Annotated in this window: 51 protein-coding genes, 3 tRNA genes and 2 pseudogenes (2 of these 56 running past the window's edge); 26 read left to right on the forward strand and 30 right to left on the reverse strand. The window is 56.8% G+C overall.

What is annotated here, in order from left to right; all coding sequences use genetic code 11:
* The 3 genes from ggt to Q1B21_RS03655 form a co-directional block, all read right to left on the reverse strand.
* A protein-coding gene (gene ggt, locus Q1B21_RS03645; RefSeq protein WP_299885980.1) for a gamma-glutamyltransferase crosses the window boundary here: on the reverse strand, positions 1 to 866 show its start. Its footprint begins 928 nt before the window's first position; the window shows 866 of its 1,794 coding nt (coding positions 1-866); the start codon lies at positions 864 to 866; the stop codon falls past the left edge of the window.
* A 113-nt stretch (positions 867 to 979) separates the two neighbouring features.
* Positions 980 to 1,381 carry a GFA family protein gene (locus Q1B21_RS03650; protein ID WP_299885983.1) on the reverse strand — a complete coding sequence of 134 codons (402 nt, stop codon included), beginning with the start codon at positions 1,379 to 1,381 and terminating at the stop codon, positions 980 to 982.
* A gap of 241 nt (positions 1,382 to 1,622) precedes the next feature.
* Positions 1,623 to 2,555 (reverse strand): LysR family transcriptional regulator, encoded by a 933-nt coding sequence (locus tag Q1B21_RS03655; RefSeq protein WP_299885986.1) that lies wholly within the window; start codon positions 2,553 to 2,555, stop codon positions 1,623 to 1,625.
* Positions 2,556 to 2,921: 366 nt separating this feature from the next.
* On the opposite strand from Q1B21_RS03655, the gene Q1B21_RS03660 reads away from it, so the two are divergent.
* The gene (locus tag Q1B21_RS03660; RefSeq protein WP_299885989.1) at positions 2,922 to 4,601 is read left to right on the forward strand and encodes a BCCT family transporter; all 1,680 of its coding nucleotides are present in this window, start codon (positions 2,922 to 2,924) and stop codon (positions 4,599 to 4,601) included.
* Positions 4,602 to 5,062: 461 nt separating this feature from the next.
* On the forward strand, positions 5,063 to 6,217 hold the full coding sequence (locus tag Q1B21_RS03665; RefSeq protein ID WP_299885992.1) for a hypothetical protein: 1,155 nt from the start codon (positions 5,063 to 5,065) through the stop codon (positions 6,215 to 6,217).
* Between the two features lie 206 nt (positions 6,218 to 6,423).
* Here Q1B21_RS03665 and Q1B21_RS03670 read toward each other — a convergent pair whose 3' ends face one another.
* The 9 genes from Q1B21_RS03670 to Q1B21_RS03710 form a co-directional block, all read right to left on the reverse strand.
* Positions 6,424 to 7,017 (reverse strand): GNAT family N-acetyltransferase, encoded by a 594-nt coding sequence (locus Q1B21_RS03670; RefSeq protein ID WP_299885995.1) that lies wholly within the window; start codon positions 7,015 to 7,017, stop codon positions 6,424 to 6,426.
* Positions 7,010 to 7,408, reverse strand: coding sequence for a ketosteroid isomerase-related protein (locus Q1B21_RS03675; protein ID WP_299076805.1), 399 nt, complete (start codon positions 7,406 to 7,408; stop codon positions 7,010 to 7,012). Before Q1B21_RS03675 ends, Q1B21_RS03670 begins: the two co-directional genes overlap by 8 nt.
* A 2-nt stretch (positions 7,409 to 7,410) precedes the next feature.
* Positions 7,411 to 7,863 carry a low molecular weight phosphatase family protein gene (locus tag Q1B21_RS03680; RefSeq protein WP_298936906.1) on the reverse strand — a complete coding sequence of 151 codons (453 nt, stop codon included), beginning with the start codon at positions 7,861 to 7,863 and terminating at the stop codon, positions 7,411 to 7,413.
* 3 nt (positions 7,864 to 7,866) lie between these two features.
* Positions 7,867 to 8,346, reverse strand: a complete 480-nt coding sequence (locus Q1B21_RS03685; RefSeq protein ID WP_299885999.1) for a UPF0262 family protein — start codon at positions 8,344 to 8,346, stop codon at positions 7,867 to 7,869.
* 96 nt (positions 8,347 to 8,442) lie between these two features.
* Positions 8,443 to 9,744 (reverse strand): histidinol dehydrogenase, encoded by a 1,302-nt coding sequence (gene hisD / locus Q1B21_RS03690; protein WP_299886002.1) that lies wholly within the window; start codon positions 9,742 to 9,744, stop codon positions 8,443 to 8,445.
* A gap of 59 nt (positions 9,745 to 9,803) precedes the next feature.
* The gene (locus Q1B21_RS03695) at positions 9,804 to 10,322 is read right to left on the reverse strand and encodes a GNAT family N-acetyltransferase (RefSeq protein ID WP_299886005.1); all 519 of its coding nucleotides are present in this window, start codon (positions 10,320 to 10,322) and stop codon (positions 9,804 to 9,806) included.
* Positions 10,323 to 10,799, reverse strand: a complete 477-nt coding sequence (locus Q1B21_RS03700; protein ID WP_298936909.1) for a DUF2948 family protein — start codon at positions 10,797 to 10,799, stop codon at positions 10,323 to 10,325.
* A complete protein-coding gene (murA, locus tag Q1B21_RS03705; protein ID WP_299886009.1) occupies positions 10,799 to 12,064 on the reverse strand; it encodes a UDP-N-acetylglucosamine 1-carboxyvinyltransferase in 1,266 nt (421 codons plus the stop codon). The genes Q1B21_RS03700 and murA overlap by 1 nt, the downstream gene beginning before the upstream one ends.
* Before the next feature lie 6 nt (positions 12,065 to 12,070).
* Complete coding sequence (locus tag Q1B21_RS03710) at positions 12,071 to 12,226, reverse strand: hypothetical protein (RefSeq protein WP_298936911.1); 156 nt, start codon at positions 12,224 to 12,226, stop codon at positions 12,071 to 12,073.
* An 83-nt stretch (positions 12,227 to 12,309) separates the two neighbouring features.
* Here Q1B21_RS03710 and Q1B21_RS03715 point away from each other — a divergent pair.
* Positions 12,310 to 12,384 (forward strand) — tRNA-Thr (locus Q1B21_RS03715).
* A 356-nt stretch (positions 12,385 to 12,740) separates the two neighbouring features.
* On the opposite strand, the gene Q1B21_RS03720 is transcribed toward Q1B21_RS03715, so the two are convergent.
* Complete coding sequence (locus Q1B21_RS03720; protein WP_299886012.1) at positions 12,741 to 13,691, reverse strand: GlxA family transcriptional regulator; 951 nt, start codon at positions 13,689 to 13,691, stop codon at positions 12,741 to 12,743.
* Positions 13,692 to 13,858: 167 nt separating this feature from the next.
* Between Q1B21_RS03720 and Q1B21_RS03725 the strand changes: the two genes are divergently transcribed.
* The 4 genes from Q1B21_RS03725 to Q1B21_RS03740 are packed head-to-tail and all read left to right on the forward strand — an operon-like array spanning position 13,859 to position 18,345.
* Complete coding sequence (locus Q1B21_RS03725) at positions 13,859 to 14,569, forward strand: GntR family transcriptional regulator (RefSeq protein ID WP_299886015.1); 711 nt, start codon at positions 13,859 to 13,861, stop codon at positions 14,567 to 14,569.
* A gap of 7 nt (positions 14,570 to 14,576) precedes the next feature.
* Positions 14,577 to 15,506 (forward strand): dihydrodipicolinate synthase family protein, encoded by a 930-nt coding sequence (locus Q1B21_RS03730; protein WP_299886018.1) that lies wholly within the window; start codon positions 14,577 to 14,579, stop codon positions 15,504 to 15,506.
* Positions 15,507 to 15,511: 5 nt separating this feature from the next.
* On the forward strand, positions 15,512 to 17,008 hold the full coding sequence (locus Q1B21_RS03735; RefSeq protein WP_299886020.1) for an aldehyde dehydrogenase: 1,497 nt from the start codon (positions 15,512 to 15,514) through the stop codon (positions 17,006 to 17,008).
* Complete coding sequence (locus Q1B21_RS03740; RefSeq protein WP_299886023.1) at positions 17,005 to 18,345, forward strand: FAD-binding oxidoreductase; 1,341 nt, start codon at positions 17,005 to 17,007, stop codon at positions 18,343 to 18,345. The genes Q1B21_RS03735 and Q1B21_RS03740 overlap by 4 nt, the downstream gene beginning before the upstream one ends.
* A gap of 9 nt (positions 18,346 to 18,354) precedes the next feature.
* Here the strand turns inward: Q1B21_RS03740 and Q1B21_RS03745 are convergent, their stop codons facing one another.
* The 6 genes and pseudogenes from Q1B21_RS03745 to Q1B21_RS03770 form a co-directional block, all read right to left on the reverse strand.
* A complete protein-coding gene (locus Q1B21_RS03745) occupies positions 18,355 to 19,089 on the reverse strand; it encodes an SDR family oxidoreductase (protein WP_299886026.1) in 735 nt (244 codons plus the stop codon).
* Positions 19,086 to 19,817 (reverse strand): SDR family NAD(P)-dependent oxidoreductase, encoded by a 732-nt coding sequence (locus Q1B21_RS03750; RefSeq protein ID WP_299886029.1) that lies wholly within the window; start codon positions 19,815 to 19,817, stop codon positions 19,086 to 19,088. The genes Q1B21_RS03745 and Q1B21_RS03750 overlap by 4 nt, the downstream gene beginning before the upstream one ends.
* Positions 19,818 to 19,830: 13 nt before the next feature.
* Positions 19,831 to 20,934 carry a mandelate racemase/muconate lactonizing enzyme family protein gene (locus tag Q1B21_RS03755; protein WP_299886032.1) on the reverse strand — a complete coding sequence of 368 codons (1,104 nt, stop codon included), beginning with the start codon at positions 20,932 to 20,934 and terminating at the stop codon, positions 19,831 to 19,833.
* 71 nt (positions 20,935 to 21,005) lie between these two features.
* Positions 21,006 to 22,568: a trimethylamine methyltransferase family protein gene (locus tag Q1B21_RS03760; protein WP_299886035.1), complete on the reverse strand. Its 1,563-nt coding sequence runs from the start codon at positions 22,566 to 22,568 to the stop codon at positions 21,006 to 21,008.
* Between the two features lie 154 nt (positions 22,569 to 22,722).
* Positions 22,723 to 24,549 carry a BCCT family transporter gene (locus tag Q1B21_RS03765; RefSeq protein WP_299886038.1) on the reverse strand — a complete coding sequence of 609 codons (1,827 nt, stop codon included), beginning with the start codon at positions 24,547 to 24,549 and terminating at the stop codon, positions 22,723 to 22,725.
* 513 nt (positions 24,550 to 25,062) lie between these two features.
* A pseudogene (locus tag Q1B21_RS03770) lies at positions 25,063 to 25,209 on the reverse strand (helix-turn-helix domain-containing protein); the annotation flags it as partial.
* A 513-nt stretch (positions 25,210 to 25,722) separates the two neighbouring features.
* On the opposite strand from Q1B21_RS03770, the gene Q1B21_RS03775 reads away from it, so the two are divergent.
* From Q1B21_RS03775 to Q1B21_RS03805, 7 genes are all read left to right on the forward strand, one after another.
* Entirely contained in the window at positions 25,723 to 26,628 is a 906-nt protein-coding gene (locus Q1B21_RS03775; protein WP_299886041.1) for a LysR substrate-binding domain-containing protein, read from the forward strand.
* A 99-nt stretch (positions 26,629 to 26,727) separates the two neighbouring features.
* Entirely contained in the window at positions 26,728 to 27,882 is a 1,155-nt protein-coding gene (locus Q1B21_RS03780) for an aromatic ring-hydroxylating dioxygenase subunit alpha (RefSeq protein ID WP_299886044.1), read from the forward strand.
* A gap of 43 nt (positions 27,883 to 27,925) precedes the next feature.
* Positions 27,926 to 28,165 carry a hypothetical protein gene (locus Q1B21_RS03785; RefSeq protein WP_299886047.1) on the forward strand — a complete coding sequence of 80 codons (240 nt, stop codon included), beginning with the start codon at positions 27,926 to 27,928 and terminating at the stop codon, positions 28,163 to 28,165.
* 124 nt (positions 28,166 to 28,289) lie between these two features.
* A complete protein-coding gene (locus Q1B21_RS03790) occupies positions 28,290 to 29,762 on the forward strand; it encodes an NAD(P)/FAD-dependent oxidoreductase (RefSeq protein ID WP_299886050.1) in 1,473 nt (490 codons plus the stop codon).
* Between the two features lies 1 nt (position 29,763).
* Complete coding sequence (locus Q1B21_RS03795) at positions 29,764 to 30,750, forward strand: alpha/beta fold hydrolase (protein WP_299886054.1); 987 nt, start codon at positions 29,764 to 29,766, stop codon at positions 30,748 to 30,750.
* Positions 30,751 to 30,822: 72 nt separating this feature from the next.
* A tRNA-Met gene (locus tag Q1B21_RS03800) sits at positions 30,823 to 30,899 on the forward strand.
* A gap of 1,006 nt (positions 30,900 to 31,905) precedes the next feature.
* Complete coding sequence (locus Q1B21_RS03805; protein ID WP_299886057.1) at positions 31,906 to 32,898, forward strand: CAP domain-containing protein; 993 nt, start codon at positions 31,906 to 31,908, stop codon at positions 32,896 to 32,898.
* 328 nt (positions 32,899 to 33,226) lie between these two features.
* Here the strand turns inward: Q1B21_RS03805 and Q1B21_RS03810 are convergent, their stop codons facing one another.
* The 3 genes and pseudogenes from Q1B21_RS03810 to Q1B21_RS03820 form a co-directional block, all read right to left on the reverse strand.
* Complete coding sequence (locus Q1B21_RS03810; RefSeq protein ID WP_299886060.1) at positions 33,227 to 33,964, reverse strand: transposase; 738 nt, start codon at positions 33,962 to 33,964, stop codon at positions 33,227 to 33,229.
* 112 nt (positions 33,965 to 34,076) lie between these two features.
* A pseudogene (locus Q1B21_RS03815) lies at positions 34,077 to 34,831 on the reverse strand (IS5 family transposase).
* A gap of 143 nt (positions 34,832 to 34,974) precedes the next feature.
* A complete protein-coding gene (locus Q1B21_RS03820) occupies positions 34,975 to 35,535 on the reverse strand; it encodes a DUF2796 domain-containing protein (RefSeq protein WP_298933499.1) in 561 nt (186 codons plus the stop codon).
* Positions 35,536 to 35,783: 248 nt separating this feature from the next.
* Here Q1B21_RS03820 and Q1B21_RS03825 point away from each other — a divergent pair, with 248 nt between their 5' ends.
* The 10 genes from Q1B21_RS03825 to speB all read left to right on the forward strand — a co-directional run bounded on the left by Q1B21_RS03825 (position 35,784) and on the right by speB (position 46,856).
* Positions 35,784 to 37,055 (forward strand): imelysin family protein, encoded by a 1,272-nt coding sequence (locus Q1B21_RS03825; protein WP_299886067.1) that lies wholly within the window; start codon positions 35,784 to 35,786, stop codon positions 37,053 to 37,055.
* Positions 37,056 to 37,189: 134 nt separating this feature from the next.
* The gene (locus tag Q1B21_RS03830) at positions 37,190 to 37,483 is read left to right on the forward strand and encodes a bacterioferritin-associated ferredoxin (protein WP_299077892.1); all 294 of its coding nucleotides are present in this window, start codon (positions 37,190 to 37,192) and stop codon (positions 37,481 to 37,483) included.
* The gene (gene bfr, locus Q1B21_RS03835) at positions 37,431 to 37,916 is read left to right on the forward strand and encodes a bacterioferritin (protein ID WP_120632217.1); all 486 of its coding nucleotides are present in this window, start codon (positions 37,431 to 37,433) and stop codon (positions 37,914 to 37,916) included. The genes Q1B21_RS03830 and bfr overlap by 53 nt, the downstream gene beginning before the upstream one ends.
* Positions 37,917 to 37,932: 16 nt before the next feature.
* Entirely contained in the window at positions 37,933 to 39,423 is a 1,491-nt protein-coding gene (locus Q1B21_RS03840) for a di-heme oxidoredictase family protein (protein WP_299886749.1), read from the forward strand.
* Positions 39,424 to 39,425: 2 nt separating this feature from the next.
* Entirely contained in the window at positions 39,426 to 40,436 is a 1,011-nt protein-coding gene (locus tag Q1B21_RS03845; RefSeq protein WP_299886070.1) for an imelysin family protein, read from the forward strand.
* A gap of 3 nt (positions 40,437 to 40,439) precedes the next feature.
* A complete protein-coding gene (locus Q1B21_RS03850; RefSeq protein ID WP_299886073.1) occupies positions 40,440 to 41,528 on the forward strand; it encodes a DUF1513 domain-containing protein in 1,089 nt (362 codons plus the stop codon).
* A gap of 100 nt (positions 41,529 to 41,628) precedes the next feature.
* On the forward strand, positions 41,629 to 43,518 hold the full coding sequence (gene speA, locus Q1B21_RS03855; protein ID WP_299886076.1) for a biosynthetic arginine decarboxylase: 1,890 nt from the start codon (positions 41,629 to 41,631) through the stop codon (positions 43,516 to 43,518).
* 23 nt (positions 43,519 to 43,541) lie between these two features.
* Positions 43,542 to 44,765, forward strand: a complete 1,224-nt coding sequence (locus Q1B21_RS03860; RefSeq protein ID WP_299886079.1) for a saccharopine dehydrogenase family protein — start codon at positions 43,542 to 43,544, stop codon at positions 44,763 to 44,765.
* Between the two features lie 82 nt (positions 44,766 to 44,847).
* Positions 44,848 to 46,017, forward strand: coding sequence for a carboxynorspermidine decarboxylase (nspC, locus tag Q1B21_RS03865; protein ID WP_299886082.1), 1,170 nt, complete (start codon positions 44,848 to 44,850; stop codon positions 46,015 to 46,017).
* The gene (gene speB, locus Q1B21_RS03870; RefSeq protein ID WP_299886085.1) at positions 46,014 to 46,856 is read left to right on the forward strand and encodes an agmatinase; all 843 of its coding nucleotides are present in this window, start codon (positions 46,014 to 46,016) and stop codon (positions 46,854 to 46,856) included. The genes nspC and speB overlap by 4 nt, the downstream gene beginning before the upstream one ends.
* On the opposite strand, the gene Q1B21_RS03875 is transcribed toward speB, so the two are convergent.
* The 3 genes from Q1B21_RS03875 to Q1B21_RS03885 form a co-directional block, all read right to left on the reverse strand.
* A complete protein-coding gene (locus Q1B21_RS03875) occupies positions 46,853 to 47,443 on the reverse strand; it encodes an HD domain-containing protein (protein WP_299886088.1) in 591 nt (196 codons plus the stop codon). The genes speB and Q1B21_RS03875 overlap by 4 nt on opposite strands.
* 75 nt (positions 47,444 to 47,518) lie before the next feature.
* A complete protein-coding gene (gene lptF / locus Q1B21_RS03880; protein ID WP_299886092.1) occupies positions 47,519 to 48,658 on the reverse strand; it encodes an LPS export ABC transporter permease LptF in 1,140 nt (379 codons plus the stop codon).
* A gap of 134 nt (positions 48,659 to 48,792) precedes the next feature.
* A tRNA-Trp gene (locus Q1B21_RS03885) sits at positions 48,793 to 48,868 on the reverse strand.
* A gap of 141 nt (positions 48,869 to 49,009) precedes the next feature.
* On the opposite strand from Q1B21_RS03885, the gene Q1B21_RS03890 reads away from it, so the two are divergent.
* Positions 49,010 to 49,714 carry a DUF374 domain-containing protein gene (locus Q1B21_RS03890; protein WP_299886095.1) on the forward strand — a complete coding sequence of 235 codons (705 nt, stop codon included), beginning with the start codon at positions 49,010 to 49,012 and terminating at the stop codon, positions 49,712 to 49,714.
* Here Q1B21_RS03890 and Q1B21_RS03895 read toward each other — a convergent pair.
* The 5 genes from Q1B21_RS03895 to Q1B21_RS03915 form a co-directional block, all read right to left on the reverse strand.
* The gene (locus Q1B21_RS03895) at positions 49,711 to 49,956 is read right to left on the reverse strand and encodes a MoaD/ThiS family protein (RefSeq protein WP_120631929.1); all 246 of its coding nucleotides are present in this window, start codon (positions 49,954 to 49,956) and stop codon (positions 49,711 to 49,713) included. The two genes, Q1B21_RS03890 and Q1B21_RS03895, sit on opposite strands and share 4 nt — an antisense overlap.
* On the reverse strand, positions 49,949 to 52,204 hold the full coding sequence (locus Q1B21_RS03900) for a xanthine dehydrogenase family protein molybdopterin-binding subunit (RefSeq protein WP_299886098.1): 2,256 nt from the start codon (positions 52,202 to 52,204) through the stop codon (positions 49,949 to 49,951). Before Q1B21_RS03900 ends, Q1B21_RS03895 begins: the two co-directional genes overlap by 8 nt.
* Positions 52,204 to 52,683 carry a (2Fe-2S)-binding protein gene (locus tag Q1B21_RS03905; RefSeq protein ID WP_298933527.1) on the reverse strand — a complete coding sequence of 160 codons (480 nt, stop codon included), beginning with the start codon at positions 52,681 to 52,683 and terminating at the stop codon, positions 52,204 to 52,206. Before Q1B21_RS03905 ends, Q1B21_RS03900 begins: the two co-directional genes overlap by 1 nt.
* Positions 52,680 to 53,546, reverse strand: a complete 867-nt coding sequence (locus tag Q1B21_RS03910) for a xanthine dehydrogenase family protein subunit M (protein WP_299886102.1) — start codon at positions 53,544 to 53,546, stop codon at positions 52,680 to 52,682. Before Q1B21_RS03910 ends, Q1B21_RS03905 begins: the two co-directional genes overlap by 4 nt.
* A gap of 128 nt (positions 53,547 to 53,674) precedes the next feature.
* Positions 53,675 to 56,887, reverse strand: a complete 3,213-nt coding sequence (locus Q1B21_RS03915) for a reductive dehalogenase (protein ID WP_299886105.1) — start codon at positions 56,885 to 56,887, stop codon at positions 53,675 to 53,677.
* A gap of 75 nt (positions 56,888 to 56,962) precedes the next feature.
* On the opposite strand from Q1B21_RS03915, the gene Q1B21_RS03920 reads away from it, so the two are divergent.
* On the forward strand, positions 56,963 to 57,671 hold the 5' portion of the coding sequence (locus Q1B21_RS03920; RefSeq protein ID WP_299886108.1) for a LysR family transcriptional regulator. The gene runs 188 nt beyond the window's last position; only the first 709 of its 897 coding nucleotides appear in the window; it begins with the start codon at positions 56,963 to 56,965; its stop codon lies off the right edge, out of view.

Genomic DNA, 57,671 nt, shown 5'->3' on the forward strand with positions numbered 1-57,671 from the left:
TACAGCGCCAGATCCGTTCCCGAAAGAACACCAGGATTGCCGGGTGCGGTTCGAACAGTAGTGACAATTCCAGACGCAATCTCTCCGCCATAGAACCCCGCGGATCCATCGGCAGCCAGTGTGCGCAAGGTTTCCGCGTAATCCGGGTTCACCAGCCGCTGGCCCTGCTGTAGCGGTTCACCGCCGGGCAGGAAATACGCGGCTGTTGCAGGGAAGCGCGACAGCCTCTCTGCGTCGATTTCAACCAGGCTGGCCAGCCGAGGTGAAACCAGAAAACCTTCGTCAGCCAGTCGGATGCCATCGGAGAACAGACCTGGCCACGGGGACCGACCCCACCGGCGATGCGCCTCTTCCAACAGCGCAGGTGTGCCAGGTGTGCCGACGGACAAACCGCCAACAACAGCATCGAAAAAAGCCAGCGGCTCGCCATCATCGTCCTGAAACAGTGTCGGGGTCGCAGCCAAAGGCGCGGTTTCCCGTCCATCCAAAGTCGTCAGTTGCCCGCTGGCCGCGTCGTACCAGACAAGGAATGCGCCACCGCCCAAGCCAGAAGACTGCGGTTCGACCAGTCCAAGCACAACCTGGGCAGCGACCATCGCATCCGCAGCCGAACCCCCTGCCCGCAAAACCTTAGCCCCGGCTTCGACCGCCAATGGGTTGGCCGCCGCCACCATCCAGTCATCGGATACGACAGGAACACCTGCTGCCTTTGCCTCGAGCGCGGCAATGACTTCTTCCGTCACCGCATGAACCTGCCCCTCTGATGCACCTTCAGGTGAGACCGCATCCGCAGTTTCCTGGCCCAAAACGGGTGTCGCAAAGGCAATGGCAGAAAGTAGTAGTCCTGAAAGTCGACCAATATGCATCCTAATCCTCCGATTCAGTCTTTGGGTTCAACGATGTACGGGAACCGTCTGTTGGACAATCTCAACTAGGAGACGAAGAGTTCCATGGCGAGATCTCGCCGTACGGATAAGCGCTACTTTTCCTGTTCTTCGCTGCGCCCGGTTGCATCGCGATCTCGTTCATACTGCTTCATAAAGGCGAGCTCGGGCAACCACGACTCTCGTCTGACGGTCCAGCTTTCGTAAGTCGGCCTCAGTTGGTTGGGCGCGTCAAGACATCCAAGGTGTATTTCGACTTCGGCCCCGGTTCGGGCAAACACAGACGATCCGCATGTGGGGCAAAAATACCGCCCGGCATAACTGTGCGAGGTTCCGGTGATTTCCACAGCACCCTCGGGAAACACCGCAGCCGCATAAAACACGGCGCCATGATGTTTGCGACAATCAAGGCAGTGACAAAGCCCTACGCGATACGGTTGCCCCGTTGCTTTGACCCGCAGTTTGCCGCAGCGGCATCCACCTTCGAACGTATTCAATCAATAGCTCCTTATTGTGAACATTCGAATGTCTGCGATGGCGAGCCCTTACCTGCCGTCGCGGTTTGGCTTCGATGCTGCGGGTGCGGTCGACAGGTTCCAGTCCAGAGCGGACCTCCAACTAACAATTAATTTCTCAGGTTGGTTCCTACCGGTCGGGTTGGAAGCAGTCATTCACTGGCGGGTACGGGCGCAGTATCATTGGCATGGCTAGACGCGACTTCATCGCTGATGCTGAGCACTAGTACGAATGAGGCGAAAGAACCTGTTCCGCGATCCAGTCGAATACCATTCGAGGGCCGCGTCCCAAATTGGTCTGGTCCCGCGACATGACGTAGCCTGCGTCACTTATGACTACATCATCTGTCACTTGCACCAGCGAACCTTTGTTGAGCAAGCCATCTATTAGACCGATCCAACCCAATGCGACCCCATCCCCTGCTAACGCAGCCTGAGTGACCATGTCGTAGTTGTTAAAGCTGATGTAATTTTTCTTTCTTTCGCCTGCAATGCCTAGACTATCAAACCAACCCTGCCAAGTTTGCCACTCGGCAGTTGCGGGTTTTGATAAACTTAGCAATTGCACATCCAATAAGTCTGCTGAAGATCGAATTGGTGTTATCTTTTCTAATAGCTGGGGGCTGCAAATTGCTGCGACGATCTCTTCCAACAGTAGAATTTCACCAGGCTTAACCTGACTTATAGGTGCTACATGGATCTGTATATCACAATCCGTATCGTCCAGGCCCGGTGGCACAGTAGATGCCAGAATTTGAATTTCAATCTCGTCCCCAAGTTCTTCACGTAAATAGGCCAGACGCGGTAGCAGCCAAAACGTAGAGAAGGCGAAGTCGGCAGAAATCCGGACCCTCGGTTTGGATTTACGTTCCAGCAATGAACCAACCGCATAGCCCATTTGAGTCATTGCAGGTTTGACCACGTTGAGAAGCCTGAGCCCTTCATATGTTAGTGAAACGCCACGGTGTTCTCGTTTAAAAAGTACCACACCCAGATCGATCTCCAAGCCCTTGATCCGTTGAGAGATCGAAGATTGCGTCAAGCCAAGCGCTTCTCCGGCGCTTGTGAAGTTTCCATGCTTCGCGACCAATTCAAACGCATAGAGGGCGACAAGGTTGCGGCTGAGGTTGGTATTATTTTTATTAATGTCATCCATAATTACTGAACTACTGCAAAACTACTCGAATATGTACCAAAAACTCTGTCACAGGGTGTTTATTGCCGCCCGGACAAAAAAGAGACGGGATCGAGTCATGACCGGGTGGTGGCGCAATCAGACAATCCAGACTGCAAAAGCAATGCAAATAGGCAAGGCGGCTGACTGCATCGTTGGACGTAGTGATTTCCTTAACTGGCGGGCCGATCCCCATTCAACAGATCGTGCATGCACAGTTCAGTCTGCCGCTTTTTATTGCCTCAGTTAGGCAACATGGTTTGCCACTAATCCAAACACGGCTTGGTGCTGAAGTCGAAGCAACTTGATCTTGCAACTCGCTTGATCAGCAACAGGGAGAAAAAGAATATGGCAGTTAAGCCTCCACTATCAGAACTTCCGATAAAAACCGCTGAAAACGGTTTCTATCGGGGGTTCAGCGTCAACGTGACGGTAATCAGTAAGATCATTATCAGTTTACTAGTGGTCTGGTGTATTGTGTGGCCCACTCAAGCTGGCAGAATCTTAGGCGATTGGAACGCGGCCATTCTGGCCCAGTTTGCCGCTTGGTATATCTGGGTCGTAACCGCGTTTGTTATAGTTTGTATCGGGCTGGCAATCTGGCCGACCGGAGGGCGTCTGAAGCTTGGTGTGGAAGGGGAAAAACCAGAATTTTCCAACTTCTCTTGGTTTTCGATGATGTTTGGCGCCGGGATCGGTGTCGGGATGCTGACATGGGCCGTTGCGGAACCTGTCGCGCACTTCAAGAACAACCCCTCGGTGATTCAAGGTATCACAACGGCGCTCGATGCGGACAACGTTAGAACTGCCTATGTGTGGTCCTATCTGCATTGGGGTCTTGGCGCATGGGCGTGTTATGCAATTGCTGGTCTTTCGCTGGCGTTCTTCAGCTATCGGCGCGGGCTGCCATTGACGATCCGGTCGTCGCTGACGCCGCTGTTTGGCAAAGCGCTGTCCGGTAACCTCGGTCACGTGATCGACATTGTGGCCGTTGTTGCTACTATCCTTGGCGTTGCTCAAACGCTGGGGTTCGGAGTCGAGCAGTTCGTTGCGGGTCTAACGCGAATCGGGATTGGGGGATTGGCACATGCTGATGGCTCAGCGACGACGCTTGGGATCATTGTTGCGCTTTTAGTCATCATGGGGGCCTCGACATTGTCGGCGTTGTCCGGCGTTGGCAAAGGCATCAAATGGCTGTCGAATATCAACATGGTGTTGTCGATCTTCCTGTTAGGCTTCTTCATCATTTTTGGTGCGACGTTCTTCGGAGCAAGTGCCTTCTTTGTAGGGATCTGGGATTACCTGGTCGCTCTGCCGTGGCTGAGCTTCAACGTCTACGCATCTGATGGCGTCGAAGGATCTGAATCCTTCCTGCTTGCTCAATGGCAGGGCTGGTGGCCAGTGTTCTATTGGGCCTGGTGGATCGCATTTGCACCATTTGTCGGACTGTTCCTGGCGCGCATCTCTCGGGGTCGTACAATACGCGAGTTTGTGTTGGGTGCGATGATTGTTCCCTCGCTGATGTGCTTTGTCTGGTTCGCTTGGGCAGGAGGCACAGCGATCGATTTGGAACTGAACGGCGACGCGAATGGCGTGATCCTGGATGCGGCGAATGGCGACAAGATTTTTGCCATGACCGAATTCATGCTAGCCCCAATTGCACAGGCCTTGGCCTGGGGTATGGCGGTAGTCATCGTTGTTTTGCTGATGACTTTCCTGGTGACGTCAGCTGACTCTGCGGTATTGATCGTCAACACGATCAACGCTGCAGGTGATGAAGGCCCCAAGGCACGCCCTCACATCGTGTTCTGGGGCGCTGCGCTGGCGTTGGTCGTCGGTGGATTGCTGATTTCTGGCGGCACCGGCGCAATTCAGACCGCAATGGTGATTGGGGCGTTGCCGTTCTCGATTGTGATGGCTCTTATGTGCATCGCTTTGATCAAGGCCATCTGGAATGATGGTCGGCGCGAGGCCGCAGGCGTTGCTTCAACAATTGATCCGGAAACCTCGACGATGCCAGCGGAATAGGTATCGCTATAACTACTGAGGCCCTGGTTAGCATCTGGGGTCTCATTGTCCACGACACCCTTATCCATTAAAAATTGCTACGCGATGCATAAACGGCAGGAATGGGGTATCTGAACTTTGAGGTGTACCGAGTCGATGGTTGTCGGCTTTGGGCTGCCTGACTGGGCAGGCGGCACTGTGACTCGCGACTTTGCAATGTCCAATATACTGCGCATTGTTGCCATTCGAAGCGACATGTGCTGCAACCGCCGCGAACGGCAGCTCTGTGGCCTTCGCTACTGCAGCGAAAAACACCTACGACTGCAAGCAGAAGTTCGCTGCGTATTCGATATGGGTTCTTCAGAATTCGAAAAGTTGCCTTTGTGTCGGGCTCCACAAACTCGCCTCCTCATTGCTAGTAAACGATGTTGGCAACCACTATATAGAGTGTAGCGCGGCGCAGCGATGGCAAGACATAGACGATGAGTGATAAAAATTCCGACGATGAGAAACCCAAGAGGTTCGATATTTCCAAGCTAAGCGTGGAAATGAGCGATGAAGAACGCGCGGATACGGACAAACGGCAGCGCCGTAAGTTCAAAGACTCGTTTTCTGGTTTGGGCAGCATCGGAGCGGCCCAGAAAGCCGCTCTTGGATTAGGTGTGCCAAGCGTATTTGCAGCCATGGAGCGTCAGTCTGAACTGTTGAAGCGCATCGTGGACCCGGTTGGGTTACGCAGTCTGACCATGGGAATAGATCGTGCGTCTTTTGGAGTTTCAACGTCAATTTTGCACGACCTGAAATTTGACAGTCCTTTCAGCCGTTTGGCGGTCGATATGGAGCGGCAATCCAAAATCGTCGACAGCCTGTCTCTGGGTATTGATCGGCAATTGGGCTTGATGCCCAGCATCTTGCAAGACTTCGAGTCCAGTTATGCTCTTGGCTTTACGCGAACGCTGGACCTACCGCGTATCGGGGCCGCTTTTTTAGCCTTAGATATCGGTAAATATGGCCGAATTTTCGACAGTGTAAATGCATTGCGAGGTTTGGGACTCGGTGCAGAGTTCGGGGACCGTTTCAACATCCTTGCCACCGGCCTTACTGAGCAAATGCAGGCTTTTGGCCAAATCGGCAGCATTGCGGGGACGGCGCAGATAGGACTAGGTCTGTCCGGCAGCATCGAAGAAATGCTCGCCCGGACCATCGAAGCGCAAGAGGCATTGGCGGAACAGGAGCAAGTGCCGGTCGATGAGACAACGCGCCAAAGGCTCGCACGTCAGTTGCAAGTTCTGTGCAACATCATCACCATTCTGTCTTTCTTCATGATGGTGGCGCTCGAAATAGAAGATCGTCTTTCAGACGATGAAGACGCTGCTATTCGAGCGAACACAGAGACGATGGAGCAAATGCAAGTTTCAATCGACGCGCTCACGTCGCAGCTACAGGAAATGACCACAGCGCAAGAGGCTGCAACGGAACAAGACAGGGCCGCTGACGCGGCTATCGCAGACCTTCTGCGTAAGATTGCCGATAGTTTGGCAGACGGACAGTCATCCGTCAGGACGGATGAAGAGCAGCCCTCTGGCCTGTCAGAGCAAACGGATAGCAGTGGAAGCAAGCCGCCATCGGAGAACTAGAGGTAGAATCTGCCTTCTGCCTCAAAGCCGTTTGGATTTTCCACGAAATAGCTGCTATATTTCAGCGCTTGTCATTCGCAAAGCTGCCGTTAATTGCGCTTCGCACTGCGATAGCAGCGAAGTTCTGCTTGGTGGCCAACTAGTCCGTGCCTTGCCCAACAGATTGCAAGCGCGGCGAAAGTCTGTTTTTCCCGCGTAACGGACACTCACAAGTCCCGAATCCAGAACTGCAGCGGCTTCAGTGTTTCTCCTTCAACCCCTATATCCTTCCAGGAAAACTGCGCGACGACTCCTGGCAGAGGTTTATATCCTCGCGCCTTCCAGAATGCGTCCAGCGGGCGATGGTTCGCAGGCCGCATTGGGTGATCAGTAGGACGTTCGACACCGCAAAAGGCGCATTTGAGGTAGCCCAGTGCGCGGGCGTGCGCCTCGCGCAGGTCGAAGAATTTGTGGCCTACGCCTTGCCCGCGATAGGTGGGCAGCAGGACGGATTCTGCGCAATAGAAGATGTCGTTGATATCCAGTCCGCTGCCGTCGAAGGCAGCCGCGAAGTCATCGGCGTGATCGGCCAGGGGTGCTCCGGTTGATGCACCAATCAGCGTTTCGCTGTCAAAGGCGCCGACGACGATCGCTTTGTTGCTGTCTCGGTAGGCCTGCAGGTAGTTGCGTTCGTACTCCAGATCGCCGTCATAGAGATAAGGCCAGGCGCGGAACACCTCGATCCGCAGGAGAGCAACGTGGTCCAGCGCCTCGCCCAGCGCCTCGCCCGTCAGGGCGCGAACATCGGTGACCTTAGCCATCAGAGACCTGTTTGGTCCAGTCGGCGAGATTGTAGAAAGTGGTGACGCGAGTGATCTTGCCGTCTTTGAGGTCAAAGAACGATCCGGCGGGCAAGCGGTAGGTCTGGCCGCGCGCCTGTGGCAGGCCTTCGTCGGTTTCCAGATAGGTACCGTTAACAGTGAATTCGGCAGCGGCGCGGGTGCGGTCCTGAGCTTCGAAAATCACGATATCGGTCAGATTTTCGCGATAGCAGCGGTTCATATGGGCGCAGAAGGCGGCAAATTTCTCTTTGCCCACACGGATCTGCCCTTCGTTTACGTGATGGGCCACGTCATCGGACAGACAAGCCAGCATGCCATCGACATCACTGGCATTGAAGGCCTCGAAATAGGTTTTGACGGTCTGGTTCATTCTCACTCCGTTGGTTCGCCCCAGCGGCCTTTCAGATGCTGTACGATCTGATCGCGGGTCTGTCGGTAGTGATGTAACTTCTGTTCGCGGGTCTCGCCCATCCCGGTAGGGTCCATTATTGGCCAATAATCGACATCCAGGTGAAAAATACGGGTCAGTTCCAGCGCTTTTCGTTGGCTGGCGGGGGACAGAGAGACGATCAGATCAAACGAACTGAGGTCGTCGCCCCATTCCTGCATCTCGTCAAACGACCGCGAGCGGTGGCGCGACAGTTCCACCCCCATTTCCTGACAGACCGCGATGCAGAAGCCATCAATCTCGAGATCGTTATGCACGCCTGCGGATTGGACATATGTGCCGGTGCCATAGAATTTCTTCATGATGCCTTCGGCCATCGGGGACCGAACCGAATTGTGATCGCAACAGAACAGGATGGACTGTGGCAACGACTTCACGCGTCAGCCTCCGAAATGCAGCACGCAGATCAGCGTGAACAGACGGCGGGCCGTATCGGTGTCGATACTGGCCTTGCCCTCCAGCCGTTCCTGCAACACCCGGCTGCCTTCGTTATGGATACCGCGCCGCGCCATGTCGATGGTTTCGATCTGACTGGGCGGTAGGGTTTTGACCGCGTCAAAGTAGCTTTCGCAGATCTGAAAATAGTCTTTGACCACCTGTCGAAACGGACCCAACGACAAATGGAATTCCGCCGCTTTTTCGCTTGCTTCCGTCGCGATGTCGAACACCAAACGCTTGTCGCGGACTGATAGCTGCACATGGTAAGGACCATCGGGCACGGCACGGTCGTCCCGCGCGGGCAGCGCAAAGGTGTTGTCTTCCAGCAAGTCAAAGATGGCGACCTTGCGCTCCTGCTCGATCTCGGGGGTCGGCGGGGGCAGGTTTCGGTCGTCCAGTTCGATATGCGTAATTCGGGTCATTTTCGTGCGGTCCATTCAGATCAGAACAGACCTAACCCAAGCGCGCCGAGGGGGCAACGCCGCGATCGGCAACCACCCAAAAGACGTTGCGCGCCTTCAATCGTTCAATCTGTCCAGCCGCGCCTGAACGGACAGCCCGTGCGCCTCGAGGCTTTCGGATTGCGCCAATTTCGCGGCGGCAGGACCAATGATGCGCAAGGCTTGCGGTGTCATCCGGCTGAGCGTGGTCCGCTTTAGAAAATCCATCACGCTGAGCCCGGATGAAAACCGTGCCGACCGCGCCGTTGGCAGCACATGATTGGGGCCACCAACGTAATCGCCAATCGCTTCGGGCGTGTACTGGCCCAGAAAAATTGCACCGGCGTGAATGGTTTTGTCGCAAAGACCCGCCGGGTCGGCTACGCAAAGCTCCAGATGCTCGGGCGCGATGCGATTGGACAGCATCGCGGCCTCGTCCAGATTGCGAACGGTGATGACGGCACCGTAATCGCGCCAGCTGGCGCCTGCGATGACACGGCGTTGCAGCGTTTCCAGACGTTTTTCAACAGCCTGCGCCACAGATCGCCCAAAAGCAGCGTCATCAGTGATCAGAATGGACTGGGCGCTTTCGTCATGTTCGGCCTGGCTGAGCAGGTCCAGCGCGATCCAGTCGGAATCATTGTCCTTGTCCGCGATCACCAGGATTTCCGATGGACCAGCGATCATGTCGATCCCGACCTTGCCGAACACCCGCCGTTTCGCGGCGGCAACATAGGCATTGCCCGGACCTGTGATCTTATCCACTGGCGGAATCGTTTCGGTTCCATAGGCCAGTGCGGCAATCGCCTGCGCCCCGCCGATGCGGTAAATCTCATCAACGCCTGACAATTTCGCCGCAAGCAGGACAAGCGGGTTCACCTGCCCGTCCGGGGTTGGCACAGCGATCGCCAAACGCGAAACACCAGCCACCTTGGCAGGGATTGCGTTCATAAGAACAGACGACGGATAAGACGCCAGCCCACCCGGCACATAGAGCCCGGCAGCGGAAACAGCTGACCAACGCCAGCCCAAAGTTGCGCCGGCATCATCCGCCCACTCGCGATCCTCGGGCATTTGTTTTTCGTGATAGGCACGGATGCGATCCGCAGCCAGTTCCAGCGCGACGCGATCTTGTGTCGTGACTGTGGCGACCGCGTCGGCAATCTCGGACTTGCTGAAGGCCAGCGTGTCCGGGGTCAGTTCCAGCCGGTCGAACTTCGCCGTCAATTCGATCACGGCCGCATCGCCCCGGCTGCGTACGTCTTCGATGATTTGCGCAACAACCGCGTCGACGTCGGGGCTGTCTTCGCGCTTGGCAGTTAGCAGCGCTTGAAAGGCGGCCTCGAAATCGGGCGATATGGTCTCAAGGAAAACGGGCATGATCTGTCACTCCGGGCGTTTCAACGGGACATATCGCCGGGATGGGCCAGCCTCAACCCTCAGTCCGTGGGGTGCAGCGATTTGCGCATCGCAAAACACGACAGGTCATTGCGTTCGCTGCACTGACCCGTGGCCACCCATCCGTTCTTCCGATAGAAATCCTGCGCGGTCCGTGTGGCCTCCAGATGGGCCTTGGGATGCCCGGCTGAATTGATTTCTTGCTCAAGCTGGTTTAGCATAGCCACTCCGAGGCCGCGACCAGTGTGGTTGGGGTCAACGTAAAGTAAAGTGATCTCGTCCATTCGCAGGCCACCGACCGCTGCGACCTGTCCACCATAGTCGGCAACCCAGAGTACAGATCCAGACTGAACCCAATCTCGGAGTGTTTCAGGAGTTTTGTTGGCCGTCCATTCTGCCAGTACCTGCGGATCGTCTTCATGATCCGCAGCGCATAGGCGCGTGATTGAGCGTATAAGCACATCGCTCATTTCAAACACATCAAACACAGTCGCACGTCGCAGCTCTAACCCGTCGGGCTGCTTGTTGAACGCTTGTGGGATACCGCGCTTGTTTCCCATCTACTCGGGATGATGTGGCGCGTGACCTGACGGGGCTTTGTAAGGGCGAGTCACGTCCTTGAGCGTAGCATCCAGCGCCTCAACCGCTAGCCGGATTGCACCGTCACCTGCCAAGGTCAACAAAACATGACCCGCGCCATCTTCGCCGGGTTCAAAATCGACCGACAACAAAGATAAGATCATGTCCTGATCACTCCGGTCGATCCCCTGACTGGCAACAGACAGAACAGAATCGAACATCAAAACGGCCTGAACCCGCTCGAACGACCGGTTCCGCCGCGCCGCCGCGTCCCTGTCTTCCCATCGAAAGCGATTCAACAGCAGGGCAAAGCGACGCTGCGATGGCTTCCATGTCATCTCGGTGACCGGAAAGATCGCGTCCTGCGCCAGGGTCGATATCACCTGCAGGTCATCGCCATCTTCGGCACCAAGGTTCAGCGGCGCCTCGCGCCCGTCTTCAAAACTTGCGTCTGTCATTAACCTTTGATCCGTTCAATCTTTGCGCCCACGCCTTCCAGCTTGCGCACCACATGCTCATATCCGCGATCAAGATGATAGACCCGACTGACTGTTGTTTCGCCCTCGGCGGCCAGCCCGGCAAGGATCAACGAGACTGACGCGCGCAAATCCGTCGCCATCACAGGTGCACCTTTCAGACGTTCAACGCCCTTCACAGTGGCCGTCCCGCCATGTACCTCGATATCTGCGCCCATACGGACCAGTTCCGGAGCATGCATGAACCGGTTCTCAAAGATACGCTCTTCCAGCACCGAGGCACCCTCGGCTGTACACATCAGCGCCATCATCTGCGCCTGCAGGTCGGTCGGGAAGCCCGGGAAAGGTTCTGTCACTACATCAACCGCAGCCACACGACCATTCTTGCGCGTCACTTTCAGTCCCTTGTCGGTTTCTTCAACACTGACACCCGCCGCATCCAGTTTGGCTGCGAAGGATTCAACCAGCCGCATGCGTCCGCCCAGCAGCTCTACCTCACCACCGCAAATGGCCGGAGCCAGCATATAGGTGCCCAGCTCAATCCGGTCCGTCACTACCTGATGGGTCGCGCCGTGCAGACGGTCGACACCCTGAATTTCGATCGTCGAAGTCCCCTCGCCCGCAATCTGCGCGCCCATCTTGCGCAGGCATTCGACCAGATCGACAATCTCGGGCTCGCGTGCGGCGTTTTTCAGGACTGTTGTGCCCTTGGCCAGCGTCGCGGCCATGACGATGTTTTCCGTCGCCCCGACCGAGGCAAAGCGCATTTCATGCACGGCACCTTTCAACCCGCCAGCGGCCTTGGCGTAGAGGTATCCATCCTTCAGTTCAATCTCGGCCCCCAGGGCCTCAAGACCTTCGACGTGTAAATCCATCGGGCGTGCGCCAATCGCACATCCCCCCGGCAGTGACACAACCGCATGCCCAAAGCGCGCCAGCAAAGGACCCAGCACCAGATTTGAGGCGCGCATCTTGCGCACGATTTCGTAGTCGGCCGTCTGACTGGTCAAATCGTGACTGGACATCGCCTGAACCTGGCCATCTTGCAGCGAAGACACCTCGGCCCCCAGCGATTGCAGCAAGGCCGTCATTGTTTTGATGTCACTGAGGCGCGGCGCGTTGGTCAGCGTCAGCGGTTCTTCGCTGAGCAGAGTCGCGGGCATCAGCGTCAGACACGCGTTTTTGGCCCCCGCAATCGGTATCTGACCGTTCAGCGGCCCGTTGCCCGTCACCAGAATCGAATCCATCTGCTCTTATCCCTCGTCTTTGCCGACCTTGTCATCCGAAGTCGCGCGCGCCTTAGCCTGAGCCTTGCGCCGTGCAAGGTTGGCCTTGAGCGAAGCCTTCAGCCTGTCTTCGCGCGTTTCGCCGGATTTGCCGTGTTTTTTAGGTGAAGTTTTATCTGCCATTCCCTTTCTCTACAGGAGGCGAAAAAAACCGTCCAGACACCCTTGCGCCGCGTTTCGTTTAAGTCTAATCACCCGCCCACAGCGCTGCTGTAGCTCAGAGGTAGAGCACTCCCTTGGTAAGGGAGAGGTCGAGAGTTCAATTCTCTCCAGCAGCACCATCCAATCGCCCTTGTTTTTATGCTCGTCCTTGTATTAAGGGCACACCCTATGTCTGGTGTCCAAGCTGTTGTAGCGCGCACGTCCCAGGGTCCAGCGACCGACCGTAGCGTTAAACATTGTGGCAGCACCCAACTCATAACGGACACGTTCTGGCAATAATTATGCCTATGTTTGCATGTATCGCTACTTAATCTTGCCGATGTGTTTACAAGTCCAGTTTTAACGAGGGGGTCTTTCGGCGAGGTGAGTGGGGTGAGCGCAAGACCAGTTACTTGGCAATTCAGTTTTGCTGCTCACCCCGCATTTGTAATCGGAGCCAAGTGGATGGCAAGCAAACATTAAAGCGCCCTGCATATCAGTCGATTTTGCTCTTTTGTGCATGCGGCGTTACGCCAAAACTTGAACGATAGACTCGGGAGAAATGTCCGGGGTTCTCGAACCCGCAGGCCATTGCGACCTCGGTGACCGAGGCCTCTGTCTGCAAGAGCAGTTTTTGCGCCCGCTCAAGACGCATTTCCATAAAATACTTCTTGGGCGACGTGTTCAGATACTTCCCGAACAACCGCTCCAATTGACGGGTGGAAATCTCTAACTGGTCGGCAATGTGCGACGGGGACACCGGTGCGTCGATGCTGTCCTGCATTATATGGATCGCTTTGGCCAAATGTGCGTTTCGCATGCCATTGCGCGATTGCAAGGAAACGCGTTGTTTGGCGGTTGCGTTTCGGACCGCGTTATAAACCATCTGATCGGCGACATCGATTGCCAGCTCTTCGCCATGGTCCTGTTCGATCAGATGCAACATCAGATCCGCCGTCGCGGTCCCACCCGATGCGGTGATGTGTTTTTCGTCAGCAACAAAAACGCTTCGCACCAGATTGACCTCTGGAAAGGCCTCCATGAAAGCATCGTGGTACTCCCAGTGTATCGCCGCCTGCATTCCATCCAGAAACCCTGCCTCGGCCAACAACCAAGCCCCTGAGCATAATGCGCCAATCGATGTACCACCCGCGCGCGCGCGCCGCAGTGTGGCCAACAACGGACGCGTGACATGGTCGCGCATGTGAATACCTGACAGGACAAACAGCTGGTCACATTTTGGCAGCCCGTCGAGACCGGAATGAACCAGCGTGACCGAGCCGTTCGAGCACACCGCGTGTTCGCCATCCTCTGACACAAAAGACCATTCATACAGGTCTTTGCCGCTGACAAGGTTCGCAATGCGCAAAGGCTCAACCGCGCAGGAAAAGGCGAGGTGCGAGAACTCCTCGATCAGGACGAAGGTGATGTGCCGGGTTTGGCGCATATACGGTACCAATTTACGATTCAGGGCCCAAAAGCCCAGGGTGTTTTCCAGGTCCCCTATGCTGCATGATTTTTTTCTGTATACAAGTTGTATTTATTTCGCATACACATCGGCAAGATGTCGGTCAGATCGCGATTCGACCCGACTGAGCCGCGCAAAGGTCAGGAATGAAAGACGACGCCAAATCACGCAAAGACCGGTTGAGGGATCACCTGAAGGTCTCAATCTTAACTCTAAGCTTGCGGCCCGGCGCAGATCTGGACGAGGCGGATTTGTCTGATGCGTTTGGATTGTCCCGCACCCCCTTACGCGAAGTATTCCGCCAGTTGGCAGGTGAGGGTTACCTGGACCTGCGAACCAACCGCAGCGCCCGCGTGTCCGAGATGTCCTACACCACGCTGCGCGACTTCTTTCTGGCAGCACCGATGATCTATGGCGCGATTTTGCGGTTGGCGGCCCTTAATGCGACGCCCGCGCAGATTGCGGACCTCAAAGCCGCACAGGAGACGTTCAAGGCGGCATTGAGATCCGGGTCTGGCGCGGACCGGGCGCTGGCCAATAATCGTTTTCACGAAGTCACCGGTGAGATGTCGGGCAATGTATACCTACTGCCCTCGTTCAACCGGTTGCTGATCGACCATGCCCGGATAGGCATGACATTCTATCGCCCGCAAGGTGCTCAGATGTCTGAAAACCTGTCGGTGGCCAGTCAGCAGCACGAGGCCATCATCGCCGCAATCGAGGCGCGCGATGACGCAGCAGCGGCGCAACTTGCCGAAGATCATTGGAACCTGTCGCGCGATCAGATCGAGCTTTTCGTGATGCCAGACGCACTGGATGTACCGATGGGCGCCCCGCCCCGGTCGAAACCTGCATGAGGACGGAATGAACCCGATATTCAGATTTGAGGGGATCTACACCCCCATCGTAACGCCGTATCACGGGGACGGCAGTGTCAACTGGGACGCCCTGTCCGAGGTAATCGAGTACCTGATTGAAAACGGTGTCCATGGGATGATCTCAGGCGGGTCCACCGGTGAGAACTATGCCCAGACCGTGGTTGAGCGTCTGGAACTGGCCCGGTTCACCTATGATCATCTGCAGGGGCGTTTGCCTTTGGTGGTTGGGACCGGAGCGATGCTGACGCCGGATTCAATCGCGCTGGCCGCAGGCGCGCGCGAAATCGGTGCTGATGCGATCTTGTTGGCCAGCCCGCCCTATTCGGTCCCGACCGACCGGGAAAACGCCCTGAATGCACTGGCCATCGACAAGGCCGCAGACCTGCCGGTGATGCTGTACAACTATCCGCATCGCACCGGCACAATGATGGGTGAGGAATTCCTTGACCGCGTTGGGCGCAGTCGAAATTTCTGCGGCATCAAGGAAAGCTCGGGCGACATCAATCGGGTGCATCTGCTGGCGCGAGACTATCCGCATATCCAACTGGGCTGCGGCATGGACGATCAAGCCTTGGAGTTCTTTGCTTGGGGCGCGCCATTCTGGGTCTGCGGCGGATCAAACTTTCTGCCCGCCGAACATGTGGCACTTTATCAGGCCTGCGTGATCGAGGGCAACTTTGCCAAGGGCCGTCGGATCATGTCTGCGATGATGCCGCTGATGCGGGTGTTGGAACAGGGCGGCAAGTTCATCCAGACGATCAAGCATGGCGTGACCATGAACGGGATCGACGCAGGCGCAATGCGACCTCCGCTGAAAGGCCTGAACAAGGACGACAAGCGCGCGCTGGAACAGGTGACGCGCGTGCTGAAAAAGACAATCGCCGACATCGTGGCTGAAAATAGGATTGGGGGGTAAGAGAAATGGATCTGCTGACACAGGACGAATACAAATCCATCGCTGCGGGCCTTGAATTGCCGACCGGAGCCTTCATAGACGGGGCGTACCGCCCGGCGATCTCGGGGCAGGTTTTTGAAACAGTAAACCCTGCAACCGGCGATAAGCTGGCCGATATCGCATCCTGCGGTGCGGCGGACGTAGATTCCGCGGTCGAAAAGGCGCGCGCGGCATTTGACGATGGGCGTTGGTCGAAGTTGCACCCATCTGATCGCAAGGACGTGCTGATCCGGCTGTGCAAACTGATAACCCGCAATGCCCGCGAACTGGCGGTGATGGAGAGCATCGACAGCGGTAAGACCATCTATGACTGCGAGACCGCGGATGTGCCCGAGACCATTCATTGTCTGAAATGGCACGCTGAAGCGATCGACAAGATCTATGATCAGGTTTCGCCTGCCAGCGATGATCATATCGCCATGGTGGTTCGCGAACCCATTGGTGTCGTGGGGCTGGTGCTGCCGTGGAACTTTCCGCTGCTGATGCTGGCCTGGAAAATCGGGCCAGCACTGGCCGCCGGATGTTCCGTCGTGGTGAAACCTGCGACGGAAACCTCGCTAACGGCCCTGCGGGTGGCTGAACTGGCGATGGAAGCGGGCCTGCCGCGCGGCGTATTGAACATCGTGCCAGGTGGCGGCGCTGAGGTGGGCGAACCCATCGGTCGGCATATGGATATCGACATGGTGTCGTTCACCGGCTCGACCGTCACCGGCAAGAGGTTCCTCAGCTATTCGGCGGAAAGCAATGCCAAGGAAGTTGTGCTTGAGATGGGCGGCAAAAACCCGGCCATCGTTATGGAGGATGCAGAGAACCTGGATCGTGTCGCGCAGCATGTGGTGAATGGGGCGTTCTGGAACATGGGCGAAAACTGCTCGGCCTCATCGCGCTTGATCCTCCATAAAGATGTGAAGGCCGAGCTGCTACAACGGATCGCGCACCATACAAAGCAGTGGCATATAGGCGACCCACTGGACCCGGAAACCCGCATGGGCGCGCTGGTCAGCGACGGGCATTACAACAAGGTTTGCGGCTATCTTGAGCAGGCCGAAAACGTGGTGATTGGCGGCAAGGCGGAAAGGGGATGTGTCGAGGCAACGGTGGTCGAAGTACCAGGCAACGACTCCAAGCTCGCGCGAGAAGAGATCTTTGGCCCTGTCTTGTCGGTGATCGAAGTGTCGGGATTTGATGAGGCCATTAAAATCGCGAATGACACTGACTATGGGCTTTGCGCCTCGATCTTCACGGCAAATGCAAAGCGCGCAATCCGTGGGGCCCGTGCGATCCGCGCAGGAACGGTTACGGTGAACAGCTTTGGCGAAGGTGACATCACTACGCCCTTTGGGGGCTACAAACAATCAGGTTTTGGCGGGCGGGACAATTCGCTTCACGCGCACGACCAGTACACCCAGTTGAAAACCATCTGGATCGATCTGGCGGATGATTCGGATGAGGCAGTGGATTGACACGATTCACCGCCAAACGCCTGCCCCGGCAAACCGGTCCAGCAGGGTGGAACGCCATCCTGCCGCCGCAGACGCCACTGCCAGAGCTGGACCAGGACCTGACAGCCGATATCACAATTGTCGGCGGTGGGTTTGCGGGGCTTTCAGCAGCACGGCGATTGCATCAACTTGATCCGTCCCTGAAGATTGTCTTGCTAGAGGCGGGTCGCTTTGCCGAGGGGTCTGCCGGTCGCAACTCTGGCTTCATGATTGACCTGCCGCATGATCTGGCATCCGACAATTATGCAGGTGATGGGCTTGACGCGGATCGGGCGATGATCGCCCTGAACCGGCAAGCCATTGCCTTTGCAACCGACATCGCCGCCGAGTGCGAGCTTCCACAGGAAGCGTTCGATCCCTGCGGCAAGTTCAATGTCGCTGCCACACGGGGCGGAGACGCCAATAACCGTGACTTTGCCGCACATCTGAACCGCTTGGGTGAACCGCATACCCTGTATGACCGGCAACAAATACAACAGATCACGGGCAGCCCGCACTACACCTCAGGCCTATATGCGCCCGGCACGGTCATGATCCAACCTGCCGCCTATACTCGGGCACTGTCGTCACGTCTGGCCGGACAGGTCAACTTGTTCGAACAGTCGCCCGTCACCGGGTTTGAACAGCAAGGCACCGGATGGTTGGTCAACACACCCAAAGCGCGCGTTGCCACGGGGCGGATCGTTCTGGCCAATAACGGTCATATCGAAAGCTTTGGATTCTTCCCCAGGCAGTTGATGCATATCTGCTTGTATGCCTCGCTCAGCGAACCCCTAAGGGCGGATCAGATCAAGGCGCTGGGGGGACAACCGCGTTGGGCGGTAACGCCTGCTGATCCGATGGGAACGTCTGTGCGGCGTGTCTCGGGCAGTTACGGTGACCGCATTCTGATCCGCACCTGTTCCAGCTTTCACCCGACGATTGAAACCAGCCAGATGCGACTGCGCAACGCAGGCTGGGTGCATGATCGCAAGTTCCGTGAACGGTTCCCGAACCTGCCAGGGGTTCAGATGGAACATCGCTGGGCCGGGATGCTTTGCCTCAGCCGCAATGGCTCTTCGGCGTTCGGGGAACTTGAAAGCGGCGTCTATTCCGCTTGTTGCCAGAACGGTCTGGGGATCGCGCGGGGTACCTTACAGGGTATGGGGATTGCAGAGTTGATCCAAAAAGGCGGGTCTGAGATTGCCGATCACTTTCTGGCACAGCCTGACCTGCCGCGACTGCCGCCCGAGCCCTTCGCCTCGCTTGGGGCGAACAGCTATCTGATCTGGAAGGAATGGCGATCCGGCAAAGAGTGAAGCTGCCATTCAGGGCAGGCTGAGCTTTGCCATACGTCCGCCATCAACCGTGTAAATCTGGCCGGTGATGAACGCCGCATCATCTGACGACAGAAAGGCCACCAGTGCCGCGACATCGTCGGGCGAGCCGGTACGGGCGACGGGATGGATGCGTCCAATTTCTTGGCGGAATGCGTCAGGGTCCGGCATTGACGCAATGAACTCCATATTGAGTTCGGTGTCGATCCACCCAGGGGCGACCGCGTTACACCGGATACCTTCCGCACCGTGATCCACTGCAACTGCGCGGGTAAACCCGTGCAACCCTGCTTTGGAGGCGCAATAGGCCGCATGTCTGGGGTTGCTGCCCAGCCCTTCGATCGAGCCTATATTGACAATGTTTCCTCGGGTTTGCCGCAGGTGAGGCAGCGCGGCTTTGGTTAGCAAAAAAGGCGCCGTCAGGTTGACCGTCAGATTGCGCTGCCAGTCTTCAAGGCCGATGTCTTCGACCAACGCCTCCTGCATCATGCCAGCGTTATTGACCAGAATGTCCAGATGCCCTGCCCTGTCGACTACACTTGAGACGATCTGATCCGGGCTGTCCGGGTCACCGAGGTCAGCCTCGATCCCTTCGAACCTCGGGTCTGCCCCGCGTTGGGCGGTGAAGACGCGCGCGCCTTCGTTTTGCAACCGCTCGGCTATGGCCCGCCCGATGCCGCTGCGTCCGCCGGTGACCAGCGCCGTTTTGCCCTCGAACCGCATCATGACACGGGTTTTCCGCCATTGACCTCAATCAGAGCGCCACAAACATAGCGGGATGCATCCGAGACCAGAAACATCACGACATCCGCGATGTCCTCAGGCTCGGCAATACGCCCAAGTGGAACGGTTTCCCCGAGCGATGCGATGGCTGACTCCGGGTCAAACCCGCGGTTTTCAAACCCCGAACGCAACATCGGTGTGTTCACTTCATTTGGGCAGACGGCGTTGATGCGAATACCCTGATGCGCGTGGTCCATTCCCATGCATTGGGTCAGTGACGCAATCGCAGCCTTTGTCATGCAATAGAGCGCGTGATTTGGGCCGGGGCGAAGACCCCAGCAGGATGCCGTATTGACGATAACCCCTCCGCCAGTGTCGGCTAAAATCGGGATCGCGGCGCGGCAAATGCGAAACGGGGCTTCGACATTCACGCCGACGGACAGCGACCAATCTGCGTCCGATGTGTCGGCTACCGACCCTCGAGTAATGACGCCGGCATTGTTGATCACAATATCCAGGCCACCCAGATGCGTGGCAGCCCTCTGCGGCAAGGTATTGGCGTAGTCGGCATCCAGAAGATCGCCGGGCAAGTGGGCCTCGGCCTCTATCCCATCGACAGACCGATCTGCGACCGCGACGCGCGCACCAACTGCGCGCAATCGCTGCACAATCGATGCGCCAATGCCACCTGCGGCGCCGCTCACCAAGGCCGCCTTTCCCGTCAATTCCATCTAGCCCCCCCTTTCAGAAAGACGCGGCAGGCGCGCCAAACACGCTTTCATCCGGCAAGACGCCCAAACCCGGGCCCGTCGGCACCACGATATGGCCCTTTTCGATCCGAATTCCGTTCTCGACGTCGTAGTTGCCGTCGATATACGGCGCGGCCAGCCAAACGCCTTCAAGCAAATCCGGGCGAACTGTGGCCCCGATATGCGTACAGGCTGCAGCGATGATATCGCCACCCCAGCTGTCATCGCAGGTGTGAGGCAAATTTCGCGCCTCGCACAGATCACGGAATGCACGCATCGGGTGCAGCCCGCCGATCCGGGTGACTTTCATACCAAACCCATCGACCAGTCCGGTTCCCGCCGCCGAGATCACCGTGTTCAGGTTGGTACTGTTCTCATCCATATAGATGGCGTGATTCACTTGAGGCCGGATTTTTTGGAGATCCTCAACCGTGTTGCAAGGTTGTTCCATGACAAACGGTACTTCCGGACACTCTCGGCTGACCCGCAGCGCATCGCGTGTTGTCCAGTCCCGATTGCCATCCACAGCCAGACGCATGCCCGAGCCGCGGATAGCCTCCCAAACTTTGTGGATAGTTTCGATGTCCACCTCGACCGGGCGCCCACCAACTTTCACCTGCAGACGGGGGTAGCCCTCGTCCCGTTTCTCAGCCGCGAGACGGGCGATATCGTCAGGAGCACCGACACCTGTAGCATAGTAGGACGGCACTGAGTTGGTAGCAGCGCCGCCGAGCAATGCAGAAACACTGACGCCCAGATGCTTGCCCAACAGGTCATGCGCCGCAATGTCGATTGCAGCTTTGGCATAGTTGTGCCCGTTCAGCAGCCCATCCATGTGGCGATGCAGAATTAGTGGCAGAACCTCGGCCCCGATCAGACCGCGCGCCATCTGTGACAAAGCGGCCCGGGCACCTGCCGCATGCGCCTCGGCGTAGGTCGGACCCACAGGACAGGTTTCGCCCCATCCTATTAGGCCGTTATCCGCAACCAGCTTGACCAAGGTGGTGTCCAGCGCCCAGACTTCCGCCTTCGCCATCGTGTAGGGGCCATTCTTCACAGGTAAGTCATGGCTGTAGATGTGGATTTCTGCGATTTTCAATCTTTGATCCCTGGTCCTTTTGCGCCAAAACGCCACCTAAATTGCCGGTGGCGCAGTGCCGGGCGCGTGCCCTAATATGTCTGGTTCAACTCATCTGCGGCCGGAATTTCCCGTTCCCGACGCGCGATATAATCCAGAAGCTCTTCGTTTTTCGCTTCGTCCAGCTTGGGTTCTTCATATTCAGCCAGAAGTTTGCGCGCGTGGTTCAGTGCACGTTCGGTGATCTCGACCTCGCCCTCAGCCGCCCATTGTTCTATGGAGTTATTGTCGAACATCTCGGGCATGAAGAACGCGGACTGGAAATTGTCCTGAGTATGCGGATGGCCAAGATAATGCCCACCCGGCCCGACATCAGGCACCGCAGACAGAGCCTGATCGAAGTCGCCCCAAATAGGGCCCTCGGCCATGCGGTACGCCATTGCGCATTGCTCGGCATCGACGATGAATTTGGCGGCCGAGCAGTGCATCCCAGCCTCGTTCCAGCCAGCAGAGTGCCAGATGTAGTTCGCACCGGAATGGATAACGGCCTGCAGCGTGGTCGCCGATTCATAGCCCGCCTGAGCGTCAAAGGTCTTGGCCCCGCCCAGCGTGTTTGATGTGCGCCAGGGCACCTGGTAGTACCGCGCCATCTGCCCGATCATGAAATTCATCAGGCTGATCTCGGGCGTGCCCGCCATGGGTGCGCCGGATTTCATTGACACGGTAGACAGGTAATGACCATAGATCGCAGGGGCGCCTTTGCGGATCACTTGCGTGTAGGCCAGCGCGCTCAGCGCTTCGGCATTCAGTTGGGCAATGGTGGCTGGCACGCTGGCCGGTGTATTGGCACCGCCCAACACGAAGGGCGAGCAGAGGACCGGTTGGTTGCGGCGGCAGAAGGCCCGCATTGCGCCCAGCATGGTCTCGTCCCACACCAGGGGCGAATTGCCATTGCAATTGCCGGTTGTGACGGCATGATTTTCAAGGAAGTCCGCACCAAACAGTATCGCGCACATGTCCAACACGTCCTCGGCATTCTTCGGCGAGGTGGTCATGCCCATAAAGGTCTTGTCCGAATGTTTCATCGACGAATAGGTGATCCGCAGGTGGCGCTGGCTGATCGGATGATCATAAGGTTCCACGATGTGGTGCGCCGAAGAATGCAAGGCTGGCATCATGTGGCTAAGCTTGTGGAACATGGCCAGATCATCCAACGTCGGATTGCGACGCACATCGTCCAGATCCCGCAGGAAAGGCGCACCAGTCATCGGCACGAAGATCGAGTGTTTGCCACCCAGCCGCAGGTTCTTTTTCGGATTGCGCGCATGATAGGTGAAGTCCGAAGGAATCGTGGCGATCAGGTCCCGCACCATGCCACGATCGAGATACACCAGCTCACCCTCTACCTTAGCCCCGGCCCGTTTCCAATCTTCCAAGGCGATCGCATCGCGGAACTGGACGCCCACATTTTCGAGAATGTCCATCGAGGCGTTGTCAATCCGCTCAACCTGGCTTCCGTCCATCACTTCGCACAGCGGTATTGCGCGGGTCAGGCCCGGCAGCATGTCAAAGTTCGGTGCGGTGCGCATGGCGCGGCGGGCGGAACGTCCACCTGATCTGGTTGGTGTGCGGATATTCAAAAGGCGATCCTCCATCTTATGATTAACTGTGAAGGATTCGAAGCTCGATCACCTCTCTGATTGCGATATGTGTTTGCAAGAAGCGACACGACGTTACAGAGGGTCGCCAATGCGAAAAGCGCCGCCCAAAAGGGCGGCGCTTCGGTCATTTTCTTGTCAGGCCTTGGCTTTATTCAGCAGCCTGCGCGCTTTGCCCGGTGTGCTTGTCACGCTGACCGTCCCGGAACAGGGCTTTGCCCAGCGAGACACACATCAAGCCCATCACAATCGTAAACGGCAGCGCGCCGATGATCATGGCGTTGCGCAAGGCATCCATGGGGTTGTTGTCGCCTGCCGCCAGGATCAGTGCGCCGATCACAGCCGTCAGGATGATACCCCAGATGATGCGGTGCTTGACCCCGGTTTCCTGGCTGCCACCGGACATGATGGTATTCATCACCAGAATGCCCGAGTCAGCAGACGTGACCAGAAAGGTCATGATAAGGATCACGCACATAACGTTCAGCATGGACAGCAATCCACCATCGATCATGTAGGACAGGGTCACGAACAGCTTGTTTGTGTTCGATGCGCCAATGATCGCGCCTTCGGCGGCTCCCGCCAGTTCCAGATCAATCGCGGTACCACCCAGAACGGTCATCCATGCAAAGCATACCAGCGCCGGTGCGAACACGCAGCCCAGGATGAACTCACGCACGGTCCGACCTTTGGAGATGCGTGCCAGGAAGAGGCCCACAAATGGCGAGAACGCAATCCACCAGGCCCAGTAGAACGTGGTCCAACCCGACTGCCAACCAAACTGACGACCTTGTTCACCCGCTGCATAAACAGCAGCCAGTGTTTCCTCGTCCAATTCAGCTACCGCACCTTCAAGACCGCTTTTGAAGCCATCAAAGCTGCCCCATGCGTTGGTTGCACCACCGATCAAGTCATCTGCATGGGCTTGTGCCGCCTCAGGCAGACCCGCTGCAAACGCATCCGCCGACAACGGACCGTAGGCACCAAAGCTGAGTGACAGGAAGTTCAGGATGTAATCGACCATCGCCGCGCCGTAAGTGGTCAGCGCGAAAACGAACGAGCCAAACACGACAAATGTACCTAGCAGGATAATCGACAGAACCAGGTTCAGGTTCGACAGGTATTTAACGCCGCGGCCAACACCCGACACAGCCGAGATGATAGACAAGGTCATGATGACTACAAGACCCGCGATCAGACCCACTTTGCTGGGGGTCGGCACTTCGCCCGTCAGGTCCATGATCCATCCCATACCGGTAATGGCATAAACACCGTCGATGAATTGGCTGACACCAAACCCAATGGTCACAGACACACCGAGGATGGTTGCAACCACGCCCAGAACGTCAACAACATGGCCAAGGAAGCCGTTCATCAGACGGCCAAACAGTGGCGTAAGCGCTGCGCGGATGGTCAGTGGCATATTGCGCGTATAGGCGTAGTAAGCCAGAGACAGGCCCGTCACCACATAGATTGCCCAGGCGTGGAAGCCATAATGCAAGAATGTGTAGCGGTACGCAGACTGGATCGCTTCTGGTTCATTGCCAACAACTGCACCAGATACCACCTCGGGGTTCGATCCCCAAAGGCCCAGCGGTTCAGCCGTTGCGAAAACCATCAGGCCAACGCCCAAGCCGGCACCAAACATCATCGAGAACCAGGAGAAATTGGAGAACTCGGGCTTTTCACCCGGGGTACCCATGATCCGCTTCCCAGTGGACGGGATGATTGCGACAATTGCCAGAAACAGGAAGAACAGGCCCACAATGATGACGTAGAAACTGTTGAAAACCTCCAACAACCTGCCGTTCAAGCTGCCCAATGTACTGTTTGCATTCGCAGGAAAAACCAGCGCCCAGAGTACCAGGGCAACCATGATACCTTTGCTGATCAGCGCGATCGGAACGCTGTAGTTTTCATAGAATCCGGCATCAGCCGTTTCTATCTCTAGGTCCGTAAATGGTTCTCTAATTGACATAAGGTTCCTCCCTGTTGTCACTTTCTCTTTATGGGGCCGCTCGGGCCAATTGGCATTGGGTTGATGCGCCCGCCACGCCTTCTATTCGGCCCCCCTCAAGCAGCGCAGTATTTACGGCCTCGGCTTTGGTGCGGAATACTCGCGGAACTCCCAGCAGTTTATGTCCGGCAGGCGCACTGTCCTGTGAATGAAAGGACGCGATCAAGTTCAGTGATGGCCACGTAAGACACCAAATTCGGCAATTTCGGATTGGGGCAGAATGGAGCTGGAGGACGATATCAGTCAAACTCAAATAACTTTAACTGATTTCAGAAAACATGAAGTCGGGCTGCTCGTGTTGTATAGCTGCCATATCGGAAGATTTGCCAAGTTGATCATGGGATAACGGACGGATAGCCGCTCACGTGCCTTCGCCGCAAACTTTTGACTTGATTGCCAAGAGCACGCCCAACGGCATTGCAAAGTTGTTTGACAACCGTTGCAAACAGCCGCGCAAAGCGCAGTCAGGCAGTCATACAGCTTACGCCAACGATAATAGGTTTGTTCGCTCACGCCGATCTGGCGCACCGTATCCACAATCGTCATCCCTTGTCCTTACTGAACTTCACCCTGTCGAAGCTTCGATACAATCTCTTCGGGCTCTGCCCGTTTCCCAGCCATTCGCTGATCCTTCGAATTGCCGTATGACGCTATCCCTGTTAGCAAGCGATTCTCCGGGGGCGATTCCGCAGCTGGCCACACCTTCTGTCGAATAATCCTCGCATGGCTCGGCCCGGGGCAAAAATGGCTGAACATCATGGTTCTTCCCTTAGAAGCCGCAGAACAATAAGCCGGAACCTCATGCCATCCTTTGTTAGCTTTAGGGGCTCTGATACGACAGAACACCCATAGGTTTCGTCGGACGAGCGATAATAAACCGCCGGCGCAGTGGCGTCGGAAGAATAACGCGCGATGTAAAGCCGCTGCCTGTAAGAATGCGGCACTCACATGTAAGTATGGCGGCTTGCTCATCTTATCATCGGACTGTCACCGACCCTTTCTGTCGGTTCGACGACCTATTCAGCAAACATAAGCGTCAAATGCACCTTCAGCGCATCATCTGCTGGTCTTCAAGGGTAAAAAATTTCATACTCAAGCGAAGCAAACTAATCCGAAGCCAGTGACAAGACCCGAATGTCCCGACGCCATTACAATCTGCCCCCCTTGACCACCTTGTCCGCTTTTGAGGCCGCAGCACGACATCAGAGCTTCAAAAATGCCGCAGAAGAGCTTTCGGTGACGCCCGGGGCAGTCAGTCATCAGATCAAGGCGCTGGAAGGGTATCTTGAGACAGTTCTGTTTCAGCGCAAACATCGAAGCGTCGATCTGACCGATGACGGTAAGGCACTGTACGAAGTGCTGTCGACCTCTTTTCGTCGAATTTCACAAACCCTGTCTACCATCCGGGATCGGTCGTCAGCGCAAAAGGTCACGATAGGCTCCACAACGGCTGTGGCAGCGCTTTGGCTATCGCCAGCGGTCATTCGGTTCTGGCGCGAAATGCCGGATGTGAACGTGGATCAGATATCTCAGGACAGGCCCTTCAAGGATCGGCCGGACCTGGATTTTTTCATCAGATATGGGCGCGACCGGGATTCAAACCTGTCCCACACGCCCTTGTTTAGGGATCATCTTGTCCCCGTTGGCAGCCCGCAAGTGGCGGAAAACCTGGCGGGTGTAAGCCTGGAAGAGCTGGCCAGCCAACGCCTGATCCATCTGGATTCCGAGGATCGCAGCTGGACGACCTGGCCAGAATGGTTCCAGCAACTTGGGTATCAAAGCAAGATCCCAATCGAATCCAGCGTCAACAGCTACTCTGTTGCGTTGCAGCTTGCACGCAAAGGCGCTGGATTGGTGCTTGGATGGCAGCGGTTGATTCATCCCATGCTGCAGTCTGGGAAACTGGTGGCCATCGGACCGCATAACTTGACCGCACCCAACCAGTTTTACCTTGTAGGGCGCCCCGAGGAAGAGCTCTCGGAAAGCGCCCGCGCGCTTAAGAATTGGATCGTTCAGGAGGTTCACGCCAGCTCGGTTTAGATCAACTAAACCTTTGATGAGCTTTTCTGATATTGAGGCCGACCCATAGTCTCCGCCAATACGAAAGTGTCAGGTTTGTCCCAGCCTCAGGAGAGTACGATGAACAAGCACAGCCCGCTGTCGTCCGTTCTGACCGACGTAAACACGGCCAACGGCCTGCCCAACGAGCACTACATTGACCCGGAAACGTTCGCCGAAGAAAAGCGCTCGGTCCTGTTTGCGAACTGGTCCGGCATCGGGTTTGGCAAGGACGTTCCCGAAGCAGGCGACGCAAAGCCTGTCGATTTTCTGGGCATGCCACTACTGATCGTCAGGGACCGCGATGGCGAGGTCGGCGTGTTTCAGAACACTTGCCGTCACCGTGGCATGATCCTTGTGGATGCGCCCAAAAAGATCGGCGGCGCCATTCGGTGCCCATATCACAGCTGGTGCTACAGCCTGAAAGGTGAATTGCGGGCGACCCCCCATGTGGGCGGCCCTGGCCAGAACAAGCACGAAGACGTAAACACCAAGGATCTGGGTTTGGTGCGCATTCGGTCACATATCTGGCGCGACGTGATCTTTGTGAATATTGACGGCAATGCCCCGGCGTTTGAAGACGCGCATGGCGCTTTGTTGGAGCGTTGGAAGGAATTCGATACGCCTATCTTCCATGGCGGTGATGAATCGTCATTCAAGCTTGAAGTCAAAACGAACTGGAAGCTGGCCGTAGAAAACTATTGCGAAAGCTATCACCTGCCCTGGGTTCACCCGGGCCTCAACAGTTATTCCCGATTGGAAGATCACTATAACATCGAAGAGCGTGGTCATTACTCCGGGCAGGGCACTTTGGTCTATCGCCAATTGACCGACCAAAACGGTACAAAACTGCCTGATTTCCCCGGTCTCGGCAGCCAATGGGATGAAGGCGCGGAGTATATTGCCCTTTACCCCAACGTATTGCTGGGCATACAGCGTGACCACAGCTTTGCGATCATCCTGGAGCCGGTGGATCACGAAAACACTGTCGAACATATCGAGCTGTACTACGCCAATAGCGAAGGCGACACGCCCGAACATGACGCGTTGCGCACGTCAAACGCGCAATTGTGGAAGACTGTGTTTGAAGAAGATATTTTCGTTGTCGAGGGCATGCAGAAAGGCCGCCATGGCATGTTGTTTGACGGCGGGCGGTTCTCTCCGGCGATGGACGGACCGACCCATAACTTCCACCACTGGGTGGCAACTCAGATCGAGAACGGTCGCGCCGAGTGATTGGGGCTGCAATGCGCTGAGGGCTTTAAGGACCAATTTGACAATGGACAAAGGTGCTTTGGACAAACTGCTGCTGGATGCGCATTCCAGAAACGACCACAAGGATCTCGTCCGCTACTACGGGTTGGCGGCGGACGAGAGTGAAGCGACAGGCGACATTGATGCAGCCTGTTTCTATCTGACCCATGCCTTTGTCTTTGCACTTGAGGCCGGCGCACCTGAGGCCGACGCTTTGAACGCAAGGTTGGCTGAACACGGGCGAGCCGAGAGACTGACGTTCTGACTTTGTGCGCAGGTACTCGAGCCGCCACTGAACGGTCGCATTCCCCCACGAGACCCTGTTCACATGTAAACATCCGCCTATAGTCTCGGGACATAGCAACGGGTCGTTTGAAAGGAACAGGGAGATGGACCACAGCACCGAAATGCTGATCATTGGCGCCGGTTTCTCGGGCTTGACCATGGCGATCGAGGCCAGGAAACGCGGCGTTAAAGATATTGCGATCCTTGAGAAAGCAGACGACATCGGCGGTACCTGGCGCGAGAATACGTATCCCGGTGTGGCTTGCGATATTCCATCGCACCTGTATTCGATGGCCACCCACCTGAATCCAGACTGGAGCCGTGCCTATGCTGGCGGTGCCGAAATTCTGGCCTACCTGAAAAAGGTTACGCAAGACGAAGGCTTGTACGATCTGTGCCACTTTCAACAGCAGTTGAAATCCGCGAAATGGGATGGCGCGCGCTGGCAGGTGGAAACACAGAACGGACAGCGCTGGTCCGCCCGTTTTTTGGTCTCGGCCATCGGCGCGCTGCACATCCCCAGCCTTCCGGATATCCCGGGGGCCGATAGCTTTCCGGGACCCTGTTTTCATTCGGCTGAATGGGACCACGACGTAGATATCGCTGGCAAACGGGTTGCCGTTGTGGGCACCGGCGCCTCGGCGGTGCAATTTGTGCCTGAAATTGCGAAGACCGCCGAACATGTCACTGTCTTTCAACGCAGCGCGCCTTATGTATTGCCGCGCCCCGATGGCCCGATTGGCCCCTGGACCAGACGTCTTTATGCGCGCATACCGCTGCTGCCCCGGCTGCGACGCCAACTGATTTTCAGGGTGTTTGAATTCCGTCATCGTGTCTTCCGAGGCGAAGAGCGGATGGTTAACTTTGCGATGAAGATGTGGCGCAAGTCGCTGGAGGATGCATTTCCAGATCCTGAGGATCAAGCGCGGCTGACCCCGGACTATCGAATTGGTTGCAAACGCATTCTAAGTTCGAACGACTGGTACCCAGCACTGGCCCGTGCCAATGTCAGCATTGTCCCCAATGGCGTGATATCGATTGACGGAAGCCAGATAAAAGCAGCGGATGGCACCAAAACGCAGGCTGACATTTTGGTCTGGGGCACAGGATTTCACGTGACCGATGCGACGGACGGGTTGGACATTACCGGCGCAGACGATCTGACTTTGCGCGACGCGTGGGCAAACGGGATGCAGGCCAATCTGGGAACCGCGGTTGCGGGCTTTCCAAATTTCTTCATCCTGTTGGGGCCGCACACGGGATTGGGCCATAACTCGGTCGTTCTGATGATCGAGGCACAGGTCGCGCATATCGGGCGTGTGATGGCCGAAATGGCCCGTGACGGGTCGACGGTGATTACGCCGGACGCCGCAAAACAAGCTGCCTTCACGCAGGAAATGCAAGACCGTCACACCGAAAGCGTCTGGCAGGTTGGCGGCTGTACCTCGTGGTATCAGGATGCTGCCGGGCGCAATACAACGCTGTGGCCCGGAACTGTTGGTGAATATCAAAAGCGCATGGCACAATCGGGATTAGAACAGTACGTGACCGGCCCGGTCAGCCACGGAGAAACATGATATGACGACGATCCTGATCCTCATCACGGTTTTCGCTGCCTTCCTGATTGGCATGAACCTCTGGACCCGTCGGTTGACGCGCGAAGGCCATGAAACGGTGCCTCAGATGGGCAAGATCCTTCCGATCAACGGTGGTGCAATTCACTATGTCGAAAAGGGGGATCCACAGGCCCAGACAATTGTCATGATCCACGGGTTGGCCGGTCAGTTGCAGCACTTCACGTATGCTTTAATGGATGATCTGGCCGAGGATTATCACGTCATTGCCTTGGATCGCCCGGGATGCGGGTATTCGACCCGAGACACGGCTGATCTGGCGCGCCTGCCTGAACAGGCTCGGATGGTCGATGAGTTCCTTGAAGCCAAGGCGGTGTCCAGCGCTGTATTGGTGGGTCATTCGCTGGGCGGCGCGGTGTCTTTGGCCCTAGCGCTGGACAATCCCAGACGGGTTTCAGCCTTGGCGCTTTTGGCGCCCTTGACGCATAAGCTGGATGCAACGCCCGCCGTATTTAAACCGCTGGAAATTCGCACTGAATGGCTGCGCAATCTGATCGGCCACACGTTGGCCGTGCCTTTGGCCGCCAAAATGGCACCACATACCTTAGGTGCCGTGTTTGATCCCGAGGTCCCGCCCGAAGATTTTTTGGATCGCGCCGGCGGTGCGCTTGGCCTGCGTCCTTCTGCCTTCATCACGGCGTCGCAGGACGTTGTCGGCGTGGATGACAGCATCGGCGCACAAAACGCGCGCTACCCCGAGCTTCGGATATCGGGCGGCATCTTGTACGGGTCACAGGATGCAATCCTGTCACCGTCTCAGCACGGAGCACCGATGACCAAATTCGGACTGACCGACGAAGAGATTGAGGGGCTGGGTCATATGATCCTGATCACCAAACCGGATGCCTGTGCCGCGTTTATCCGCAAGATCGCAGGGGCCGCCGAATTGCCAGGGGTCTCCGCTCTGGAAACAGGCCCCGAAAACGCCTGAAAGAATCCACTTGGTTCAGGCTTTTCCCCCTTGACCCTCCCCGGTGCCTCCCTTAAATCGCCTCTCACTTGTGGCGGAGTAGCTCAGTTGGTTAGAGCAGCGGAATCATAATCCGCGTGTCGGGGGTTCAAGTCCCTCCTCCGCTACCAAATCACTCGCATCAAGCACTTGATAATAATGCAAAAATGCGATCGTGAACTATCTGCACCGCCAAATTTCCCACCACTTGGTTTCTCAAACACCATTTTGGAAAGGAAATGAGAGGAAGACCGATTCACCCAAGGAAACCTGAGACGATATGCTAGGCCTAGTCATGGAAGCCCATGGTTTAGCGGTAGCGTTGGACAATGCCCTCTTCTACGATACAGGCTGCATCGAAGGATGGAGCGCTGAAACCAAACAGCATTTGATGAAATAGCGAGGGCACTCAGGCGGTCCACGGATCAGATCGTCGAGACGGCTAAAAAGACTGATCGTGAAGTCGAGTGGGCCAGCGCAATCAACGATCGCCCAAAGCTGGTGCAAACAGATCAACACAATGAGAGGCCGATCTTGTTGGCTCGGCCGACCTTTCTCGCGCAGTCAAATCGCGACACCCCCGCCCCCTATTGAACCAGCCTTCCGATACCCCCGCCCCCAAAAATCGGTGCGCGCGCGTGGTCAAACAAGCACCCGCTCACAACAAAGCACTAAACGTCTCTAATATCTTTAGGTAAATCCATCGTCCCTGGGCACAGAGTACGGGTGTAAGAACATCCTGAGTTTTCTAGAGTCCGACTTTAGTATCAAATTGGAAGTTCTACGAAGGTATTCTCTGGCATTTATTCGCCGAGACCTTGCTCGGTTGGTAAAGTGAATTGCTCTCTTTGATAAAACTGGTTCAGTCTGCAAAAAAAGCGAGGCTGATCGGATCTGGAGCGAAAAATCCCGACTTTTGCAGTTTGGTCGAGGTATTGGAATTCCCTCGACTTCTCACCGGTTCGTTCATGACGCCCGGAGTTCGAGGTATTGGCCAAGGCAAAATCTGTATTCGGCTGACCGACCCCGCCACACATATTCCTTAATCCAGGCACTTTTTGGCCGGGAGAAGGGAGTTTTTTGAATGCAGCCTAGAAGGGTATTGCCATGTCCATTGCAAACGATTTCGAACGTCAGATGCTCGCCCTTATCAACGGTGAGCGAGTGTCGCGCGGTCTTAACGCGCTTCAACTAGAGCAAAGACTCAACGATTCGAGCGAAGACCACAGTCTTTGGATGTTGAGCAGCGGCGTTTTCAGCCACACTGGAAACGGTGGATCGAGCGCAACCCAGCGCATGCGCGATGCCGATTTTGTATTCTCGGGAAGCTGGGCATCTGGCGAAAACATAGCTTGGCAAAGTGTACGTGGTGCACCCGGTATTTCTGACGATGTCGTAAATCTACACAATTCCTTGATGAACAGCCCCGGGCATCGCGCCAACATCCTGTCAGCGAATTTTGAGTACATCGGCATTGGAATCGAAGTCGGTAACTTCAATGGCTATCAAGCCGTTATGGTCACGCAGAACTTCGCTAAGACATCTGCAGGAGTGCTGTTGGACACTGGCCCCAGCGCCACCCCGCCTGTTGTTCCAGAAATGGAGTTCAATTTCATAACTACTACCGCAGCAGGCGAAGTGGTTACGAAGGGAGAAGACTATACTGGCCCGGTCGCATATCTGAAGAAGCAACTGATATTGACGGATATTGATGAAATTGTGCGAGGCACAGCCACCAACGATTTCATTAACTCCAAAGGTGGAATTGATGCGATCGACGGCGGCGCTGGTGATGACGTTCTCGACGGCGGAACGGGTTCCAACTTTCTGACCGGCGGGAGTGGAGTTGATACATTCTTCACCGATGCACGCGGCGCTGGGCTACAAACCTGGACCACTATCACAGACTTCAACCCCAGCACTGAAGAGGCAACGATTTGGGGTTGGAAGCCAGGGGTAAGCTCTGGCCATTGGGTGCATTCAGATGGAGCTGCCGGATATAAAGGCGCGACGTTTCATGCAGATGTCGATGGTGACGGAGCGATCGATACATCTATTACCTTTTCTGGACTCACACCTGATCAAATCCAGCAACCGCTGATGTTGGACGACGTTTTTTGGTTTGCCTAGGCTCAGGATTTCGGTAACGGGGCCGTCCCAGTCAAGCTGTTTTGCGCAGAATAATTGATCCGCCAAGGCGGTGTGGCTTTTTTTGTTCGCGTCCGCCCTGCTTTCTGTCACAGCCTACCGGTGAGATCCTTTGGGTACATGCTTCGGTTCGTGGTCAGCGCGGTGGCTGCCAAAATGATGCTGGTTCGATGTAATTCCGATGTGCCCATCTCATTGGTGTGCTTGATCGATGTCAGCGACGGTCCAGACCTCGGCACCATCGGAACCACGGCCCTACGGGACCTCCAAGACCTGCGACTAGGTAGGTGACGGGTGGGTTAGCAATGGATCAAGTCATGCTCGGCGCCGCATCGTGCTGGAATACGGTGCCATCAACCCAAATCCGATGAAGGATGACAGCAATACGGCGAGCGAGGGCGACCATCGCTATTTTCCGACCTCGGCGCCGGGCGAGCTGGCGTACCTGTTTCTCAAGGATTGCAAGTTCCTGTCGCAGGGCAGCTCTGGCTCGCAGCATAGGTTCAGTCGCGGTCTCCAGCGTGAGGTTGTCTTCCGCCAACTCCCGGATACGGGCCTCAAACTTCCCGCGTGAGATAGCACCAACCTTGAGCCCAAAGTTCCGAAGCAATCCTCTCAACGACATCTCCAATGCAATCATGTTCTGCTGAATGGCTTTTGGAGCGCCAAGTATAGCGCGAGTTTCCTGAACATAGACGGATTTACAGCGAACAGGGCGAAACCAGCCAAGGTGAAGCAGACGCGCAATCCCTTCGGCATCCCGTCGGTCCGTCTTGATTGGAATCGCTTTCAGCGCCCCTTTGACTTGGCGGGTTTCCATAAGCACAGCATCCAGGCCCAACTCGGCCAGCCCTCGATGCAACCATTGCGATATAGGTCCAGCCTCCAGGCCAACAGCAGCAATACCACCGTCCAAACCGCCTAACCAACGGGCCAATACCTCGGGATCGCTCGCAGCCTCGGCCTCCTTGATGATCTCACCGTGCTCGCTAATCACACAGATCGCAGTTTTTGCAAGCGATACACCCAGTCCAACAAACAGTCTCATCCCGTACTCCTCCATGTGGGTTCAATACGGGAATGGCTGCAGCGCGGCGCTGATCTGACAAGTGGTAGCGGCGATGCGTGACGCAGGCCCCGTTACGGCATCTCACTGAGTTTCACAGCCAGTAGATCACGAGCGCAGCCAGCGCGATGGCCGACAGGAGGACCTTGGGACAGCGGTCATAGCGGGTTGCCACGCGCCGCCAATCCTTCAACCTGCCGAACATGATCTCGATCCGATTGCGCCGCTTGTACCGGCGCTTGTCAATTTGACAGTTTTCTTGCGCTGCTTTCGATCTGGGATACAGGCGCGTATCCCTTGTCTTTCAACGCTTCTCGGAACCAGTCGGCGTCATAGCCCCGATCTCCAAGGAGCCAATCTACACTTGGCAGGCTGTTCAGTAGCGCCCGAGCACCGATGTAGTCGCTGACAGACCAGCAGTGACAAACAGGTTCAGCGGACGCCCCTGGCTATCGCAGATGGCATGCAGCTTGGTGTTCATGCCGCCCTTGGTGCGCCCGATCAGACGGCCCCGCCCGCCTTTTTCACGCCCATGCTGGTCGCTGCTCGGTGGGCCTTGAAGTAGGTCGCATCGATCATCACGGTCTTGTCTTCGCCATGGTCAGCGGCCAGACCGGTCATCATCCGTGCGAAGATGCCTTTGTCGCTCCATCGCTTCCAACGGTTGCACAGCGTCTTATGCGGGCCGTATTCTTTCGGCGCGTCGCACCAACGCAAGCCATTGCGATTGATGAAGATAATTCCACTCAACACCCGTCGATCATCGACACGGGGCTTGCCAAGTGACTCAGGAAAGAAAGGTTCAAGGCGCGCCATCTGGGCGTCGCTCAACCAGAAAAGGTCAGACACGTTCGCCGCTTGTTTTCGCGGCCGTGAAACACGCAGAACAACGGAAATCAATGGGTCACGAGCCTAAGATGCGGAAGCAGTCTTTCCTGCACTAGGTATCGTGAGTTTTCAGAAATTCAGATGCGTCAATTGTTGCCAAGCATTCACTGAATGGCCGAAATATCCAGAATTGGTGTTGCTGGCGTGACGTCGAACGCGTGAATCTTGTCTGATAGTTCAACCCGTACCCTGAGTTCTTCCACGTTCTCAAAACGGTTAAAAAACGCAAATTCGATCGCGCCGAGCGCGTTCATATCCTGGCACTGAATGGCATAGTCGGCTTGGAATTCAGCATGATACTCATCCGCTGTGGTATCAGCCTCGCCCGCCTCATCTTCATCCTTCTTTCCGAAGCCTTCGTTTGTCAATATCACGTTGGCCGATGTCGTAATACAACCGGCGTCTTCGGAAATAACAAACAGTTCTAATGGCTTAGATAAATCAGAAATGGCGACGGCAACCAATGCGCGGTCATCATCACTGTCGGCGGGTCTTTCGAATCCGATAATATCAAAGCTAGGGACTGCAAGTGACAGAGTGAACTCGGCGCCCGCAAAAGCCATGTCCAACGATCCGGAACCGTGCTGGTGCCGAAAATCCAGTTGCGTTGCCTGGGCCGCCACAGCCGCCGGGCAAAGGGACAGTGCAAGAACAGCGCGCTTCATTAACCAAATACCACCACAATCAGAATCACGGCGATCAGTCTAACCCGAATCAAGGGGTACGCAATGCTCCCCTTACGTCCGGACTTCGCCAGATATGGGTAGTTTAGGCCCTTACTACAGAGATTGCGGCAATCCCGACAATAAAACTCAGGTTGACATTACTGACTAAATCACTCAGTTAAATGTCCGTGAAAACTGTGTGCCACCAGCACGCGCTAGAGATGTCTGACAGGAAAGATACAAACCCCATGAACAAGTTATTAGTTGCCGCCAGCGCTCTGACTCTTTGTGTCGCAACCGCTGCCGTTGCCGGTGATGCGCCTGCAAAGGCAGACGTGTTGAACACTTATGCCAACATTGCCGAAGCCAAGTATGATGACAGCCTGATTGCTGCTAAATCTCTGCAGGCCGCTGTCAACGCTCTGATCGCCAATCCCTCAGAGGCGACCCTGAACGCAGCGCGCGCGGCCTGGATTGCGGCACGCGTGCCTTACCAACAGACCGAAGTCTACCGTTTTGGCAACCCAATCGTCGATGACTGGGAAGGTAAAGTGAATGCGTGGCCGCTGGATGAAGGCCTGATCGATTACGTTGACGCGGCTTATGGCGGCACAACCGATGAAAACGAGTTTGCCGTCCTGAATGTTATTGCCAACCCCAGCTTCGAGCTGTCTGGTGAAACCATTGACGCAACCGAAATCACTCCGGAACTGTTGGGCGAAACCCTACATGAAGCAGACGGAATCGAAGCCAATGTAGCAACGGGCTATCACGCCATCGAATTCCTGCTGTGGGGCCAGGACCTGAACGGCCACGGCACTGGTGCTGGCAACCGCCCAGCGACCGATTATACCCAAGGCGACGATTGCACCGGCGGCAACTGTGACCGTCGTGCCCAATACCTGAGCGCGGCGACCGACCTGCTGGTCAACGATCTGGAATGGATGACGGCCCAGTGGGCTGAGGGTGGCGATGCCCGCGCAGCCCTGACCGAGAACGAAGCGGCTGGTGTCAGTGCAATTTTGACCGGGATGGGGTCGCTGTCTTATGGCGAACAGGCCGGTGAGCGGATGCGTCTTGGCCTGATGCTGAACGATCCAGAAGAAGAGCATGATTGCTTCTCGGACAACACGCATAATAGCCACTACTACGACGGTCTTGGTGTGCAAAACGTTTATCTAGGCAGCTATACGCGTATCGATGGTACACCCGTCTCCGGCGCGTCGCTGGCGGATCTGGTGATTGCAACCGACCCGGCGCTAGACGCCGAAATGAAGGTCAAGCTGTCGAACACGATGCAGGCTCTGGGTCGCCTCAAGTCGACCGCCGAGGCCGGTTTCGCTTATGATCAGATGCTGGAACGCGGCAACGCCGGTGGCGAAGCACTGATCATGGGTGGCGTCAATGGCCTGGTCGACCAGACCAAGACGATCGAGCGCATCGTAACCGCCCTGGAATTGGATCAGATCGAATTTGAGGGATCGGATAGCCTGGACAACCCTGACGCTGTCTTTCAGTAACTCATAAAACTGTCGGGAAACATGCTTGAAACCGTGTTTCCCGGCGCTTGTGTCACGCCTTATTGCTATTGCAAGCAGATCCAAAAACATTAACTTACTATTTAAGTAAGATACCTGAAATCGGTCGAGTCGCCATGATCGTATGCCACTGCACAAATATCTCTGACCATGACATTCGTTCCGCCATTGATTGGATGCGGACGTCAGATGCTCAGACAATTATCACGCCCGGAAAAATCTACCACGCCCTTGGAAAATCGGCGGATTGTGGCGGGTGCATGCCCCTTTTCCTAGACACAATGCGGTCAAACGATAATCTTGAAGTACCCATGCAACTTCGTGCGCTACGCACCGGAGTAACACAGGAGAGTGCAGATGAAGGGCGACCCAAAAGTCATCGACTACCTAAACAAATCACTGCGGCATGAATTGACGGCGGTCAGCCAATATTGGCTGCATTACAGATTGCAAGATGACTGGGGCCTGAGCGGTATGGCCAAGAAAAGCCGCGAAGAAAGCATCGAAGAGATGCAGCACGCGGACAAGCTGATCGAGCGCATCTTGTTCCTTGAAGGACACCCCAACCTGCAGAAGCTTGATCCTCTGCGGATCGGTCAGACTCCGAAAGAAACACTGGAATGCGACCTTGCTGCCGAAATCGATGCACGGGCGCTTTATAAAGAAGCACGCGAACACTGTCAGAGCGTCGGAGACTATGTGTCGATGGCCCTGTTCGAAGAGTTGATGTCCGATGAAGAGGGACATATCGACTTTCTCGAAACGCAGCTCGACCTGCATGAAAGGATCGGCGAAGCCAACTATGCGCAACTTAACGCGTCGACAATGGACGAAAGCGAGTAACCTTATCGCTGTGTCGGTGGCCACCTTGGTGGCCACTCCTTCTCTGTCAGCTGAGCTGCAGGATTCTCATCTCAAGGTTATCCCCCGGACTGACGCCGAACGCGCCCGCATTTCTGCGGTCACTAGCGTGCCCGATGACTTTCGTCAGCCCCAGAAGTTCGAGGAACTGTCAGCCGGGGCCGCGACAGTGCGCGCGCGCAACAACGCCGATGCGTTTTCGCAGTCTTCCGGCAACTTGGAATTCGAGCAAGAGCTGGATTTCAAAGTTGGCAACGGATTGTTCAAGAAAATCTGGGTCTCGTCGCCGTCATCGACGCTTGCGTCGGATGGGTTGGGACCGCTCTATAATGCGCGTTCCTGCCAGAGGTGCCACATAAAGGACGGGCGCGGGCATACGCCAAACGGGCCGGATGACAACGCCATTTCGATGTTTATGCGGGTGTCCATTCCGGGAAATGTCGATGGCGGTTATGCCGAGATTGAGGACTATATAGCCACCCTGCCTGATCCGAATTACGGCGGTCAAATGCAGGATTTCGCGCTGGCGGGCTATCCAGCCGAGTACCGGCTGGACATCACGTATCAGGAAGTTCCGGTCGAACTGTCCGAAGGTGAAACTGCATCGCTGCGTCGCCCCACCTACAAGGCCGCTGATCTGGGATATGGACCGCTACACCCGCAGGCAATGCTCAGCCCTCGGGTGGCACCCCAGATGATCGGGCTGGGCCTGCTCGAGGCGATTCCGGTCGAGGATTTGCTGTCCAAAGCCGATCCAGATGATTTGGATGGGGATGGCATTTCAGGTCGACCCAATATCGTTTGGTCGGTCGAGTTTGGCGAACCGATGATGGGTCGATTTGGGCACAAGGCCGGGATGCCCACCGTGATGGAGCAATCAGCGGCAGCCTTCGTCGGGGATATCGGCATTTCCAGCCCGCTCTTTCCGGACCCGCACGGGGACTGCACCGAGGCTCAGATCAAGTGTGTCGCCGCCCCGCATGGGGATCTGGATGTGCGCGTGTTTGAAATCGATCAACAGGGTATGGATCTGGTGGCGTTTTACAGTCGCAATCTGGGCGTTCCCGGACGTCGAGACGCGGATGATCCGCGGGTGTTGCGCGGCAAAGAAGTGTTCCACACCTCTGGTTGCGTCGCTTGCCATACGCCCGCCCATGTCACCCACCGCATGGAAGACCGCGCTGAACACAGCTTTCAGCTGATCTGGCCCTACACCGACCTGCTGTTGCATGACATGGGCGACGGTCTGGCCGATAACCGCCCCGAAGCCCGCGCCACGGGGCGGGAGTGGCGCACGGCGCCGCTATGGGGCATTGGTATGACCGAACGTGTGTCCGGGCACACCCAGTTCCTGCATGACGGGCGGGCGCGTAGCCTGCTCGAAGCGATCCTTTGGCATGGGGGCGAGGCACAGTCTGCCCGCGATACTGTTGTGACCATGCCCAAAGCTGATCGTGATGCCCTGATCCGTTTTCTGGAGAGCCTTTGACCATGCGCGCCCTAGCTCTGATCCCCCTTCTTTTGTTGCCTTTTTCTGCCGCAGCCCAGGATCGCACTCCAATCCTGAAGGATGTGGCCGAAGCCCACATATTACCCCGCTTTTCTACGCTGGCTGAAGCGACAGAGGTGTTGACGACAACTGCCCGAACAGACTGCGACCCGGCCTCAGCAAACCTGCGGGCCGCATATGGCCGTGCTTTTGATAACTGGATTTCTGTCAGCCACCTGCGGTTCGGCCCCACTGAAACCGAAGATCGGGCTTTTGCTATCGCATTTTGGCCCGACACGAAAGGCTTCACACCCAAGGCGCTGTCGCAGCTTATTGCTGATGAAGACCCGGCCGTGGCCAATGCCGAAGCCTTTTCGCACATATCCGTTGCGGGCCGTGGGTTTTTCGCCTTGGAACGTATGATCTACGATCCCGCGTTTGTGGAACAGGGGACTGCTGCGTATCGCTGTGCACTGATCCAGGCGATTGCGGCGGATATTGATGCAAATGCCGATGCGATTGACAATGATTGGCAAAGCTATGCTCCGACGCTGACACAGCCCGGCGCGAACAGCCGTTACCACACACAGGACGAAGCAATGCAAGAGCTGTTCAAATCGCTGTCCACCGGTCTTCAGTTTACTGCAGACACGCGGCTCGGCCGGCCGCTGGGAACGTTTGACCGCCCTCGCCCCAAACGGGCCGAAGCGCGCAGATCCGAGCGATCCTTGCGGCATGTTGAACTGTCGCTGATCGCATTGCGAGACCTTGCCGTGCGCCTGTCCGTTGACCACCCGGAAATCGCTGAAGATCTGGACATGTCCTTTGGGATCGCCATTGGCGACGCCCAGTCCATCGACGATCCGGCTTTGGCCGGGCTTGCAACACCTCAGGGTCGTTTTAGGGTTGAGGCGCTACAGCAATCGATCAACGATATTCGCATGATCACAGCGTCCGAGCTTGGTCCGACATTGGGCATCAGTGCTGGATTCAACTCACTGGACGGGGATTGATCCATGACCAGCCGCCGCCATTTTCTGGCCGGGCTCGCCGCTGCAACCCTGTCGCCCATTCGGGGTTGGGCATCGGTAGGCGGGCCCGATTTTCTGGCGGCAGGTCTTTTCCCTGATGGTTCTTACCGGTTGGCCGGATTGGACGCGCAAGGCGCAATCCTGTTCTCACTGCCCTTACCCGCTCGCGGCCATGCCGCTGCCGCCCACCCGTTCAAAGCGCAGGCCGTCGCCTTTGCGCGGCGACCGGGGACCTTTGCGTTGGTCATCGATTGCGCAACTGGATCAGAATTAGCCGTGCTTCAAGCGCCCGCTGGACGCCATTTCTATGGCCACGGTACGTTTTCAGCGGATGGTGAACGGTTCTATGCAACCGAGAACGATTATGAGGCCGCGGAAGGGCGGGTCAGCATCTGGGATGCCAACAGTTTTGTTCGACTGGGTGAGTTTTCCTCAGGCGGCATAGGCCCGCATGAAATGCGGCTGATGCCAGATGGAAAAACACTGGTCATCGCAAATGGTGGGATAGAAACCCACCCGGACACCGGCCGCACCAAATTGAACCTGCCGACCATGCGGCCCAATCTGACCTATGCTAACCTGTCAGGCACCCCGCTTGCACAGATGGAGCTGCCCAGCGCTTTGCGCAAAAACTCGATCCGCCATCTGGCTGTCCGAGGAGACGGGTTGGTCGCGTTTGCCATGCAGTGGCAAGGCCCTCAGACCTACCATCCACCCCTTTTAGGCCTGCACTGGCGCGGTGAAAACATGCGCCTGTTGACCGCGCCCGAGGCTGATCAGGCCACTCTGCAAGGGTATGCGGGCAGTGTCGCGTTTTCGACAGATGGCCAGGCAATCGCGATCACCTTTCCGCGCGGCAATGCGCTGCATCGATTTGACGTGGCCAGCGGAACGTTTGAAGACGGGTTTGCGCTCGAAGACGTCTGCGGTTTGGGTAGCGGCGCGGACGGGGGGGTGGTGTTTACCACCGGGACAGGTGTTTTCGGCACACTGACTGGCGCGCAACCTGCAATCTTGGCGCGCGCGGATTGCCAGTGGGATAACCACCTGATCCCGATCCGCCGGCACTTGTGAAATTCGGCAATCTCGGTCGCATAGTTTACACTTGGAAGAATCGAACTGCTGCCGTATGGGCGTTGCGAAACTGCCACCCGAACAGCAAGGACTGATCTGATTGAAACAGACGCCCGCCGCACCGCATTCCGTCTACGGGGTTGAGAAATGGGGTAAGGACCTCATTGAGGTGACGGAGCAGGGCGAAATCGGCCTGCGCAACCCGATGGCGCCCGAAGCCGCAGCGATCAGCCTGCCGGGCATTCTGCAAGATCTGGACGAACGCGGCATCAAAGCGCCGATGATCCTGCGCGTCAGTTCTTATCTGGAACACGAGATTGTCCATATCAACGAGAGCTTTCGCAATGCAATTGAACGCACCGCGTATCAAGGTAGCTATCGCGGCGTTTTCCCGATCAAAGTGAACCAGCAAGCACAGGTCATCGACCGGATCGTCGAGTTCGGCAAGAAATACAACTACGGGCTTGAGGCCGGATCAAAGCCGGAACTGGTTGTGGCCCTGGCCCATCGGTTGGCTGGCGAGGCGCTGATTGTCTGCAATGGCGTCAAAGATGCCGAGTTCATCCAACTGGCCATCCTCAGCCGCAAGATCGGGTTCAACACAGTCATCGTATTGGAAAGCCCGAAAGAGGCCGACACGGTGATCGAGGTCTACAATGAGCTGGGCATCGAGCCGCTGATCGGCGTGCGTGTGAAACTGACCAACCAGATCAGCGGGAAGTGGGAAGAAAGCTCGGGTGATCGATCTGCCTTTGGCATGAACACTGATCAGCTGGTCGCCGTGGTGGACAAGCTGAAAGCAGCCGGTTTGCTGCATTGCCTGAAACTGCAGCACTCGCATCTGGGGTCGCAGGTTCAGGACGTGAACGATGTGCGCCGCGCAGTGGGCGAGGCCTGCCGCTATTACACCGAACTCACGCGTGAGGGCGTACCGCTGACCCATCTGGACCTTGGCGGAGGCATGGGCGTGGACTATACGGGCGAGAAGAAAGCTGCTGAGAACTCGATCAACTATACGGTCGAGGAATACTGCGCCAACGTGGTCGAAACTGTGGCCTATGCCATGGACGAGGCCGAGGTGGATCATCCTACGCTGGTCACCGAAAGCGGCCGCGCAGTGGTGGCAACATCGTCGATGCTGGTATTCAACGTGCTGGAAAGCACTTTGTATGACGCACCCAACGGACCAAAGGTCGAAGCGGACGATCACCATCTGGTCTCAGATCTTGCGGCGATCAACGGCTATCTGAGAAGCGACCGCTTGCAGGAATGCTGGAACGACGCGAATTTCTATCGCAATGAGCTGCGCGCGCTGTTCCGCCGCGGCTATGTCGACCTGCGCCAGATGGCCCGCGCCGAACGCATCTACCTGTCGCTGATGGCCCGCCTCAAGACGCTCGCAGCCAGCGACGATCTGGAAACTGATGTGGACGACCAACTTGAGAAGGTGGCGGACATCTACCACTGCAACTTCTCGCTGTTCCAGTCGCTGCCTGATGTCTGGGCGATCGACCAACTTCACCCGATCGTACCATTGCAGGGCCTGAACCAAACGCCTGACCGCCGCGCGGTCCTGTCCGACATCACTTGCGACAGCGACGGCAAGATCGACCGCTTTATTCTGGCCGACGGCGTCTCGCCCAGCCTGCCGGTGCATTCGCTGCCGGAGGGGGATGAATACTTCATGGGTGTGTTCTTCGTCGGCGCCTATCAGGAAACACTGGGCGACCTGCACAACCTGTTCGGTGACACCAACGTCGTCACCATCGACCTGCGCGCCGACGGCGGCTTTGACCTGCTGCACGAACAAGAGGGCGACACGATCAGCCAAGTCTTATCTTACGTCGAGTTCGATCCCAATGATTGCGTCGCCGCCTTCCGCAAAATGGTGGACGAGGCGATTTCGACGGGTACTTTGATGGCAAAGGACCGCAAAACTTTGATGAGCGCTTATCGCGATTCAATCAACGGCTACACCTATTACGAATAACCCCCTGAGAGGAGATCACCCCCATGGGAACTTTGAGTGGCAAAACACTGGTTGTCGGCGCGGGCGGCGTATCCCACGCAGCCGTGCACAAGATGGCGATGAATTCGGATATCTTTACCGAAATCACTCTGGCGAGCCGAACTAAATCAAAGTGCGACGCGATCGCCGCAGCCGTGAAGGATCGCGTCGGTGTTGATATCGATACCGCCGAGTTGGACGCCTACAAGGTCGAAGACACGGTCAAACTGATCAAGGAAACCGGAGCTGAGCTGCTGGTGAACCTCGCCCTGCCCTACCAGGATCTTGTACTAATGGATGCATGTCTTGAGGCTGGTATCCACTACCTCGACACCGCCAACTATGAGCCCGAGGATGAGGCCAAGTTCGAATATCACTGGCAATGGGCCTATCAGGAACGGTTCAAAGCGGCGGGCCTGACCGCCATCCTCGGCTCGGGCTTCGATCCGGGCGTGACCAGCGTCTTCGCCAGCTGGCTGAAGAAACACAAGCTTGACACGATCCGCCAGATCGATGTGCTGGACGCCAATGGCGGCAGCAACGATCAGGAGTTTGCCACCAACTTCAATCCCGAGATCAACCTGCGCGAAGTGCTTGCCGAAGTGCGCCACTGGGAAGGCGGCGAGTGGAAGCACTCCCCCGCCATGACCCATAAGGTCGAGTTTGACTTCCCCGCCATCGGCCCCAAGAACATGTACCTGATGTATCACGAGGAGTTGGAATCGCTCTCGACCCACTTCCCCGAGATCGAGCGCGCCCGCTTCTGGATGACCTTCGGAGACGCCTATATCACCCACGCCAAAGTGCTGGAAAACGTTGGCATGACCCGCATCGACCCGGTAATGCATGACGGCAAGGAAATCATCCCGATCCAGTTCCTGAAAACCCTGCTGCCCGATCCGGGCGATCTGGGCGCGGAAACCAAGGGCAAGGCCTGTATCGGGGACATCGCCACAGGTCAGGCCAAGGACGGCTCGGGCGAGAAAACCTATTATATCTACAACATCTGCGACCACGAGGAGTGCTATGCCGAGGTCGGCTCCCAGGCGGTCAGCTACACCACCGGCGTCCCCGCAATGATCGGTGCGGCACAAGTGCTGAAAGGCAACTGGCGTGATGCGGGCGTTTGGAACATGGAACAGCTCGATCCCGATGACTTCATGGACATGCTGAACACCCACGGCCTGCCGTGGCAGGTCCACGAATTGGACGGCCCGGTCGAGTTCTGATTCGCAAGCTTCATCTGGTTAAAAATATCCCGGAGGTCCGGGGGCAGAGCCCCCGGCCTCTCCTCCAACGGAGACGCCGACTATGTCCGACATGATGACCACGCAAGCCGGTGATCCGGGCGCGTTTCGCGCCTTCGACCTAAGCCGTGTGCCCAGCCCGTGCTTCGTGGTCGACGAAAAAGCCGTTGAACGGAACCTGCGAATCCTGTCCGACATCGGCACAAGGTCCGGTGCCCATGTCTTCAGCGCACTGAAGGCGTTTTCGATGTTCTCGCTTGCCCCGCTGGTGCGCCAATACCTCGGTGGCACCTGCGCCAGCGGCATCTTTGAGGCCCGTCTCGGCCGCGAAGAATATGGTGGAGAAGTCGCCACCTTCTGCGCTGGCTACAAAGACGCAGACATCGACGAGATCCTATCGCTGTCCGACCACATCATCTTCAATTCCCCGGCGCAAAAGGACCGGTTTCTGGCTAAGGCGCAGGCCGCAAACGTGCAAGCCGGCTTGCGCATCAACCCCGAACATTCCGAAGGTGAAGTCCCAAAATACGACCCCTGCGCACCCTGTTCGCGCCTCGGTACGCCGGTCAGCCAGATGACCGCAGAGGCCCTTCACGGTGTCGATGGCCTTCACATGCACACGCTCTGCGAACAGGGGTTTGAACCTTTGCGGCGCACATGGGAGGCGGTCGAGCCAAAACTCAAACCGTTCTTGGGTCAGCTCAAATGGCTGAATTTCGGCGGCGGCCACCATATCACCCGCGACGACTATGATCGCGAGGGGCTGATCGCGTTCATAAAGGACATCCGAGAAAATCATCGCGTCGACGTCTATCTCGAACCCGGCGAGGCGGTCGCGCTGGACGCGGGTATTCTGGTCGGAGAAATCCTCGATCTACCAACAAATGGTATGAACCTGGCGATCACCGATATCTCGGCCACCTGCCACATGCCCGATGTGATCGAAGCCCCCTATCGCCCCGCCCTGATGAACGAGGTCGACGCAGGCCATACCTACCGTCTGGGCGGCCCGTCATGCCTAGCAGGCGATGTGATCGGCGACTATACATGGGACAAGCCGCTGGAGATCGGGCGACGCTTTGCCTTCCTCGATCAGGCGCACTATTCCATGGTCAAAACCAACACGTTCAACGGCGTGCCCCTGCCCACCATCGCCCTGTGGAATAGCGAAACGGACGCGCTGAAAATCATCAAGCAGTTCAACTATGACGACTTCAAAGAGAGACTCTCATGAGCATTTTCCTCGACAGTGAACTGACCGAGGCCGAACGCACCGAAGGCGCGCGTTTCCGCGTTATACCTGTGCCGCTTGAGCGCACGGTCTCCTACGGGTCTGGCACCGCCAAAGGCCCCGACGCCATAATCGAGGCCAGCAATGAACTGGAACGCATCACCGGCCACGCCGAACCCTGCGTCGAGGGCGTCTTTACCGAAGCGCCCGTCGATTGCGATGCCTCTCTGTCTGAGATCATGGAACGCATCGCCCAGCGCACCGAGGCCGCCATCCGCGCTGGCAAAGTGCCAGTTACGCTGGGCGGAGAGCATTCGCTCAGCTATGGCGCGGTGATGGGCGTGGCGCGTGCCCTGAACCAGCCAATCGGCATCGTCCAGATAGACGCCCATGCCGACCTGCGCAACGCCTATCAGGGCGAGAAACACTCCCACGCCTCAGTCATGCACCTACTGGCCGAAGAAGGTATCCGACTGGCGCAGTTCGGCGTCCGGGCCTTTTCAACCGAAGAGGCCCAAAGTCGTTTAAAAAACCATGTCTTCCATGTCGACGCAGAGGAACTGGTGACTAGCAACATCCATGCTGTCGACCTGCCCGATGACTTTCCGGAACTGATCTACGTCAGCTTTGACGTAGACGGGTTGGACCCATCGCAAATGCCTGCCACCGGCACGCCTGTGCCCGGTGGGTTGGGATACTATCAGGCGCTACGACTGGTCGAACACGCATTGAAAGGCCGCAGATGCGTCGGGTTCGATGTGGTCGAATTGGCCCCCGACGACAATACGGCTTGGGACTTCACCGCCGCGCAGATCGTCTATCGCCTGATGGCAGCCTGTTAATCCTCAGCCGTTTCGTTCAGTTCCATATGCCCTTCGCCCTTGTTCAACACGCGGCGCAGCATGGGTTCAAAGAATTCTAGCGGCTTCGTCGAATAGTCTGGGTCAAACGCTTTCTGATCATACTCATGGCAGAAGTAGCGACAGTCTTCCCAATACGGGCTGTCGCGATACTTGTCGCGGGCATTGCGGTCACCGCCCAGATGGTGGTTGTAGTAGTAGCCCTGAAACACGCAGTGATGCTTGAGGATCCAATGAGTTTTCTCGCTGACATAGGGCTTCATCATCGCTGCTGACAGCTCACCGTGATTGTAGGGCGACAAGATATCGCCGGTATCATGGATCAATGCCGCGACTACGAGTTCTTCTTCCGCGCCATCCTCATAAGCCCGAGTCGCCGCTTGCAGACTGTGTTGGTAGCGATTGACCGGATACGGCGTCGAATCCTCATCTAAGGATCGGATTGCATCGAGAATTCGGTCTGGCAAAGCGGCATTATAAGCCTCTTCATACTCCATGACCGCATCCCAATCAGCCTTGGTTGCTTCTTCAAAACTAGTCCAAGTAGGCTTGTGGCTTTTGTCCAGCATGGCTTGTCCTTTCGGTTATCACCTGACGCGCAGAAAACGAAGTTCCACGCTACCTGTCAAACCCAGCCTGTTGGGTCAGGCAGGCGAGGGTTCGGCCCTTCCGACCGGATCGCGTTTTCGAAACAGCGGTCGGCCTGCGAAAATCAAAAACACACAGGATATAAAAACACCCATAACGGCAGGCAGGTATAGCAACCCCCACAGCCTTGGGTCATCGATCACCACCGGTGATACAAATCCTCGAACCCCTTCCAACAAGACCAGAATGGTAAAAGCGCCAAGGATCTGAGGCCATAGTCCGAACCGCGAAAAGCTGCCCAACATCAGGGTCGAGTACCCGGCCAACGACACGGCAATGCAAATGGCGATCCATGAAAACCGCTGATGCAATTCTTCGACCAATTGTCCGAGAGAGAATTCCTCAATTGCGGCGATGGTTTCGCGATCCTGTATCAACTCGATGGTTGGGATGGCTTCGAGGCTGCGCCGGGCCATTGCTCCGGTGCTGGTCAGTTCTGATATGTCATATGACGCGTCCTCAAACAGGGTGGAGGAAAGAGTTCTTCCCTGCTTATCAAGACGCAGGGCGACGCCGTCGACCATCACCAGATGAATGCCCATGTCGCTATTGACCAGATAGGCCGTTGCGCTGGAATAACTAACGGCATCTTCGGCATCGCGCCGATCCGACACGAACACCTCGTGCAGGGTTCCATCAAGATCGATCCGACCGATATAAACCGTTACACCCTCGGCAGGGTGCAAAAACTCACCTTCGTTCAACAACTGTGCGGTTACATCCCCAGCCACTTCGGCTTGCCGCACTTCCAGCTGCTCGACCGAGGCTGGGCGCAGAAAGACGCTGATAACCGCCATCATCAAGCCAGTCGTCAAGCCAAACAGAAAAACTGCCCGTGCCAGACGCCACGGGCTGGATCCGGTGGCCAACATCACCGTCAACTCGCTTTCCCGACTCAGACGGTTGGTGGCGTAAACGGCGGCTGCAAACACAGCCATAGGCATGACTGTCCTGATTAGCGTGGGCAGGGTCAGGGCCGTGAATTCGAGAAACACCATCGCCGACTGCCCACCGCTGATCACCCTGTCAAACAGGCTAACTGATCTAGTAATCCAGAATACTCCGACCAGAACCAAAGTGAAAAAGCCGAACAGGACAAGCAGTTGTCGCAGGAAGTAGCCATCGAAACGCGACATGTATCCTCACTCAGGTGCATCTAAATTGCGGCGACCATAAGCCATTCGCCGGACAGAGGAAACCGAGATTGACGCTCTGGATTTACACGATCAACGGCGAGGTTGCCGCATAGATGCCAAAAAACTATTGAGAATGGCAGGGGCAGCAGGGTTCGAACCCGCGACCTACGGTTTTGGAGACCGTCGCTCTACCAACTGAGCTATACCCCTATCGTGCGCCCCAGATATGACAGCCGCGCGGCGGACTCAAGAGGCTTTTTCAGATTCGGATACACTTCGCGATCGGACAAACAAGTTGCGCATGACGTGCAGTTGGGTAAGACAAGATCCGGTCAGGAAAAGGAACCCCGCGTGAATATCCGCAAAGAAATTGCAGACAGCGAAGCCGTTCTGAACTGGGTCGCACGGCGGATTGCCAGCTACATTCGGTTGGTGCATCGCAACACGCGTTGGCAGCGCATCGGGTACGAAGAACTGGATCAATTGGCCGAACAAGGGGAACCCGTCATCGTGGTGCTGTGGCATCAGCGACTGGCGCAATCGCCATACTTTTTTCCACTAGACAAAGGGCGCATCTGTTCGATCACCTCATCGGCGCGGGCAGGCAGCATGGTGGGGCGGGTGCAGCAATTGTTCGGGATGGACACAATTGCCATGTCAAGCCACAAGCGTCACGTCGCGCTGTCGCGAGAGGTTCTGGGCAAGATGAAACAGGGGATTTCCATTGGAATTGCCGCTGACGGCCCACGCGGACCAGAGCGTGTTCTGTCGACTGTGCCGCTGATCTGGGCTCGCGCATCCGGAAAACGTGTGTTCGGCATTACCTATTCTGCCCGACATGGACGAGAAGCCGGGACATGGGACCGTCTTTTGATGCCTCGCGTGTGGCGTAATGATGGTGTGTTTCTGTGCCGGGAATGGAAGGAAACTGTGCCGCGCAAAGCCAGTGAAGAACAGATTGAAGCCCTGAGGCTTGATCTGGAACAACACATGAATGACATCACCGCCGAAGCTGACCGGATGGTCGGGCGAGAGCCCTGGTCACCCCAGCCCTAACCACCCCTGAGGCGCTGCATCAGGTAAACTTCGCTGCCCTCGGGAATGGGTTCGGTCAGACCGCTGGCAATGACACGGCCGTCGATTGCAACAGACACTCCGGCATCAATCGGGCCCTGCAATTGCGGATGGACCCGAACAAGTTCGCGCAACAATTCGCCTGTGGTCGCTGCCTTGACCTCAACCACTTCCAGACCCCCGGTCAGAGACCGGAGGCCGGACCAAAGGTGAACCTCAACCATTGTCCTTAAGCGCCGCCAGAATACGGGGCGGTGACATTGGCAGTTGGCGCATTCTAACACCTGCCGCGTTGGACACCGCATTTGCGATGGCGGCCAGAGGTGGCACGATGCCGGTTTCGCCAACGCCGCGCACACCAAACGGGTGGCCGGGGTTGGGCACTTCGACAATCACCGTGTCGATCATTGGCAGGTCACTGGCCACAGGGATACGGTAGTCAAGGAAGATCGAGTTCTGCAGACGGCCATCGTCGCCGTAAATGTATTCCTCGTTCAGGGCCCAGCCGATACCCTGCGCGGCACCCCCTTGATACTGGCCTTCCACGTAAGTTGGATGGATCGCTTTGCCAGCGTCCTGAATGACAGTGTACCGCGTGATTGAGGTTTTGCCGGTTTCCGGATCCACCTCTGCGTCTACAATATGGGTGCCAAAGGAAACGCCTGCGCCTTCGGGCGTCGCTTCGAAATGGCCAGATATAGGGCCACCGGTTGACCCCATATCCGCCGTGATGTCCGCCAAAGGCATCGGGTCAAAATCGCCCGCGTTTGGACCGGAAGGCACTGCGCAACCATTTTCCCATTTCACCGCATCAACCGGGATGCCCCATTTGGCCGCCGCCCGTTCGCACAGCTTGTCGACCGCATGATGCGCCGCTTTGATCGTCGCAAGACCGCTGGCATAGGTGACGCGAGATCCATGTGACACGTCGTTGTAACCAAGTGTGGCAGTGTCCGCGATGGTCACCCGGATGTTTTCATAGGGAATGCCCAGAACCTCGGCCGCCATCAGCGCCATCGACGCGCGCGAGCCGCCGATGTCGGGCGTACCCACCATCAACTGGGCTGAGCCGTCTTCGGACAAGGCAAGCGACACCGACGTCTCTCCGCCATGATTGAACCAGAAACCGCAGGAGACCCCGCGCCCCTGCCCCGGTTTCAACGGGGCCGCGTAATGCGGGTGCGCCTTGGCGGCCTCCAGCGTTTCGACCAGACCGATGCGTTCGTAGCGTGGGCCATAGCTGGCTTTGGTGCCTTCATAAGCCGCGTTTTTCAGGCGTACATCGATTGGATCAAGGCTCAGTTGATTGCACAACTCGTCAATGACGGATTCGACGGCAAAGGCCCCCATCGGCGCGCCCGGCGCACGATAGGCGGCCTGTTTCGGACGGTTGGCCATCACGTCATACCCAACTTGATGCACATTGGTCAGGTTGTAGGGCGCAAAACCGCACATTGCGGTCATGTCCCCCGGCGCACCGGGGAACGCCCCGCCTTGCAGACGGAAGATGCCCTGCGCACCGGTAATGGTGCCGTCTTTCTTCATCCCGATCTTGATGTCCATCGACGCCGATGAGGTCGGGCCAGTTGCACGGAACACCTCGGACCGAGTCATCACCACTTTGACCGGGCGGTTGGCCTTGCGACTCAGCGCCAGTGCGACCGGTTCAATAAAGACGGTGGTCTTGCCACCAAAACCGCCGCCAATTTCGGACGCTGTCACGCGCAATTGCGAGGTTTCGATCCCCAGCAATGCTGCACAGGTTTTTTGCGCGATCCAATGGCCTTGCGTAGTGCACCAAAGCTCACCCTTGCCGTCATTGCCCAGCATGCCCAGGCAGGCATGCGGTTCGATATAGCCCTGATGGGTCGCTTCGGTGACAAAGCTATCTTCGATGACCAGATCAGCCTCGGCAAAGCCAGCTTCGATGTCTCCATGGCCACTTTCGTGATAGCGTACGACGTTCGGGTGCATCCCTTCCGGCACGGAATAATCCGCAGCACCTTCGCGGATCACCGGTGCGTCCGGTGCCATCGCTTTATCGACATCAGTGACATGTGGCAGCACTTCGTATTCAACCTCGATCAACTTCAGCGCATCGCGCGCCGCAAGTGCCGAGGTAGCCGCCACAGCCGCCACCGCATGGCCGTCATACAGCGCCTTATCGCCTGCCATGACATTTTCAAGGACGTTCCAGAATTCGCCTTCCAGACCTGGCTTGAATGGCACATCGGCAAAATCCGCACGCGTTACAACGGCTTTGACATCCTTATGCGCGTCAGCTTTGGACGTATCGATTTTGATGATCCGCGCGTGGGCGTGGGGCGAGCGCAAGATCGCGCCATGCAGCATGCCCGGTGCGGAAGTGTCGGCACCAAACTTGGCTCGGCCCGTAACCTTATCCAACCCGTCCGGACGATCCGGTCGCGTGCCCACAAAGCTGAATTCTGATTTGCGATCGTCGAGTGCCATTACGAAGCCTCCCGCAGGTCAGCCGCCGTATCCATTACGGCGCGAATGATCTTGTCATATCCGGTACAGCGACAAAGGTTTCCTGCCAGCCAATACCGCGTCTCTTCCTCGGTGGGATTGGGGTTCTTTTCCAGCAGCGACTTGGCAGCAACCAGAATGCCCGGAGTGCAGATGCCGCATTGCAGGGCAGCATATTCGATGAACTTCTTCTGTAGCGGATGCAGAATGTCACCTTCGGCTATGCCTTCAACGGTTTCAACCTGTTTGCCGTCTGCTTCAACGCCCAGCATCAGGCAGGAACACACCAGACGACCGTCAACGGTGACCGAACACGCTCCGCAATCGCCGGTTCCACAGCCTTCTTTGGCGCCGGTCAGGTTCAATTTGTCGCGCAGACAATCCAGCAGAGTCTCGCGCGGATCGCAGAGGTATTCTACCGTGTCTCCGTTCACGGTGGTGGATACGTGAAACTTGCTCATACGTTTTCTCCCTTTGCGCGGGCATAAGCGATTTTTGCAGCGCGCTTGGCCAGAACGCCGGCAACTTCGGTACGGAATGCGATTGTGCCGCGCTTGTCATCGATCGGGTTACAGGCGGCAGACGCGGCCGTGGCCAGCGCGTCCAAAGCATCTTCATCCAGTGTCGTGCCGATGATAGCCTTGGCGCAATCCTCGACCAGCAAAATAGTCGGTGCGACGGCGCCCAATGATACGCGCGCCTCGGTGATGGTATCGCCGTCCAGACGCAGGTTCACACCCACACCGACAACGGCAATGTCCATTTCCGTGCGCGGAATGAACCGCAGATACGCGTCACCGCCATTGTCGCCACGAGCAGGAATATGCACAGCAGAAACCACCTCTCCCTTGGTAAGCGAGGTCTTGCCAGGCCCGGTCGGAATATCAGCGACCGGAACGACGCGATCTCCATCGGGTCCGGTCACCGTAACAGTGACACCCGCCGCGACCATCGCCGGTACGGAATCGGCCGCCGGAGACCCGTTGCACAGATTGCCCGTCAGCGTCGCCCGCCCCTGCACCTGGGTCGAGCCGATCAGATCCATCGCCTCGACCACGCCTGGCCAGTCTTTGCCAAGTTCGGCATGCTCGCTCATCTCGGCGCCGGTGGCAGCGACGCCCAACGTCCAGCTGCCATCAGCATTGCGGGTAATGTCGTGTACACCGTTGATTTTCTTAATGTCGATCAGCGTATCAGGCGCCACCAATTCCGAGCGCAGTTGCACCAAAACATCGGTGCCGCCAGCCAGAAACCGTGTGATGCCCGTCGCATTTGCGGCCAGAGCCGAGGCTTCGGCAAAGCTGGCAGGGCTGTGATAATCCATGAAAATACCTCGCACCTGTTGATCAGGATTCACTGGGGTTCGCAGGGGACGTTAGTGCAGCAACCTTGCCGCGTCCATGGCTGGGGCGACCTATTTTTTTATCGATGAATGTCGTTTCCTGACTACGGCTAAAGATCGATTTCCACAATTCCATCCGGTTCCGCAGCGCGACTCTGGCACAAGATCATCGCGCCTTCGCGTTGCTTTTTGGACAGAACGAAATCGCGGTGATCAACCGCGCCCGAAATCACGCCACATTTACAGACACCGCAAATCCCATCCGAGCATTTTACATCTATGTGAATGCCAGCCTCATTCAGCACCTGGGCCGCATCTTTGTCAGCGGGCACCGACACTTCCCGGCCCGAGTTGGTCAGCCTCAGGGTAAACGGGTGATTTTCGTATCCCGGTTGTTCGGGAACCGAGAAATACTCCAGATGCCGCGCCTCTTCCGGAAATCCCTGTGCCTCGGCTGCCTGAATCACGCCGTCCATGTAGCGATCTGGACCGCAGGTATAGACGTGCCACCCGTCCTGGTAGCCCACCAAAATCGCCCGCAGATCGGCGCGGGTTCCTTCATCAGAGAAGTGATAGTGTACACGATCTGCCCACCGGGCCATCGCCAGATCTTGCAGATACGCTGCCGCAGAACGGGTGCTCGCAGAATAGTGCAGCTCAAAATCCTTGCCCAGCGTGTGCAAGCGGTGGGCAAAAGCAATCATCGGTGTGATGCCGATCCCGCCGCCCATCAGAAAGGTCTTGGTCGCCGCTTCCTCAAGCTCAAAATGATTGATGGGTTTTGAGATGAAGACCTTGCGGCCTTCGCTAAAAATCCGGTGCAGCAGGGCCGATCCACCACGCCCTTCATCCTCGCGCAGCACACCGATCTGGTAGGACATCCGCTCCGACGGATCCCCGGACATGGAGTACTGGCGCAGAAATTCGGGCGCTACGAGCACATCCAGATGCGCCCCGGCACTCCATTCAGGCAGCGGTGTACCGTCCATGGTTGAGAACTCGTACTTCGAAACATCTGCCGTCATCTTGTCAACTTTTGACAGCTTGACCCGCATCACCGGGGCATCCCCGGAAATCTGATAGCGGTGTACAACAGACATATCACCTGCGGCCTTGCGGGCCTTGTAGTCATCGGCAGAAACCATCGCCTCATAGGCGGCAATCCCGGCCTCGCGGTCCATCGCGAATGGATAGGGCCACGGGTGCGGGGCCAGATAGGCCGGATACACAGCAAGCGTCTGGTCCTCGTATTTCAGGTCCAGGTCTCTTTGCAGATCGCGCCGATTCAAAGGGTGAACCGAGGGACGATAGGCCCCGTCCGACTGCAACTCGATATCCCACCACCACTTCTTGGTGTCGTTCAAGCCACCATTTCCCACGGCATCGTCCAGTTTAGCCAAGGCCGGCGCGGCTTGGGGGATATTCATCGCGGCCCACCGGAACGGGCGTTCCTTGAAGATACCTTCCAGATTCCACGGGCAGGTTTTCATGCACCGCCCGCACATTGATCCTCCGGGCGTGGTGATCCGATAGGTGGCGCATTTCTGGCTGTCGGACTTCCAGATTTCATAGCCGTTGAACATCAGCTTCGGACCGGCCGTGATCGCCCCAGAAGGGCATTCCCGCGCGCATTTATTGCAGCTTTCGCAGAAGGTCTGCAGACCAAAATCGATGGGTTTGTCATGCCCAATCGGCATGTCGGTCGTCACTACACCTGATTTCAGGCGCGGCCCCAGATAAGGGTTGAGAATAACCTCACCGATCCGGCTGACCTCACCCAACCCGGACAACAGCAACAACGGAGGCTGCAAGACCTCGCCATCCATCACCGTATGCGCCTTGGCTTTGTAGCCGAGGTTCCGGATCTGCTGTGCGATCACGCCGCCCAACAGAGAAAACCTCAGATACGCGCGCATGGATTGCGCGACGCTGATCCAGTCATCCCCGCTGGCGCCTTCCATCGTCTCATAGCCCTGATCGATGATCATGCTGACGGCCTGGTCATGGGGCGGAACGATTTCTTCCCCAGTGGCGTCATGGGAATACCAGGTCCATTCCGGGCAGCGGCTAAGACCCACGGCATCGACACCCAGAAAATAGCTTGCCGCTTTGATATTCGCAGCGTTGTGTTCAGCGTCGGTGGGTTTTTGACCCTCGGCGCTGTCGCCATCCTGCAACAAGACAAACGCCCCCAAAGCGCGGCGTTGCGCAAAACTGGGCGCGGATTTCCGGACATAATGACCGCCTTTGGCCGCATCCTGCAGAGGTTTGCCCATATCGCCGAACTGCGCGCGGGCGAACATGTCGGCCCGCTTGGGGACACGGGCAACATTCTGTTCGTCGATATAGGTGGTCGGATCGTCCACACGCTTAAGCTTTTCGAAGGGATGCGCGCCATCGGCATAGCGCCGCTTGGCATATGCGTCTCGGTTCAATGCGTTCTTGGCAAACCCGGCGCCCAGCCACCAGGCCGGTCCTTGCGTGCGAAACCACGGCTGCTGCGACATCGGCTGCAGGGGCTGGTCATGCGCGATCTCCATCTCGGTGGTGACTGCGGCCAGACCGAACCGTTTCCCCAACCAAGGCACAACAACCTCACCATCTTCGACCGAGGCCAACCCGGCCGCCACCGCAAGCTTTCCCAGATCGACCTCAGCAGACATGGCGGTATGTGCCCGCGCATCAAAACCCAGCAAGCGGATGTAATTGGCGATCACAACCGCATTTTCAGTGGCCAACAAACAGCTGCGATGATCCTGCGCGTCCATGATCCAATCCGCGCCTGGTTCGTCCGGTTCCGGGTCGCGGTTGTGCTCGTACAAAAAGACGATGGCATGACGGTGGCTATCGATCGGCCCCGGCGTCGCCTCCATGCTGTCCTTCAGGTCGGCCATTATGACGTCGATGCCTGACGCCAGTGTCTTGGTTTGCCGCGTGCGCAAGGCATGGGCCAGCCGGTTGATATCCGGGTTGTGGCGAGGCTCATCCAGCAAAGCCGCGGGTGGCAGTGGACCGCACCCCATCATCGAAGCATCATTGAAATACCCAAATGCTTTCAGATGATTGGCCCGCGCCTGCGGGTCAACCGGGATGTCTGCCATAGACGGATTGATCAACCCATTCCGGATCGCGTCCATCATGGCCTGAAACTCACCCATCGCGTTGACGATATTGTCGGGTTGATTGGGCCGATGAAAACTGAGCAGCGGCATCGGTTGAACGCCGGACAGGTCGGGCAATTGGTCTTGCCGCGCCAACCGCTCCAGCGGGTAGGACCCCATATGCACGGGTCGGTCTTTGTCCGAGTAAAAGCGGATCCCCATCGTGCGCCTCCTGTTCTTTAAGATCACCTACCCCGCCATGGACAGCAAATCCATTCATGAATAATCATAGACGATATGAACAAAACTGATTTCACCGACTTGGACGGAAAAGTCCTGCGCACATTTCTGACAATCCTCGAAGAAAGTTCCGTCTCCAAGGCGGCTGACAGGTTGGGAGTGACACAATCCGCGATCAGCCACACGCTTGGAAAACTCCGGCAGGTTCTAGGTGATCCACTGTTTGTCCGGTCGGGTCAGGAATTAACTCCGACCGAGCGTGCGCTGTCGTTAAAGGATCCAGTTCAAAGCGTTCTGGACGGAATGCGGGCCCTGACGCAAGAGCGCCCTTTTGACCCGCTGGCAGAAGAGATTGCCATTAGAATCGCGACCAATGATATGCCACGAGAGCTGATCTTTCCCGAGTTGCTGCGGGTCAACCGTGCACAAGGGATGCAGTTGCGACTGGAGTTCATGCCTTCTGGTGTCCCGGACCCCGATCTGCTGCGCAGTGATCGTTGCCAGTTGATGCTGACGCCCTTGCCGCCGGATGGACCTGACATCCTGCAAAAGCGATTGCTTACCAGCCCGCTGATGGTGTTCTACGATAGCGCCAAGCGGGTGCCGCCGGACAGCTGGCAGTCTTACTGTCAATGCGACCATGTCGAAGTTCAGTTTCCGGACGGGCGTAACGCACGTGCTGTGATGCGCGGTGTGGATCAAAGCCAGATCCGAGCGCCAATTGTCACCCTGCCTCATTTCAATGCGATACCGTCCTTCGTGAAAA

Origin of the sequence: uncultured Ruegeria sp. (assembly GCF_947504215.1) — a bacterium.
Lineage (GTDB): Bacteria > Pseudomonadota > Alphaproteobacteria > Rhodobacterales > Rhodobacteraceae > Ruegeria.

What these genes read in the sequence shown, in the direction of transcription:
- Q1B21_RS03655 (WP_299885986.1), bottom strand. Translation starts at nt 2,555, where the DNA reads ATGGATGACATTAATAAAAATAATACCAACCTCAGCCGCAACCTTGTC.
- Q1B21_RS03660 (WP_299885989.1), top strand. Translation starts at nt 2,922, where the DNA reads ATGGCAGTTAAGCCTCCACTATCAGAACTTCCGATAAAAACCGCTGAA.
- Q1B21_RS03665 (WP_299885992.1), top strand. Translation starts at nt 5,063, where the DNA reads ATGAGTGATAAAAATTCCGACGATGAGAAACCCAAGAGGTTCGATATT.
- Q1B21_RS03670 (WP_299885995.1), bottom strand. Translation starts at nt 7,017, where the DNA reads ATGGCTAAGGTCACCGATGTTCGCGCCCTGACGGGCGAGGCGCTGGGC.
- Q1B21_RS03675 (WP_299076805.1), bottom strand. Translation starts at nt 7,408, where the DNA reads ATGAACCAGACCGTCAAAACCTATTTCGAGGCCTTCAATGCCAGTGAT.
- Q1B21_RS03685 (WP_299885999.1), bottom strand. Translation starts at nt 8,346, where the DNA reads ATGACCCGAATTACGCATATCGAACTGGACGACCGAAACCTGCCCCCG.
- hisD (WP_299886002.1), bottom strand. Translation starts at nt 9,744, where the DNA reads ATGCCCGTTTTCCTTGAGACCATATCGCCCGATTTCGAGGCCGCCTTT.
- Q1B21_RS03695 (WP_299886005.1), bottom strand. Translation starts at nt 10,322, where the DNA reads ATGGGAAACAAGCGCGGTATCCCACAAGCGTTCAACAAGCAGCCCGAC.
- Q1B21_RS03700 (WP_298936909.1), bottom strand. Translation starts at nt 10,799, where the DNA reads ATGACAGACGCAAGTTTTGAAGACGGGCGCGAGGCGCCGCTGAACCTT.
- murA (WP_299886009.1), bottom strand. Translation starts at nt 12,064, where the DNA reads ATGGATTCGATTCTGGTGACGGGCAACGGGCCGCTGAACGGTCAGATA.
- Q1B21_RS03710 (WP_298936911.1), bottom strand. Translation starts at nt 12,226, where the DNA reads ATGGCAGATAAAACTTCACCTAAAAAACACGGCAAATCCGGCGAAACG.
- Q1B21_RS03720 (WP_299886012.1), bottom strand. Translation starts at nt 13,691, where the DNA reads ATGCGCCAAACCCGGCACATCACCTTCGTCCTGATCGAGGAGTTCTCG.
- Q1B21_RS03725 (WP_299886015.1), top strand. Translation starts at nt 13,859, where the DNA reads ATGAAAGACGACGCCAAATCACGCAAAGACCGGTTGAGGGATCACCTG.
- Q1B21_RS03730 (WP_299886018.1), top strand. Translation starts at nt 14,577, where the DNA reads ATGAACCCGATATTCAGATTTGAGGGGATCTACACCCCCATCGTAACG.
- Q1B21_RS03735 (WP_299886020.1), top strand. Translation starts at nt 15,512, where the DNA reads ATGGATCTGCTGACACAGGACGAATACAAATCCATCGCTGCGGGCCTT.
- Q1B21_RS03745 (WP_299886026.1), bottom strand. Translation starts at nt 19,089, where the DNA reads ATGATGCGGTTCGAGGGCAAAACGGCGCTGGTCACCGGCGGACGCAGC.
- Q1B21_RS03750 (WP_299886029.1), bottom strand. Translation starts at nt 19,817, where the DNA reads ATGGAATTGACGGGAAAGGCGGCCTTGGTGAGCGGCGCCGCAGGTGGC.
- Q1B21_RS03760 (WP_299886035.1), bottom strand. Translation starts at nt 22,568, where the DNA reads ATGGAGGATCGCCTTTTGAATATCCGCACACCAACCAGATCAGGTGGA.
- Q1B21_RS03765 (WP_299886038.1), bottom strand. Translation starts at nt 24,549, where the DNA reads ATGTCAATTAGAGAACCATTTACGGACCTAGAGATAGAAACGGCTGAT.
- Q1B21_RS03775 (WP_299886041.1), top strand. Translation starts at nt 25,723, where the DNA reads ATGTCCCGACGCCATTACAATCTGCCCCCCTTGACCACCTTGTCCGCT.
- Q1B21_RS03780 (WP_299886044.1), top strand. Translation starts at nt 26,728, where the DNA reads ATGAACAAGCACAGCCCGCTGTCGTCCGTTCTGACCGACGTAAACACG.
- Q1B21_RS03785 (WP_299886047.1), top strand. Translation starts at nt 27,926, where the DNA reads ATGGACAAAGGTGCTTTGGACAAACTGCTGCTGGATGCGCATTCCAGA.
- Q1B21_RS03790 (WP_299886050.1), top strand. Translation starts at nt 28,290, where the DNA reads ATGGACCACAGCACCGAAATGCTGATCATTGGCGCCGGTTTCTCGGGC.
- Q1B21_RS03795 (WP_299886054.1), top strand. Translation starts at nt 29,764, where the DNA reads ATGACGACGATCCTGATCCTCATCACGGTTTTCGCTGCCTTCCTGATT.
- Q1B21_RS03805 (WP_299886057.1), top strand. Translation starts at nt 31,906, where the DNA reads ATGCTCGCCCTTATCAACGGTGAGCGAGTGTCGCGCGGTCTTAACGCG.
- Q1B21_RS03810 (WP_299886060.1), bottom strand. Translation starts at nt 33,964, where the DNA reads ATGAGACTGTTTGTTGGACTGGGTGTATCGCTTGCAAAAACTGCGATC.
- Q1B21_RS03820 (WP_298933499.1), bottom strand. Translation starts at nt 35,535, where the DNA reads ATGAAGCGCGCTGTTCTTGCACTGTCCCTTTGCCCGGCGGCTGTGGCG.
- Q1B21_RS03825 (WP_299886067.1), top strand. Translation starts at nt 35,784, where the DNA reads ATGAACAAGTTATTAGTTGCCGCCAGCGCTCTGACTCTTTGTGTCGCA.
- Q1B21_RS03830 (WP_299077892.1), top strand. Translation starts at nt 37,190, where the DNA reads ATGATCGTATGCCACTGCACAAATATCTCTGACCATGACATTCGTTCC.
- bfr (WP_120632217.1), top strand. Translation starts at nt 37,431, where the DNA reads ATGAAGGGCGACCCAAAAGTCATCGACTACCTAAACAAATCACTGCGG.
- Q1B21_RS03845 (WP_299886070.1), top strand. Translation starts at nt 39,426, where the DNA reads ATGCGCGCCCTAGCTCTGATCCCCCTTCTTTTGTTGCCTTTTTCTGCC.
- Q1B21_RS03850 (WP_299886073.1), top strand. Translation starts at nt 40,440, where the DNA reads ATGACCAGCCGCCGCCATTTTCTGGCCGGGCTCGCCGCTGCAACCCTG.
- Q1B21_RS03860 (WP_299886079.1), top strand. Translation starts at nt 43,542, where the DNA reads ATGGGAACTTTGAGTGGCAAAACACTGGTTGTCGGCGCGGGCGGCGTA.
- nspC (WP_299886082.1), top strand. Translation starts at nt 44,848, where the DNA reads ATGTCCGACATGATGACCACGCAAGCCGGTGATCCGGGCGCGTTTCGC.
- speB (WP_299886085.1), top strand. Translation starts at nt 46,014, where the DNA reads ATGAGCATTTTCCTCGACAGTGAACTGACCGAGGCCGAACGCACCGAA.
- Q1B21_RS03875 (WP_299886088.1), bottom strand. Translation starts at nt 47,443, where the DNA reads ATGCTGGACAAAAGCCACAAGCCTACTTGGACTAGTTTTGAAGAAGCA.
- lptF (WP_299886092.1), bottom strand. Translation starts at nt 48,658, where the DNA reads ATGTCGCGTTTCGATGGCTACTTCCTGCGACAACTGCTTGTCCTGTTC.
- Q1B21_RS03895 (WP_120631929.1), bottom strand. Translation starts at nt 49,956, where the DNA reads ATGGTTGAGGTTCACCTTTGGTCCGGCCTCCGGTCTCTGACCGGGGGT.
- Q1B21_RS03900 (WP_299886098.1), bottom strand. Translation starts at nt 52,204, where the DNA reads ATGGCACTCGACGATCGCAAATCAGAATTCAGCTTTGTGGGCACGCGA.
- Q1B21_RS03905 (WP_298933527.1), bottom strand. Translation starts at nt 52,683, where the DNA reads ATGAGCAAGTTTCACGTATCCACCACCGTGAACGGAGACACGGTAGAA.
- Q1B21_RS03910 (WP_299886102.1), bottom strand. Translation starts at nt 53,546, where the DNA reads ATGGATTATCACAGCCCTGCCAGCTTTGCCGAAGCCTCGGCTCTGGCC.
- Q1B21_RS03915 (WP_299886105.1), bottom strand. Translation starts at nt 56,887, where the DNA reads ATGGGGATCCGCTTTTACTCGGACAAAGACCGACCCGTGCATATGGGG.